The following is a 57,073-nucleotide window of genomic DNA, read 5'->3' as shown; positions in this document are numbered from 1 at the left end:
CACATAGCGGATGTCGAAGGGCTGGCGGCGCGCCATCCGCTCCAACTGCTCCGGCAACGCGCCCAGATGCTCACGGATCTCATCGGTGACCGTCGGCAGCGACTCGGGGTCCGGGACCTCGCGGGCCGGCGGCAGCTGGTGTTCGAAGCTTCCCTGTTCAGGCTTGTGGAAGGAGGCGGTCAGATTGAAGATCGTGCGGCCCTGCTGCACCGCGGTGACCCGGCGGGTCGTGAACGACCGGCCGTCCCGCACCCGTTCGACCTGGTACACGATCGGCACCCCGGGTCTGCCCGGACGAAGGAAGTACGCGTGCAGGGAGTGCACGGGACGGTCGCCCTCCGTGGTGCGGCCGGCGGCGACCAGGGCCTGGCCGGCCACCTGGCCGCCGAAGACCCGCTGGAGGGACTCCTGCGGGCTACGGCCACGGAATATGTTGACCTCGATCTGCTCCAGGTCGAGCAGGGCGACGAGGCTCTCGGCCGGATTCGTCATGGGTGGGATTCTCCTGTGCTCACAACTGACCGACGTCGGTGACCCGGACGACCGCACGGCCCTCCGCGTCGGAGGCGGTGAGGTCGACCTCGGCGCTGATGCCCCAGTCGTGGTCGCCGCTGGGGTCGTCGAAGATCTGCCGGACCCGCCACAGCCCGTTCTGCGGCTCCTCCTCGATCAGCAGCAGCTTCGGCCCGCGGGCGTCGGGACCGGTGCCGAGCTCCTCGTGCTCGTCCCAGTACTTGTCCATCGCCTCGCCCCAGGCGTCCGCGTCCCAGCCGCCCTCGGCGTCCAGCTCGCCCAGCTCGTCCACCTGGTCGAGGGCGGCGAGCTCGACCCGGCGGAACATGGCGTTGCGGACCAGGACGCGGAAGGCGCGCGCATTGGCGGTGACCGGCTTGACCTGGTCGGCTTTCTCCTGCGCCTCCTCGGCGGTCATCTCCTCCGGATTGGCCAGCTGCTCCCACTCGTCCAGCAGGCTGGAGTCGACCTGGCGCACCGTCTCGCCCAGCCAGGCGATCAGATCCTCCAGGTCCTCCGACTTCAGGTCGTCCGGGACGGTGTGCTCCAGCGCCTTGTAGGCGCTCGCGAGGTAGCGCAGCACGATGCCCTCGGTGCGGGCCAGTTCGTAGTGGGACACCAACTCGGTGAACGACAGCGCCCGCTCGTACATGTCCCGGATCACGGACTTCGGCGACAGCGGATGGTCACCGACCCAGGGATGGCTCTTGCGGTAGGTGTTGTACGCGTGGAAGAGCAGTTCCTCCAGCGGCTTCGGGTAGGTGATGTCCTGGAGGCGCTCCATGCGCTCCTCGTACTCCACCCCGTCGGCCTTCATCGCGGCGACCGCCTCGCCGCGCGCCTTGTTCTGCTGGGCGGCGAGGATCTGGCGCGGATCGTCCAGCGTGGACTCCACCACGGACACCATGTCCAGCGCGTACGACGGCGACTCCGGGTCCAGCAGCTCGAACGCGGCCAGCGCGAACGTGGAGAGCGGCTGGTTCAGCGCGAAGTCCTGCTGCAGGTCCACGGTGAGGCGGACGATCCGGCCCTCGGCGTCCGGCCGGTCGAGCTTCTCGACGATGCCGCCGTCCAGCAGCGAGCGGTAGATGGCGATCGCCCGCCGGATGTGCCGCAGCTGCTGCTTGCGCGGCTCGTGGTTGTCCTCCAGCAGCCGCCGCATGGCCTCGAAGGCGTTGCCGGGCCGGGCGATCACCGACAGCAGCATGGTGTGCGTGACCCGGAAACGGGAGGTCAGCGGCTCCGGCTCGGAGTCGATGAGCTTCTCGAAGGTCTGCTCGCTCCAGGCGACGAAGCCCTCGGGCGCCTTCTTGCGCACGACCTTGCGGCGCTTCTTCGGGTCGTCACCGGCCTTGGCCAGCGCCTTCTCGTTCTCGATGACGTGCTCGGGGGCCTGGGCCACCACGAAGCCCTCGGTGTCGAAGCCGGCGCGACCGGCGCGGCCCGCGATCTGGTGGAACTCACGGGCCCGCAGCGTGCGCACGCGGTTGCCGTCGTACTTGGTCAGGGCCGTGAACAGCACCGTGCGGATGGGGACGTTGACGCCCACCCCGAGCGTGTCGGTGCCGCAGATGACCTTCAGCAGACCGGCCTGCGCGAGCTTCTCCACCAGCCGCCGGTACTTGGGCAGCATGCCGGCGTGGTGCACGCCGATGCCGTGCCGGACGTAGCGGGACAGATTGCGGCCGAACTTGGTGGTGAAGCGGAAGTTGCCGATCAGCTCGGCGATCTTGTCCTTCTCCTCGCGTGTGCACATGTTGATGCTCATCAGCGCCTGCGCCCGCTCCACCGCCTGCGCCTGCGTGAAGTGCACGATGTAGACCGGCGCCTGCCGGGCCTCGAGCAGATCGGTGAGCGTCTCGGTGAGCGGCGTGTACCGGTACTCGTAGGACAGCGGCACGGGCCGGGTCGCCGAGCGGACCACGGCGGTGGGACGGCCGGTGCGGCGGGCGAGGTCCTTCTCGAAGAAGGAGACGTCGCCGAGCGTCGCCGACATCAGCACGAACTGCGCCTGCGGCAGCTCCAGCAGAGGGATCTGCCAGGCCCAGCCGCGGTCCCCCTCCGCGTAGAAGTGGAACTCGTCCATCACGACCTGGCCCACGTCGGCGTCCTTGCCGTCGCGCAGCGCGATCGACGCCAGCACCTCGGCGGTGCAGCAGATCACCGGGGCGTCGGCGTTGACGGACGCGTCGCCGGTGAGCATGCCGACGTTCTCCGTGCCGAAGATCTTGCACAGCTCGAAGAACTTCTCCGACACCAGTGCCTTGATGGGCGCCGTGTAGAAGGTGACCTCGTCGCGCGCCAGGGCGGCGAAGTGGGCGCCCGCCGCGATCATGCTCTTGCCGGAGCCCGTGGGCGTCGACACGATCACGTTCGCCCCGGAGACCACCTCGATCAGCGCCTCCTCCTGGTGGGGATAGAGCGTGAGACCGCGCTCCCGGGCCCACGACTCGAAGGCTTCGTAGAGTGCGTCGGGGTCGGCGGTCGGCGGCAGCTGATCGATGAGGGTCACGCCCCCATCTTGCCTGCCCACCCGGCCGATGGGGGAATCGGCTGTGGGCGGGAAGATCGCGAACGCTACGCTGTGTCGCCGGCGGAGGGCCGACGCGCCCGGTCAACCGACCGGTGGCGAACGAGGAATGGGGCGGGCAACGGCGATGATGGGACCAGCACACTCACTGTCGGGCGCCGCGGCCTGGCTCGGGGTCGGCGCGGCGACGGCCGCGGCCGGACACGCCATGCCCTGGCCGGTCCTCCTGGCCGGCGCCCTGATCTGCGCCGGTGCCGCGCTCGCCCCGGACCTGGACCACAAGGCGGCCACCATCTCGCGGGCCTTCGGGCCCCTGTCCCGCTGGCTGTGCGAGATCGTCGACAAGCTGTCCTACGCCGTCTACAAGGCCACCAAGAAGCAGGGCGACCCGCGCCGCTCCGGCGGGCACCGCACGCTCACGCACACGTGGCTGTGGGCCGTCCTGATCGGCGCGGGCACCGCGGTCCTCGCGATCGCGGGCGGCCGTTGGGCGGTGCTGGCCATCCTCTTCGTGCACATGGTGCTGGCCATCGAGGGCCTGCTGTGGCGGGCGACGCGAGGCTCCAGCAGCGACGTCCTGGTGTGGCTGCTGGCGGCGACCAGCGCCTGGATCCTCGCGGGGGTGCTGGACGAGCCGGGCAACGGCTCGGACTGGCTGTTCACCGCGCCGGGCCAGGAGTACCTGTGGCTGGGGCTGCCGGTCGTGCTGGGCGCGCTGGTGCACGACATCGGGGACGCGCTGACCGTCTCCGGCTGCCCGGTCCTGTGGCCGATACCGGTGGGCCGCAAGCGCTGGTACCCGATCGGCCCGCCGAAGGCGATGCGGTTCCGGGCGGGCAGCTGGGTGGAGCTGAAGGTGCTGATGCCCGTGTTCATGCTGCTGGGCGGAGTGGGCTGCGCGGCGGCGCTCAACGTCATCTGAGGGACGCGCCCGCCCGGGGCTCAGCCGGAGCCCTCACCGCCGTACCGGCGCTCGAAGCGGGCGACGCGGCCCTCCGTGTCCACGGTCCTGGCCCTGCCCGTGTAGAACGGGTGGCTCTCCGAGGAGATCTCCACCTCCACCACCGGGTAGGTCTCGCCGTCGTCCCACTCGATGGTCCGGTCGCTGGTCGCGGTGGACCGGGTGAGGAAGGCGTAACCGGCGGCACGGTCACGGAAGACGACCGGGTGGTAGTCGGGGTGCTTGTCCTGTTGCATGAATGCTCCTCGGGGTCAGCCCGGCAGGTTGTCCTCGTCGACGACGTGCATCGCGGCCTCCTCGGCGGTGGCGGCCGCGCCGTCGATGCCGACGTCCATGGCGACCAGGGCCTCCTCCTCGTCCTCGTGCGCCCCTTCGTCGGGGGCCACGAGCCGGCCGGAGCGTGCGGCGCCCACCTCGTTGTCCAGGAGTTCCCCGTCGGTGTCCTGGGAATCGCCCAGGTCGTCGCCGTCGGGTGCGAGGGAGTCGGGCTGCTCCTCGGCGAGCCGCTGTTCCAAGGTCTCGCCCCGGTGGCGTTCCGCGGCCGTCACGCCGGTGTGCTCCACCGCCCAGGGACGTTCCGGCGGGGACCAGCCCCGGTCGAGGGGATCGTCGACACCGTCGTACTCGAGGGTGTCCTCCGCGTCGAGCAGCCCGGTGTCCTCCCTCTGCTCGGAACCGTCGGGCTGGTAGACGTCGTCTCCCCATCCGTCGGCGCTGTTCACAGGTACCTCCAGGGGGTGAGGACGGGCCCCTTCTCACCGCGGACCGCGGCGGGTCGCCGTTGCACGGGGCACTGGCGCCGTCCGTGCCCGGTCCGCCGGGCCCCGGGCGCCCCCGAGCCGGTGCCTGACTCCAGCCTTCCACCGGAGCTCCCCACTGCGCAACGGCACACCACCGGCGTGCGGCGCGCCCGGGGCCCCCGCCCCGCCCGGCACCCCCGCCGCTGCCCCGGCCCGCGTCCCGGAAGCGTCCCCGGGCCCGCGGACCCGCACGGGCACGGTCGCCGGTGGGGCCGCGTTCCCCGGCCCCACCGCTGCCGGGGGCGTTGCACGCCCCGGGCCGGCGGCTGGGCGGCGGTAGAGCCCCGCGCCGCCGACCCGGGCAGCGGGATTCCGGGCCGGCCCGGGGGCACCGCGGCAGATCCGAGGAGACCTCGCCCGCAGGCCCGCTCCCGCCGGGGCGGTACGGGCTCAGCCGTGCCAGGAGCGCCACAGCGCCGCGTACGCTCCGTCCGCCGCGACCAGGTCGTCGTGGCTGCCCAGTTCGCTGATGCGGCCGTTCTCCACGACGGCGATGACGTCCGCGTCGTGGGCGGTGTGCAGGCGGTGGGCGATGGCGATGACGGTCCTGCCGTCCAGGACACGGGCCAGGGAGCGTTCCAGGTGCCGTGCCGCGCGCGGGTCGAGCAGCGAGGTCGCCTCGTCCAGGACCAGCGTGTGCGGGTCGGCCAGCACCAGCCGGGCCAGCGCGATCTGCTGGGCCTGGGCCGGGGTGAGCGCGAACCCGCCGGAGCCGACCTCGGTGTCCAGGCCCTCGTCCAGCGCACGGGCCCAGCCGTCCGCGTCGACCGCCCCGAGCGCCGCCCACAGTTCGGCGTCCTCCGCGTTCGTCCTGGCGAGCCGCAGATTGTCGCGCAGGGAGCCCACGAAGACGTGGTGCTCCTGGTTGACCAGGGCCACGTGCTCCCGGACCCGTTCCGCGGTCATCCGCGACAGCTCGGCGTCGCCCAGGGTGACCCGCCCGTCCCGGGGCGCGTAGATCCCGGCGAGCAGCCGGCCCAGGGTGGACTTGCCCGCGCCCGAGGGACCGACCAGTGCCAGCCTGGTCCCGGGAGCGACCTCGAGGGACACCTTGCGCAGCACGTCGACGCCCTCCCGGTAGCCGAAGTGCACCCGGTCCGCGTGCACCCGGCGCCCGTCGGGGGCGAGCGCGGCGTCACCGGCGTCGGGCTCGATGTCCCGGACCCCGACCAGCCGGGCCAGCGACACCTGTGCCACCTGCAGCTCGTCGTACCAGCGCAGGATCAGTCCCACCGGGTCGACGAGCATCTGCGCGATCAGCGCGCCCGTGGTCAGCTGGCCGACGCCGATCCAGCCCTGCAGGACGAACACCCCGCCGATCATCAGCACCGAGCCGAGCACGGTGACGTGGGTGATGTTGACGACGGGGAAGAGCACCGACCGCAGCCAGAGGGTGTAGCGCTCCCAGGCCGTCCACTCCTTGACCCGCTGGTCCGACAGCGCCACACGACGAGCGCTGAGGCGGTGCGCCTCCACGGTCCGCCCCGCGTCCACGGTCTCGGTGAGCGCGGCGGCCACGGCGGCGTACCCGGCGGCCTCCGAGCGGTAGGCGGCCGGCGCCCGCCGGAAGTACCAGCGGCAGCCGATCACCAGCAGCGGCACGGCGAGCAGCACGGCCGGCGCCAGCTCGGGCGCCGTGACGACCAGCCCGCCCAGCAGCAGCGCCGCCCACACCACGCCGATGGCCAGCTGGGGCACGGCCTCGCGCATGGCGTTGCCGAGCCGGTCGATGTCGGTCGTGATCCGCGACAGCAGATCACCCGTGCCCGCCCGCTCCAGCACCCCCGGCGGCAGCCCGACCGACCGCACCAGGAAGTCCTCGCGCAGATCGGCCAGCATCCGCTCGCCGAGCATCGCCCCGCGCAGCCGTACCTGCCGGACGAACACCGCCTGGAGGGCCAGCGCGAGCACGAACAGCGTGACCGTGAGCCCCAGATGCAGCTCCCGCTCCCGGTCCGAGACCCGTTCCACCAGTCCGCCCAGCAGATACGGGCCCACCATCGAGGCGAGCACGGCGACCGTGTTCACGGTGATCAGCAGCACGAAGGCCCGGCGGTGCCTGCGCAGCAGCTCGCCCACGTAGGCGCGGACGGTCGCGGGCGCCCCCACGGGCAGCGTGGCGGCCGTGGTCGGGGCCGCCGGGTCGTAGGCCGGTGGCGCCACGCCGATCATGCTGTCTCCTCGATCTCTTCCAGCTGTTCCAGTCGGTGCAGGACCTCGTCCTCGCGCAGGACGCCGTCCTTGTCCAGGACCTCGGCCGACGCGGCCTCGTCCTCGGTCTCGCGCGTCACCACGGCCCGGTACCGGGGCTCGGTGCGCACCAGTTCGCGGTGCTCGCCGGTCGCCGCGACGGTGTCGCCGTGCAGGAACACCACCCGGTCGGCGCGGTCCAGCAGCAGCGGGGACGAGGTGAACACCACGGTGGTGCGCCGCGCCCGCAGGTCACGCACGCCCTGGGCGATACGGGCCTCGGTGTGCGAGTCGACGGCCGAGGTCGGCTCGTCCAGGACGAGCACCTCCGGGTCCGTGACCAGCGACCGGGCCAGCGCGAGCCGCTGGCGCTGCCCGCCGGACAGGGACCGCCCGCGCTCGGTGATCCGCGCGTCCATCGGGTCCGCGGCGTCCACCGAGCCCTGCACCAGTGCCGCCAGCACGTCCCCGCACTGCGCGGCGTCCAGCGCGTCGCGCGGGTCGACCGCGCCGGACGCCGGCACGTCGAGCAGCTCGCGCAGGGTGCCGGAGAGCAGCACCGGATCCTTGTCCTGCACGAGGACGGCCCGGCGGGCGGAGTCCAGCGGCAGCTCGTCGAGCGGCACCCCGCCGAGCAGCACCGAGGTGCCCCGCTCGGAGGCGTGTCCGCCGAGCCGTTCGGCCAGCCGTCCCGCCGCGTCCGGGTCACCGCACACCACGGCGGTGAGCCGGCCCGCGGGGGCGAGCAGACCGGTCGCCGGGTCGTACAGGTCGCCGGACGGGTTCCCGGCGTCGCGCGACCCCGCGGTGTCCGTGGCCCGCTCCAGCGACAGCACACGCGCGGCCCGCTTCGCCGAGGGGCGCGAGAAGGAGTACGCCATCGCGATCTCCTCGAAGTGCCGCAGCGGGTAGGTGAGCACCATGACCGAGCTGTAGACGGTGACCAGTTCACCGACGGTGATCCGGCCCTCGCGGGCGAGATGGACGCCGTACCAGACCACCGTGATCAGCAGGATTCCCGGCAGCATCACCTGGATCGCGGCGATCAGGGCCCACATCCTGGCGCTGCGCACGGCGGCGTGGCGGACCTCCTGGGAGGCGCGGCGGTAGCGGTCGAGGAACAGTTCCTCGCCGCCGATGCCGCGCAGTACGCGCAGTCCGGCGACGGTGTCCGAGGCGAGCTCGGTGGCCCGGCCGGCCTTCTCGCGCTGGACGTCCGCCCGCCGGGTGGCGCGGGGCAGCAGCGGCAGCACCGCGATCGCCAGCACCGGCAGTCCCACGGCGACGACGACCCCCAGCGCCGGCTGGTAGACGACCAGGCCGACGCAGACCAGCACGATGGTGACCGCCGCCGCGGTGAACCGCGACAGGGCCTCCACGAACCACCCGATCTTCTCGACGTCACCGGTGGAGACCGCCACGACCTCCCCGGCGGCGACCCGCCGGGTCAGCGCGGAGCCCAGCATCGCCGCCTTGCGGGCCAGCAGCTGCTGGACGCGGGCCGCCGCGGTGATCCAGTTGGTGACGGCGGCGCGGTGCAGGAAGGTGTCGCCGATCGCGTTGCCCGCGCAGGCCAGCGCCAGCAGGCCGCCGGCCAGCGCGAGCCGGCCGCCGGAGCGGTCGACCGCGGCCTGGACGGCGACGCCGACGCAGAACGGCAGCGAGGCCACGGAGGCGAAGTGCAGCAGGCCCCAGGCCAGCGACTTGAGCTGCCCGGACAGTTGGTTCCGGAAGAGCCACCAGAGGAAACGGGGACCCGAGCGCGCGTCGGGCACCCCCGGGTCGGGGAACGGAAGGTCTTGGATCTGCATGACGTCCCAGTGGCTCGGATCAGGGGGAAGTGGAAACGGGAGAAAGGCGGAGGGGTGTGCGGGCACGGCTGCGCGCCGTCCGGGGACGGCGGCAGCAAACCGTGACAGGTTGACCCCGCTACGTGCTGGGAGGCAAACGGTTTTCCACACGACCGCACGGAACCGGCGGCCCGGGCGGCCGGCACCGCCGTACCGTCACGTCACACGGGTCGTCCGGACGCATCGCCGCACCGCGCGGGGACCGTCCCGTCGATCAGGGTGTCCAGCAACTCGCCCAGCGCCTCGCGCTGCGCCTCCCCCAGCGGGGCCAGGATCTCCTCCGCGGCGGACCGGCGCGCGGCGCGCAGCTCCCGCAGGGCCGCGCGCCCGTCGTCGGTGAGCTCGATCCGGATCACCCGCCGATTGGCCGGATCCGGCACCCGCCGCACCTTGCCGTTCGCCTCCAGCCCGTCGACCAGTGTGGTGACGGCGCGGGGGACCACCTCCAGCCGCTCGGCCAGATCGGCCATGCGGGGCGGTGAACCGTAGTGCGCGAGGGTGCGCAGCAGCCGTGACTGGGCAGGGGTGATGCCGAGCTCGCGCCGCTCCAGATGGCGCTTCTGGATGCGGTGCACCCGGCGGGTGAGCCGGAGCAGTTGCTCGGCCAGCAGGCCGTCGGGGTCGGGGGCGGTCATGCGGGAACAGTATCAGGATGCCGTTCACTGTGAGCATAGGTAACAATGAACGGGTTCCGCTCGCCCCGGGGCACCTCCCGGGCGTCCGACCTTAAGGAGACCATGCACCCCGACCACGAACCCGACTGGACCCCGCCTGCCGGCACCGAGGAGAAACCCCGGCAGGTGCGGCGCATCCTGAAGCTCTTCCGTCCCTACCGGGGCCGCCTCGCGATCGTCGGCCTGCTCGTCGGCGCCGCCTCACTGGTCTCGGTGGCCACCCCGTTCCTGCTGAAGGCGATCCTCGACGTCGCCATCCCCGAGGGCCGCACCGGACTGCTCAGCCTGCTCGCGCTCGGCATGATCCTCAGCGCCGTCCTCACCAGCGTCTTCGGCGTGCTGCAGACCCTGATCTCGACCACCGTCGGCCAGCGCGTGATGCACGACCTGCGCACCGCCGTCTACGGCCGGCTCCAGCGCATGTCGCTCGCCTTCTTCACCCGCACCCGCACCGGCGAGGTCCAGTCCCGCATCGCCAACGACATCGGCGGCATGCAGGCCACCGTGACCTCCACGGCGACCTCCCTGGTCTCCAACCTCACCAGCGTGGTCGCCACCGTCGTCGCGATGCTGGCACTCGACTGGCGGCTGACCGTCGTGACGCTGGTCCTGCTCCCGGTGTTCGTCTGGATCAGCCGCCGCGTCGGCGACGAACGCAAGAGGATCACCACCCGGCGCCAGAAGCAGATGGCGGCGATGGCCGCCACGGTCACCGAGTCGCTCTCGGTCAGCGGCATCCTGCTCGGCCGCACCATGGGCCGCTCCGACTCGCTGACCGGCGCCTTCTCGGACGAGTCCGAGCGTCTGGTCGACCTGGAGGTCCGGTCGAACATGGCCGGCCGCTGGCGCATGGCCGTCATCACGATCGTCATGTCGGCCATGCCGGCGATCATCTACTGGACGGCCGGCATCGCCCTGCAGACGGGCGGCCCCGAGGTCTCCATCGGCACCGTCGTCGCCTTCGTCTCGCTCCAGCAGGGCCTGTTCCGCCCGGCGGTGAGCCTGCTGTCCACCGGTGTCCAGATCCAGGCGTCGCTCGCGCTCTTCCAGCGCATCTTCGAGTACCTCGACCTCCCGGTCGACATCACCGAGCGCGCGGACCCGGTCCACCTCGACCGGATCAAGGGCGAGGTCCGCTTCGAGGGCGTCACCTTCGGCTACGACGACAAGAGCGGCCCCGTCCTCGACGGCATCGACATCACCGTCCCCCCGGGCGGCAGCCTCGCCGTGGTCGGCCCTACCGGCGCCGGCAAGTCCACCCTCGGTCACCTCGTGCCGCGGCTGTACGACGTGACGGGCGGCCGGGTCACCCTCGACGGCGTCGACGTCCGCGACCTCGACTTCGACACGCTGGCCCGCGCGGTGGGCGTCGTCTCCCAGGAGACGTACCTCTTCCACGCCTCGGTCGCGGACAACCTGCGCTTCGCCAAGCCGGACGCCACCGACGAGGAGCTGCACGCGGCGGCCCGGGCCGCGCAGATCCACGACCACATCGCCGCCCTGCCCGACGGGTACGACACGGTGGTCGGCGAGCGCGGCCACCGCTTCTCCGGTGGTGAGAAGCAGCGCCTGGCGATCGCCCGGACCATCCTGCGCGATCCGCCGGTCCTGGTGCTCGACGAGGCCACCAGTGCCCTGGACACCCGTACCGAGGCCGCCGTCCAGGAGGCCATCGACGCGCTGTCGGCCGACCGCACCACGGTCACCATCGCCCACCGGCTGTCCACCGTCCGGAACGCCGACCAGATCGTGGTCCTCGACTCCGGCCGCGCGGTCGAACGCGGTACGCACGAAGAGCTGCTGGAGCGCGGCGGGCGCTATGCGGCCCTCGTGCACCGGGACGCCCGACTGGAGCCGACAAAATGAAGATATGCCGGGTTTGTCCCGATGTGCGGGTTACCGTGCCCGCATGCAGACGAACACTCCGTCACGGAGCACGATCCGACTGACGCGCCGGGGCCGTCTCGCCCTCGCGGCGCTCGGGGCCGTCGTGGCCGGCACCGCCGTGGCGGTGCCGCTGCTGATCATGAACGGCGGCGACGACTCCCGTCCCACGACCCTGGTGGTCCCGGAGGGCTGGCGCGCGAGCCAGGTGTACGCCGCCGTCGACGAGGTCCTCGACCTGCCCGCCGGCACCACGAAGAAGTCCCTCGCCAAGGCGGACCTGAAGCTGCCCGACGAGGCCGGGGGCAACCCGGAGGGCTACCTCTTCCCGGCGACCTATCCGCTCCGGGAGAAGACGACCCCGCAGAAGCTGCTGTCCCGCATGGTCGACACCGCCGACAAGAAGTTCAACGGAGCCCCGATCGCCGCCGGTGCGCAGCGCAACGCGATGAACGTCTACCAGGCGGTCACCGTCGCGAGCATCGTCCAGGCCGAGGCGCCCACCAAGGCCGACATGGGCAAGGTGGCCCGGGTGATCTTCAACCGGCTGGAGCGCGGCATGCCGCTCCAGATGGACTCCACCGTCGACTACGCCCTGAACCGCGGGGCGCCGCGCACGACGGCCGCCGACACCGAGATCGACAGCCCCTACAACTCCTACCGGCGCATGGGACTCCCCCCGACCCCGATCGACAACCCCGGCGAGGACGCGGTGCGCGCCGCGATCAACCCGGCGCCGGGCGACTGGCTCTACTTCGTCACCGTCAGGCCGGGCGACACCCGCTTCACGGCCGACTACGCGGAACACCAGCGCAACGTCGCCGAGTCCGACGCCGAGCGGAAGAAGGCGAGCGGGAAGGCGAGCGCACCGTCCAAGAAGTGAGCGGCCGACCTCCGGCCGTCACGCCGCGGCCGGCTCCTCCCGTGCCAGCAGCCGCCTGATGTCCCGTACCGCCGCGCGTCCGGCCCGGTTGGCGCCGATGGTGCTCGCCGAGGGGCCGTAGCCGACCAGATGGATCCGCGGGTCGGCGACCGCCCGCGTCCCCTCGACCCGGATCCCGCCCCCCGGCTCCCGCAGCCGCAACGGGGCGAGATGCCCGACGGCCGGTCGGAAGCCGGTCGCCCACAGGATGACGTCGGCCGCCACCCGCCGCCCGTCCGCCCACTCCACACCGTCGGGCGTGATCCGCTCGAACATGGGCCGCCGGTCGAGCACACCGTCCGCCAGACCCCGGCGGATCGCGTCGTTGAGCGGCAGCCCCGTCACCGAGACGACACTGCGCGGCGGCAGCCCCTGCCGCACCCGCTCCTCGACGAGTGCCACGGCCGCCCGGCCCGCCTCCTCGTCGAAGGGGCCCTCACGGAAGACCGGGGGCCGCCGGGTCACCCACGTCGTGGCCGCCGCGTACGGCGCGATCTCCAGCAGGTGCTGGGTCCCCGACGCGCCGCCGCCCACCACGACCACCCGCTGCCCGGCGAACGCCTCCGGCCCCGGGTACCGCGCCGTGTGCAACTGCCGACCCCGGAAGGTCTCCCGGCCCGGATAGCGCGGCCAGAACGGCCGGTCCCAGGTGCCGGTGGCGTTGATCAGCGCCCGCGCCGACCAGTCGCCGTCCGAGGTCTCCACCAGCAGCCGTCCGCCGGACCCCTCCCGCACCGCCCGCACGTCCACCGGACGCCGTACCCGCAGGTCGAAGGTCCGCTCATAGCGTTCGAAGTACTCGCTGATCACCTCGGAGGAGGCCCGCGCCGGATCGGCGTCGTCAAGCTCCATGCCGGGCAGCGCGTGCATCCCGTGCACCTTGCCGTACGTCAGCGACGGCCACCGGAACTGCCAGGCGCCGCCGGGACCGGGGGAGTGGTCCAGCACCACGAAGCCGCGGTCCGGCTCGAAACCGGCCCGCCTCAGGTGATGGGCGCTCGACAGCCCGGCCTGCCCGGCGCCTATGACGACCACCTCGACCTCGCGCATGTTGTTCACGTTTCTACCAACCGTACGGAGGTCGTGGATCTTCCCGTCGGCGCTCCCCCGGGAAGCCGAGTGCATGGGTCAGGATGGAGCACATGTCCGATGCCTTCACCACCCGAGTCCTGAACATCGCCACCGGCTCCGACGAGAGGGTCGCCGACATCACCGGCGACTGCGAAGCCTTCCTGCGGGAGACGGCGGTCGGCCGGGACGGCCTGCTGAACATCTTCGTGCCGCACGCCACGGCCGGGATCGCCGTCATCGAGACCGGCGCCGGCAGCGACGACGACCTCCTGTCCGCCCTGCACACCCTGCTGCCCGCCGACGACCGCTGGCAGCACCGCCACGGCAGCCCCGGCCACGGCCGCGACCACGTCCTGCCCGCCTTCGTCCCACCGCACGCGACGCTCCCGGTGGTGGACGGACGGCTGGAACTGGGCACCTGGCAGTCGGTGTGCCTGGTCGACACCAACAAGGACAACGCCAACCGGCAGGTTCGCCTGAGTTTCCTCGGCTGACCAAGATCGTTCCCGGGGGTCGTGCCGTCGATTCTCCGTACCCTGTGTGCGCGAACGGAGAGAAACCTGCACGGCACTGCCCCCATGCGATCGAACGTCCCTGTGACGGATGCGGTGAATGCCCGCTCGGCGTGCGGCGACTGTCGCACGTGAAGCCGGCCACGTCATCCTCTGAGCGTCGGCGGGAGAACGTGCTCACCGCCGCCGCGTCCGTGGGTGCGCACATCATCGGCTGGGCCGACGCCTGGAAGGTCTCGGGTTCCACCGGCCCCGTGACCCGCCCGGGACCGGGCCCCCGGCTCCGCGACGAGAGGGGTCCTTACGACGGTCTCGTCGCAGCCGCCGTGGACCGGCTGGGCCGTGACGTCGTCGACCGGCCGAACACCGGATACAAGATGCGGGACGAGAAGAAGGTGCTCGTCACGTCACGGACACGACGGCCCGTGGGAACCGGACGACCCGGCCGACGAGAACCGTTTCACCGTGGAGGCCCGGGGCGCGCAGACGGAACTCCGCGCGACCCGGCGCCGGAACCGCGACGCTACGATCGAGATCCGGGCAGCAGGCCGGCCGAAGGGCAAGCCGCCCTGCGGCTTCCAGCACGTGCGGAAGGCCATGGAGACAAGGTCGATCACGTCGAGTCGCACCCGCACGCCTCCGAGGTGATACGAGATGTCGCCCGTCGCATCCTGGCCGATCCCGAGAGCGTCACCACCACCAGCAGTGAAGCGGCCCGTCTCGACCGAGCGGGCGAGGCACCGCCTGCGGACCACCTGGCCGCGATGTACGGCAAGCCGGCCGGGCCGGCCGTGGGCCCCGCAGAGCCTGGGGAACATCCTCGTCCGAGGCGACGCCCGGTTACCTGATGCACCAGAACAAGACCGCGCTCGGTAAGGACGGGAAACCCGTAAGGCTGTGTGAGGGGCTGTTCGACCGGGTGACCCACGAGGCGTTGGAGAAGGCGATCCTCAACCGGAGGGCGCCTTGGGCGCGTAACTCGAACCGTGAGTACCTTCTTACGGAGATCGCCGTGTGCGGGCGGTGCCACACCCGGCTGTACACCCGGACTTCGAGGAACGCGCCTCCGCGTCACGCCTGCACCGCCCGGGACCAGGGATGGCTACAGGCCCGGAACCGCCGTCCTGCAACGCCCTGGCTCGCCTGCCGTACGGGGGATCCGTCCCGGTCGCGCTGCCACAGGGCCATGTCCATCGCGTCCCGGGCACGGAGCACGCGGCGGCTGGCCTCTTTCACGGTGCGGCTCACGGGAGCATCCCACCGCACAGGTCCCGGTACCCAGGTGACCGGTGGGCCCACCGGTCACCTGGGCCGCCGGCCCTTCGTGCGCAGTGGTCAGGTACTGCTCCACCGTTGGTTGTCACGACCGTTGCATTCCCAGAGCACCACCTGAGTGCCGGACGCCCCTCCGAAGAGGTCCAGGCATTTACCGCTCGACGCGGACCGTAACGATTTTCCCGACAGGCTGAACCGCTGAGCTGCCGACTGGTCACACGGTGTGAGGACCACAGGTGTGCGGTCCGCGGTGCCGGTGACGGTCGCGCAGAGGTCACCCTGCTGGAGCGCCGTGTCGGACCCGATGCTCCACGACTGGGAGGTCGCGCCGGTGCAGGCTGCGACCACGAGTTCGGACCCTGAGCCGGCGCCTGTCAGGCAGTTGCCGGAGGCTTCGACCGTGAGCGCCCTCCCGGGGCCGGGAGTCGAGTCGCCTCCCCGGTCGGTTCCGTCCTTGTGCGGCGCCTTGCTCACGGTGGGCTTCGCGTCGTCCTCTGCCGCCTTGTCCGTGCCCGGTCGCGTTTCCTGGCCGGAGGGCGTGGGAGAGCCGGCGGAAGGGGGGCGGGACGACGCGGTCGCGCTCGCTGAAGCGCCCGGAGACCGTTGCGTATCGGGGCTTTCAGGTTCGGTCGCATCGGACTGGTACAGCTCGCCCGCGGCGTTGGACTGTCGATCGGCCTCCCCCCGGGGCCCGCTGATCGTGACGGCCGCTCCGGCGATTATCACCGCGACGGCCGCGGAGGCGATGGCAATCCACTTCGCGGGTGGGCGGCGTGGGCCGGGTCGGGGGCTGTCGTCCGGTGCCGTCGGGACGGTGGTGGCTTCGTCGCGGCCGGCGGTACGGACGGTCGGCTCCGGTTGTGAAATTTCCTTGTCATCCCCGGTGTCGACTCGGTGGGCCGCAGCCGCACGGGCAAGAGCGGCACGGGCTGCTGCCAGCTTTGCCGCATCGTTGATACCGGAATGCCCGTCCGGTGGTGAACTCACGTGTCGGCCTTGGCCTGTGTTCCGTTTGGGCAGCTCAGGCATTCTGTTGTGCTCCTTGTGCAGGGGTTGGGAGTGACCGGAAGTCACATTCCGGCAGAGGGCGAGCGGCGCGGTTGCCGTGGGGAGAGCCCCAGGGTCGTTCCGGGGCGGCGTTGGTTCTTGTGTGCACCGCGAGCGCGTAACAGATTATTTCCTGATTATCGGCTGTCCATTTCAGCCCACTGACGATGGAGCCCTGCCAGTGTCCGATGGAGGCAACGGCGGCGTTGTACGGTGAACCGGCCTGCCAAGGCCCGCCGTTCGTCCCGGGAAGGTGAGTTCGGAGGGCCCTGCGGCACCGTCCCTGTGCCGTTGTGCATTTTCCCTCCGTGACGTGGGGTTCGGGACCGCGGGGAAACCGAGAGTCACGGCGGAAAGACAACGGGCGTTCACAGCCGAGTTCCGTGAGAGGGCCGCACGGATCGTGGCGGAGACCGGGAGACCGACCCCCTGAGACCCCGCAGGCCCCGGGCATCGACGAGACGCCGACGAACGGGGCTCGCCGGCCCGTCCTGTGACCGGTGCGGAGCCGGGTGTCCCGCGTGGTCTGCCTGATGTTTCCCGGCACGCCACCGTCACCGAGCCGCCAGACGCCGGACACGATCCGTTACCTGGTCGCGGGCGGGATCCCCTGACGGGCGATGCCTGATGACTTCCCTGACGGGGGCCGGGGCCATGCCTTCTTCCGTCGGTGGCGTGCGCACGGGCCGGGCGCGGAGTTCCACGACCGGCTGCGTGGCCGGGCAGGGAGCGTGAGGGCCTGGAGGCGGAACCTTCGGCGGGGATCACCGATCCGGGCCGTTGGTACGGGCGCCTTGGTGATGACCCTGGTACGGTCCGCGATCACCCTGTGACGCGACGCCTCACGGCCGCGGCCGGGGAAACGACTCCAGTGCGGCCGCCAGGCCCGAGGCGTCCGTGCCGATCTTGCGGTAGACCGAGGAGAGCAGATGGCGTACGCCCTGCTCCGTGAGGCGCAGCTTCCCGGCGATCACCGCCGTGGACGCCCCCCGGACCGTCAGCTCGGCGGCCTCCCGTTCGGGCGCGGTGAGCGTGTCCGTCTGGGTGTAACGCAGGGGCAGCGACCGCAGTCCGGCCGCGGCGAGTTCGTTCCTGGCCCGTACCGCCAGCGCCTCCGCGCCGCAGTGCACGGCGCCCTCCAGTCCGCGGTAGAGGCGGTCGGCGGCCTCCTGCAACTGTCCGGTGCGGGACAGCGCCGCCCCGTGGCCGACCAGGGCGCGGGCCAGTTCGTAGGCCGCGGGGGACTGTTCCAGATGGCCGACGGCCTCCGCGTGCAGATCGAGCGAGGCCGGGCCGCCGGTCACCTCGGCCAGGGTGTGCAGCGCCTGCCCGATCGCCGAGGCCGCCCCGAAGTCCCGGGCCCGCTTGACCGCGTCCTGAGCGTGCCGGACCGCCCGGTCGGGCGCGCTGCGGGCGAGCGCGGACGCCAGCCCCGACTGCCAGGCGCACCAGGCGGGATTGCGCCACTCCCGCCCGTCCAGCCAGTCCCCGACGGCACGGAGCAGCGCGGCGGCCTCGTCCGCGCGGCCCTCCGCCAGCAGCAGCTCGGCGTACACCGTGCGCGGGTCGGGGTAGATGACGGCGTTCGGGGCCGGCCCGCCGTAGCGGTGGTGGTCGGCGATCCGGCGTGCCGCCGCCGTACGCCCGCGGGCCAGGAGGGTCTGGATGAGGATGCCGACGGCGAACCACTGGGCGGGCACCGCCCCCTCCACCCGGTCGGCGATGCGCAGCCCTTCCCGGACGAGGTTCTCGGCCTCGGCCAGGGACCCCCGGCGATAGCGGATGTACCCGGCGAGGGTCTGGCCCAGGGCGAGGTGGGAACCGCGCCAGCCCTTCGCCTCGCACTCCGCCATGCCCTTGCTGAACAGTTCCTCGGCCCGCCGCGGCCGGTCGGCGTACAGGAACACCATCGCCACCGCCACCGGCACCTCGAAGCCCCGGTTCTCGTCGGTCCAGCTCAGCCCGCCCCGCAGGGCCCGCTCGGCGTACTCGAGGGCCGTCTGCCGCGGCTCGCCGCACACCACCGCCTCCCAGGCCCGCAGGCCCAGGATGTACCGCTCCTCCAGGCCACGGCCGGCCACCCTAGCGGCCAGTCTGGCGAGCTTGCGCGAACGGGCGGCGGGGTCCGGCTCGTCGGTGCGGTACGAGCTCCACACGAAGTGGTCGGCCAGCATCCGCAACCTGATCCGGGGATGCCGGGTGCGCCGCGCCTCGTCGGCGGCGACGGCCGCGGCCTCGGCCACCTCGTCGATGTGTGCCAGCGCCTGCGTGAGCCGGTACACGATGGACGCCCGCAGCTCCGGTTCGAGGCCGGGTTCCGCCAGCGCCTCACGGAGGTGCGCGACCGTGGCCGTGGGCTTGATGAGGAAGGTGGAGGAGGCGAGTTCGTGCAGCAGCTCGGCGCGCTGCTCCGGCAGCGGCGGCTCCTGGAGCGCCCGCGTCAGCAGCCGCCGGGCCGCTTCCGGGGCGCCGGCGCGCATGTACTCGCGGGCGGCCTCGCGCAGACACGCCACCGCCTCCACGCGGCCGTCGCAGGGAACCTCCAGCAGATGCCGGGCGGCCGCCGCCGGCCCGGACCCGGCGGCGCGGACGGCCTCGGCGGCCCTGTTGTGCAGTCCGACCCGCAGCGCCGGGGGGATGGAACGGTAGACGGTGGTGGCGATCAGCGGGTGGACGAAGGCGAGTCCGTCCCCGGTCCCGTCGTCCTCGGCCAGGATCCGGGCGGCGCGCAGCCGCTCCGTCGCCTCGGCGGCCGCCTCGCTGCCGACCACGGCGATGGTGGCGGCGAGTTCCTGCGACACGGACTCGCCGAGCACGGCCGCGGCGTAGGCGAAACGGACGGCGGACGTTCCGAGGGCGTGCAGGCGTTCGATCAGGCCGCGGCCCTTGAGCGCCGCGGCCAGGTCCCGCATCGCGCGCAGCTCGTGCCGGGTGCCCCGCAGATTGCGTTCGCCCAGACGGATGGCGAGTTCGACGGCCTCGAACGGGCTTCCCCCGGTGACCTGCCGGCATTCCTCGCAGAACTCGTCCTCGGCCTCGTCCCCCACCTCGTCCCTGACGATCCGTGCCACCCCCTCGGCGGTGAGCGGCTCCAGCGCGTAGGGGCGGGTGCCGAGCCTGCCCGGCAGGGCGCGCAGCGGCTCCGCCTCGCGCGGCAGGTCGTCGGGCCGGTGGGCGAGGACGATCAGCAGCGGCAGGTCCGCCACCCGGGGCGCGAAGGAGGTGAGCCAGTCGAGGGACTCGACGTCCGCCCAGTGCAGATCGTCGAGCAGCAGCACCAGGGGTGCCTTCCGCACGGCGAGTCGGGTGACGACCCAGTCCAGGCCCTCGCGGACCCCGGACGGGTCGGGCACGTGGGGGCCGGGCACCGCCTCCAGGCCGAGGGCGGCGGCGACGACGTCGTACCAGCTGCCCAGGAACGCGCGGAGCTCGCCGCCGTCCATCGCGGCCAGCGCGGGCTGGAGGAGCCGGCGTACCACACGGAACGCCAGCTCCTGCTCGTTCCGGCCGCCGCAGCCCGACAGCACGGTGACCCCCTGGGCCAGCGCGCGGGAGCGGGCCTGTGCCAGCAGCGCCGTCTTGCCCATCCCGCCCGGGCCGGTGAAGACGAGGAGCCCACCGCGCGGCACCTGCGGCACCCCGTCCCGGGTGTCCCGCAGGGCCGTCAGCGCCTCGTCCAGTGCCCGGAGTTCCCGTCGGCGCTCCAGCAACGGCCGGGACTCGGTGACATGCTGCCGCCGCTCGATCACCATGTGCCGTACCGCTTCCTGTCGTTCGGCCAACGGGTGGTGGACGAGCGTATGCCTGCCGCGGCGCACCGTGTCCGCATTCCGGTACGACCACGACAGGACGGGTGAACCGGAGGCGGTGACGGCTTGGGGCGTCCCTCCCGTGGGTACGATCACTCGAATGGACCCGCGCCCGGGCGCGGGTCCGTGTCGGCGCCCGGATCAGGCCGCCGCCGTGTCGGCGTAGCGCGGCACGGTACGGGACCAGTGGCAGCACCCGCGGATCCAGCCGGCCATGCCCTCCACATAGCCGACGGCCGAGGGACTCAGCCGCGGCCTGATCTCCTCGAAGAGGCCGACGAACTCGTCGATCGTCCGGTTGATCTGCCGGATCGCCAGCAGGACGGCGACCGGCAGGGAGCAGCGGCGGGCCCGCTGGTGGGCGAGGGCCAGATTGATCATCCCGCCGGCCTGCCGTTCCTTCGCCGCGGAGTACAGATCGGGGATCCACACCGCCGCGTCGGCCGACAGCCGGGTCAGCCGGCGCATCACCGGGTGCTGCAGCTCCGCGTCGGACAGTTCGCACGGCTGTGCCGCCTCGCACAGCGGGTAAAAGGGCTCGACCCCCGCGGTCAGCGACCGGATCGACGTGCACAGCCCGGTCGGCAGCGGGGCGGTGTCGGCCTGTGCCACCGCCTCGTACAGCAGGCCGTGCACGTACTCACGGCTCTTGACGGCCCATCGCGCGGCCTGGGCGGGCGTGCACCGCTCGCGGACCTGCCGGTGCAGATCGGCCAGGGCCGCGCCGAGCGGCGTCGACGGCGACGCGTCGTCCCGCAGTACGGCGATGCTCTCGTCCAGCATGGGCAGCAGCCGGCCGGGCCCCTGCCGGCCCACCTCCTCCGCCCGGTCGTCGAAGACGAATTGATAGGCGATCTGATTGGCGACGATCTGCAGCAGACCGGAATCCATCTCCGGGCCGTTGTAGGAGGCGAGCTGGGCCGGACGGGTACGGGCGATCATTTCCGGAATCCAGCTTTCGTCCGCCAGTCCCGTTTCCCGCAGCCACTTCTCGACGCCCGTCGCGGCCCGGTGTTCGTGCGGATTGCTCAGGAACGGGAACGGCATGTGCAGATGAGTGTCGATCAGATCCCTGAGACCGGCGCCGTGAATTCCGTGCGGCGCGCCGGCCGTGATGTCCTCATGTGTGGTCGACAAGGTTGTCACCAGCCCCTCGGGATTTCCGGTCGAGCCCGCCACCGCGCGGTTCGCAGATCATGACCAGCGACCTGGGGCCCAGGGTCACCGCCGGGCGCACCGGGGCGACGGGCCCCGGCGGATGGAGCAGCCTCCAGCGCCGGGCGATGGTCGCCAGTGCCACCGTGCTCTGCGCCATGGCGAAGGCGTCCCCGAGGCATTTCCGGCTGCCCGCGGAGAACGGGAGCATCGCGCCGTACGGCCCGCCGGCCTCCTCGCCGGACAGCCACCGCTCCGGCCGGAACCGCTCGGGGTCGGGGAACGACGAGGGCGCGTGGTGCAGCAGGTACGGGCTGTACAGGACGGTGGCCCCGCGCGGCAGACGGCGTCCGCCGAACTCGACCTCCCTGGTGGTGGACCGGGTGAAGAGCCAGCCGGGCGGGGAGTGGCGCAGGGTTTCGTTGATCACGGCCCGGGTGTAGGGGAGGCGCGGCAGATCGTCGGAGGTGGGGAGGGCGCGCCCGGCCAGCACGGAGTCGACCTCGGCGTGCAGCGCGCGCTCGGCCTCCGGGTGCTGTGCGAGCAGGCTGAACGTGGAGGCCAGGCCCAGGGAGGGGCTCTCCGACCCGGTGAGCAGCAGGGAGACGAGCTGATCGTGCACCTCACGGGGGGTCACCCCGTCCTTCCCGGCGTCGGCCGCCGCCAGCAGCGCCCCCAGCAGGTCGTCACGCTCCTCGCCCGCGCGGCGCTCGGCGACGGCCGCGTCCATGAGCGCGTGCAGACGGGCGACCGCGTCCCGGTACCGGCGGTTGGCGGGCAGGGGCACCCGGAACAGGACGTCCACCGGTACGACCGTACGCGCGAACAGTCCGTGGACGATCCCGGCCAGGCAGTCCCGCACCTCGGCGGTCCTCGCCGCGTCCAGCGAGTCGGAGAAGAGGACCCGGCTGATCGTCCCCGTGGTCAGGGTCATCATGGCCGCGCCGACATCGACCTGCTGCCCCGCTCGCCAGGAGCGGCACACCGACTCGGCCTCCTCGCCCATGGACTCCGCCCGGTCGGCGACGCGGGCCGGGCGGAAGTCGGGCTGCAGCAGCCTGCGCTGCCTGCGGTGGTCGCCGTGCGGGCAGGTGACGACCCCGTCCCCCATGAGGGCCCGGAGCCGCTCGTAGAGGGGGCCGCCCTTGTCGAAGGTGCGGGTGTCCCTGAGCATCTCGTGGACCAGCCGCGGGTGACAGGCCACCCAGGCACGCACGGGCCCCAGGCGTATCTCCACCAGATCGCCGTACGCGGACAAGGAATTCAGGAACTCCAACGGGCGCCGGAACAAGGCGATACCGTGTCCGACGGACGGGAATATGCCCGGCGCGATTCCCGACCGCCACGCCGGTGCCGGTTCATGGACGCAATTGCTCATCGAATACCACCTGTCTCGAGCGACACAAACGGAATTCAGCGAGTCCACATATGCGAGTCCACATCCATGTGGCACTCGAACCTTGTCCTGCCCATACCGGACCGGCACCCGACGTGCAGCATGCCGTCGCCAAGGGGCGCACGGGTGCACGGGGGAGCACAGGAATTCAGGCGTTCGTCTCCACGAAACGGGCGAGCCGGGCCAGTGCCGAGCGTGCGCTTGCCTCGTCGCCGGCGGCGGGCACCGCGTCGGGGACGCCCTCGTGGACGATCAGCACATCCGTGCCGCCGCCGGCTTCGGTGAGCGTGGTGGTGATCGCCGTCGTGCCGCGCAGCCCGGGGTCCCTGGTCTCGCACTCGAGGACCTCCACCACCGGTTCGCCGGGTACGAACCGCGCGAAGCGGCCGTGGCACGTGTCGGTGCGCGGGGACGACCTGCCGACCGCGCCGGGCGGGGCACAGGTCAGGGAACCCCGGAACCCGCCGCCCGGTGGACGGCCGAACGGGGCGCGTTCACCCGCCCGAAGGCGCGGGTCGCGTATCCGGCCCCATCGTGCCGCGGCGAGGAAGCCCCCACGAGGAACGGGGACACCCCTCACTCCGTGCCGCGGACGACGGTGACGGGACAGTCGGCGTGGTACAGCAGCGCCTGGCTGACCGAACCGAGCAGCATCCCGGTGAAGCCGCCGTGGCCACGGGCCCCGGACACCACGAGCTGTGCCTCCCGGCTCGCGTCGAGCAGCGCGTGCCGCACCCGCGCCCGCTCCAGCCTCAGCTCCACGGCGACACCGGGACGCCCGTCCCGGTGTCGCGCCACCGCCTCCTCCAGCAGCCGCTGGTGCCGCTGACGGAGCCGGTCGAGATCCACCACCACGTTCAGTGGATCGGCGGGGCCCTCGTACGGCGTCGGCTCGCTCCAGGTGTTCCACACATGCATCGCGACCAGTGGCGCCCCGCGCAGCGCGGCCTCGGCGAAGGCGAACTCCGCCGCCGCGTCCCCGGCCGGTGAGCCGTCCACGGCGAGGAGCACGGGCCCCTCGGGATCCGGACGGCCGCGGACCACCATCAGCGGACCGTGCCCGTGCGCGGCCAGCTGCACGACCGTCGAACCCAGCAGCAGATCCCCGAACCCACCGTGGCCGCGCCCGCCGACCACCGTCAGCACCGCGTGCCGCGACTCGCTCCGCAACACCGTCAGCGTCTCGCCGGACGCCACCGTCCGGGCGATCTCCAGCCCGGGCGCGCGGTCGTGGGCACGCTGCTCGGCCCGCGCCAGCACACCGTGGATCATCGGGTCCAGATCGGTCGGGCGGCTGAAGGCGTGCACGATCCGCAGACACGCGCCGCGCAGCAGCGCCTCACGGGCCGCGACGTCGACCGCGGCGAGACTGGACGGCGAGCCGTCCACTCCTACGATCACCGTGTCGTTCACCACTCGCTCCCGTCCCCGGTCGTGGCGTCACCTCCGGGTACCCGCGGGAGAGGGCCCGTACCCGGCCTTCCGACCTGCGGCGATACGGACTCCCCGGGCATTTTCGGCCCTCGGCGCGCCCCCTGTCCATCGGTGACGGCACCCATGTTCCGGCCACATGGCGGGATGGCACCATTGCCTTCGCGGGGATGGATCACCGTGCCGTTCGACGGCCCGGCCGGCACCACACCTCGGACGACATCGACAAGAGAACCGGGAAGGGGACGGGCTGTGCCTGCTCCACGGATGAGCGCCACGCCGCTGCCGGGCATCGGCGTGAAATACGACCTCACCACGCGTGAGCACGAGCACCTGTCCGTGATCGCGCACCGGGACGGTGCCCGCACGGTCAACGTCTACCGCTCCGACGACCCGGACGCCTGCGCCCGCTCGCTGCGGCTGACCGTCGCCGAGTCGGCCGCGCTGATCGACGCGCTCATGCCCGCCCACCACAGCCCCAACCTGCTGCACACCACCGACCTGGGGCTGGTCGCCGAGCGCATCGAACTGTCCGCCGTCTCCCACTGGAACGGCCGGCTCCTGGGCGACACCCGGATGCGCACCGACACCGGCGCCTCGATCGTGGCCGTGCTGCGGCGGGCCGAGGCGATCCCGTCCCCCGCGCCGGACTTCCGGCTGGCCGGCGGTGACACGCTGATCCTGATCGGCACCCGCGAGGGCATCGACGCCGCCGCCGAGATACTCGGTCGGGAGTGAGCGCGTGCACTCTTCCGCGGTCTTCCTGATCGAGTTCGGCGCGATCATCCTCGGGCTCGGCCTGCTGGGACGTCTCGCCGGACGCCTCCGGTTCTCCCCGATCCCCCTCTATCTGCTGGCCGGCCTCGCCTTCGGCGAGGGCGGGCTGCTGCCGCTCGGCGCGAGCGAGGAGTTCGTCGCGATCGGCGCCGAGATCGGCGTCATCCTGCTGCTGCTCATGCTCGGCCTGGAGTACACGGCCAGCGACCTCGTCTCCAACCTCAAGACCCAGTACCCGGCCGGCCTCGTCGACATGGCGTTGAACGCCCTGCCCGGCGCCGCCCTGGCCCTGCTGCTCGGCTGGGGCCCGGTCGCCGCGGTGGTGCTGGCCGGCGTCACCTGGATCTCCTCCTCCGGCGTCATCGCGAAGGTCCTCGGCGACCTCGGCCGGCTCGGCAACCGCGAGACCCCGGTCATCCTCAGCATCCTGGTGCTCGAGGACCTGGCCATGGCGGTCTACCTGCCGATCATCACCGCCCTGCTGGCCGGCGTCAGCCTCGCCGCGGGCAGCGTCACGCTGGCCATCGCGCTGGGCGTCGCCGGGCTCGTGCTGTTCGTCGCCGTCCGCTACGGGCGGGTGATCTCCCGCTTCGTCTCCAGCGACGACCCGGAGAAGCTGCTGCTGGTCGTGCTGGGCCTCACCCTGCTCGTCGCGGGACTCGCCCAGCAGCTGCAGGTCTCGGCGGCCGTGGGCGCGTTCCTCGTCGGCATCGCGCTGTCCGGGGAGGTGGCCGAGGGCGCGCACAACCTGCTGGCGCCGCTGCGGGACCTGTTCGCCGCCGTGTTCTTCGTCTTCTTCGGACTGCACACCGACCCCCAGTCCATCCCGCCGGTGATCCTGCCCGCCCTCGCGCTCGCCGTCGTCACCGCGCTGACGAAGATCGCCACCGGCTACTGGGCCGCCCGCCGGGCCGGGATATCCCCCAAGGGCCGCTGGCGCGCCGGCGGCACCCTGGTCGCCCGCGGCGAGTTCTCCATCGTCATCGCCGGTCTCGCGGTCACCGCGGGCATCGAACCGGACCTCGGCCCGCTGGCCACGGCGTACGTCCTGATCCTGGTCGTCCTGGGCCCGCTCACGGCCCGCTACACCGAGCCCGTCGCGCTGCGCCTGACCGCCCGGCGCGCCGCGTCCGCCGACACCGTGCCCGTACAGGCCACGGCGCCGGCCGCGGAGACGCTGGAACCGGTGGACGAGAGCCGGCCCGAACGCTGAACCGGCCGGCGCCCCCGCCGGCGGAAGAGGTCAGTTCTCCAGCCGTACCGGCATCAGGAGCGAGAACGTGTGCGCGTCGTCCGGCCGGCGGATCGCGAGGGGCGCCGTGGGGGCGCCGAACTCGAGGATCAGCCGGTCGCCGGCTCCCGCGGCGAGCGCGTCCAGCAGGAACGCGCGGTTCACGGCGACGAGGTCCCGGCCGTCGGCGCCGTCCCCGGCCAGGGTGACCGAGCCGTCCTCCGCCACCTCCAGCACGCTGAGGTCGCAGGACGCCCCGCCCTCCTCGCGCGCCTCGCCCGCGCGGACGGGACCGGTGCGCACCGCCTCCCGGAAGGCCGGCACGTCCACCACGGCGCGCCGCCCCGCCGGGAGGCGGACGAGACGCCGGTAGTCCGGGAAGTCGTGGCCGAGGCACTGGCCGGCCGTCTGCCGGTCCCCGGTCTCCAGGGTCACGCGGTCACCGTCCACGGTGAGCCGGACCCGTTCCTCGCCGTCCAGCAGCGCCCGCATCGCGTCGGCGAGCGGAAGGGGCACGGTGACCTGGACGCGGGACCCGTCGTGTCCGTCGGCGGCGGCGCGCGCCACGGCCATCCGGTACCGGTCGGTGGCCACCAGGCGCAGTGCGTCGCCCTCGACGTCGAAGAGGATCCCGCCGAGCACCGGCAGCTCCGGGTCGGTGCCGGCCGCGAACCGGACCGCGTCCAGCGCGGCGGCCAGCCCGGGGCCGGAGAGGGACAGCCGTACGGCGGTGTCGGTGCGGAGCGAGGTCATGGGGTTCTCCCTGTGGTCGAGCAGGACTCGGAGCGCGGAGAACTCGGCGCGGGCATCGGACAGCCCTTGCTCCAGCCGGCGCAGGTGCGCCTGGAGCAGCTGTCGTACGAGATCGGCGTCGGCGCCCGTCCAGCCCGCCAGCACCAGCCGGATGTCCGCCAGCGGCATGCCGGCCCGGCGCAGCCGGGCCAGCAGCCGGGCCTCGTCCAGCTGCCCGGGGGCGTACCAGCGGTAGCCGCTGACCGGGTCCACCCGGTCGGGGACCAGGACACCGGCACGGTCGTAGAACCGCAGGGCGCTCACGCCCAGCCCGCTCTCCCGGGCCATCTCACCAATGCTGCGCATCTCGCTCTCCACACCCGCGACCCTGATCCCTCGACAAGGTCGAGGGTCAACCCCGGCCCGCCCCTGCCCGGCGACGGCTGTCCGGCGAGGGCCGTACGGGTGACGGCTTCACCCGGCCCGGCGGACCTGTGGCCACCGGCGTACCACCGGCGCACGGGGGCGCGTTGGACCGGCATGGACAGCACTGAGACGGCGCGGCGCCTTCTCGGGCACGACGCCGCGGGCCGGTTGTACGCCGAACTCACCAGCGGGTACGGCGGTCACACGCCGATCTACACGGCCCTCGTCGCGGAGTGGCGGGCCAGGGGGCACACGGTCCCGGGGCACCGCGACGGCCTGTGGGCCTCCTTCGCCGCCGCCACGGTCAGCGAGCGCGCGACGCTGCTGCCCGTGCCCTTTCCCGTCCCCGTCCCCCTGCTGCGGCCGCCCGCCGAGGACACCCGGGAGGAACTCACCAGCCCTCCGGACCCGCCGGCTCCGCGCTGACCGGCGCCAGCACGGCGAGCGTGCCGGTCGCCCCGCGCAGCGCCCGCTCGAGCGGGCCGGGGGCGTGCAGGGTGCCGGTGCCGTCCGGCGGGACCAGCCACTCCAGGCGCCCGGCCGGCCGGTACGGCGGCGGTACGGCGACCCAGGACCCCCGGCCCACGTGCCGCACCCCGAAGCCGACCCACTCGCTGACCGGGTCGGGCGGCAGGAAGAACCCCACTCTGCGGGCCGTGACGTCCACCAGCGTGGGTCCGGGCACCTTCAGGGGGTCGCGCCACAGGATGTCCAGGGCGAGCAGCCCGAGGCGGTCGGGCACGCTCAGCACGTCCCAGTACCGGCCCGCCGCGAGCAGCGCCGTGCCCTTGCCGTGGTCCCACTCGCGCTTGCACTCCTGCGGGTCCGTGGCCGCCGCGGCCAGCCACTCGACGGCTTGCTTCCACATGGCGCTGTGCATGTCCCACCCCGGGCACGGTCGGCTGCGCCGCTGCGGGCGCGTGAGGTACGGACATGCTGGTAGATATTTCTATCCACCGGAAGGGTGGCGCGGGCTGGCGTTTCGGTCAGTCGTCGCCTTCCGCGCGCTCCGCGTTCCGCTTCTTGATCCGGGCGGTCTCCTTGCGGACCTCGGCCTGGGTGGCGCGCTCCCGCTCCAGCCACTCGGGACGCTCCTCCTTCAGCGCCTCGATCTGCTCGGTGGTGAGGGCCTCGGTGACCCCGCCGCGCGCGAGACCGGCGATGGACACGCCCAGCTTCGCCGCGACCACCGGGCGGGGGTGGGGGCCGTCGCGCCGCAGGTCCCGCAGCCACTGCGGCGGGTCCGCCTGGAGCGCGTTCAGTTCGGCGCGTGAGACGACACCGTCCCGGAAGTCGGCGGGGGTGGCGTCGAGGTACACACCCAGCTTCTTCGCCGCGGTCGCGGGTTTCATCGTCTGGGTGCTCTGGTGCTGCGTCATGGCGTCCAGGGTATCGAGCGTGTGCGCGGCCGCCGACCACGGCCGGTAACCTGGCCAGGTGACAGGCTCGGAAGTGTCCCCCTCGTTCCGGCTCGTGTACGTACCCGGGGTGATGCCCGACAAATGGGTGCGCATCTGGAACGAGCGGCTGCCCGACGTCCCGCTGACCCTCACGCAGGTCCCCGCCGAATCGGCGCAGGGGCTGCTGCTGGGAGGTGACGCCGACGCGGGCCTCGTCCGGCTGCCCGTCGACCGTACGGTCCTCAGCGCGATCCCCCTCTACACCGAGCAGACGGTCGTCGTGGTGCCCAAGGACCACCTCGTCACGGCGGTCGACACGGTGTCCCCGGAGGACCTGGCCGACGAGATCGTGCTGCACCCCCTGGACGACGTCCTCACCTGGGAGGGCCTGCCCGGACGGCCCGCGCTGGAACGCCCCGCGACCACCGCCGACGCGATCGAGCTCGTCGCGGCCGGGATCGGCGTGCTCGTCGTACCGCTGTCGCTCGCCCGGCTGCACCACCGCAAGGACCTCACCCACCGGCCGCTCGAGCGGGCCCCCGAGTCGAGCGTGGCGCTGTCCTGGCCCGAGGCGGCGACGACGGACCGGGTCGAGGACCTCATCGGGATCGTCCGCGGCCGGACCGTCAACAGCACCCGCGGCCGCAGGCAGCAGCCCGCGCAGGAGAAGAAGCCCGCGCAGGAGAAGAAGCCCGAACGCACCGCCCGGCGGCAGCAGCCGGCCGGCGGATCGGCCGGCCGCGGCCGCCGGGGAGGCACCGGCGGCGCGACGAGGAACCCGCGGCGGGGCAGGCCCCGCCGCGGGTCGTGACCCGGCTACCTGACCGTCGGGGACGGCGACGGCGCCGGGGACGCCGTGTTGAGGTCCTCCAGCCCCTTGGGGATCTCCAGCGCGAGGACCGGCGCACCCGCCTGCGGAGCCGGCGGGGTCACCTGCTCCTGCGGCATCTTCGGCGGGCTGGTCTGCTGGAAGTTGACCTGCTCGTGATTGACCAGTCCCGTCTTCTCCAGCACCGTGATGTGGTCGAGCACCGTGTCGTTGGCCTGGTCGGCCAGCTGCCGCACCAGGGTGTTCCTGGTGTTGGCCCGGATGTTGGCGATGGCGGGGAAGATCTGCCCGTGCGTCACGCGCATGATGTTCACCGCCGTGGAGTCGAACTCCTTGCCGCTGGTGGACTTCACGGTCTCCACGAACCCCTGCTGCTGCGGTGACGCCTGGTTCGGCAGCGTGATGCCGAGCTCCAGGGAGATCTTGCGGCAGCTCTCGTCGAGCCGGCCGTGACCGACGACCAGGTGTTCGCCCGCCTCCTTCATCTCCGCCGTGGTGCCCCGCTCCATCGCCAGCAGCCCCAGCGGGTGCTCCCACAGCCCCGCCGCGCGCACCTTCACCACGAAGTCGCGGTCCGCCTCGGTCAGCGGGCCGTAGTTCGTGTTGGCCACCACCCGGTCCGGCTTGGTCGACGTGTTCTGTACGCCCAGCATGGTGGGATAGGCGAGCGCGGTGAGGGTGAGGATCATGGCTCCGCCCACGAACGCGGTTCCTGCCGTGCTGCGCGAGATGCGCATCGTGCCTCCTGGGATGTGAACGGCCCAACAGCAGGAAGTACGGACGCCGGGCGCGAGGCAATCACCGTCCGGGAAAGAATTTTCGGCCGGTGTCAGCGGGCGTAGGCGGCCTGCTGCGCCGTACTCACCACCTTGTCGCCGTCGGCGCGGCTCAGCAGACCCTCGGACACCCAGGACGCCACGGTGGACCGCACCCGTGTCACCAGCGCTCCCTTGCCGCGGAAGGGCGCCCCGGCCCAGATCTCGTCGAGCAGGGTCGTGCCGTCGTCCCGGGCGGGGTTGGCGACCCCGGAGTCCGACGTGCCGAAGATCACACGCGGTTCCCGGCGCCGGACGTAGGCGTGGGTCGGGTCCTCGGTCCCCTCCGCGAAGGGCGCCAGCTCGACGCCGTCCAGCGTGTAGTGCAGGGGCCTGTCCGGGACCGGGGTGAGGGAGGGCAGCAGGTCACCGGAGAGGCCGGCGTTGCGGTACAGCCCCAGGTGCACGGCGTCCGGCCCCGGCCGGCGGGCGACCAGGTTGACCGGGCCGTAGAACAGGGCCTGCAGCGCGGGGTCGTCGGGGGTCCGCTCCACCCGCAGCCGGAAGGGCACGGAGAGCCGTACGGTGTCGCCGTCGCGCCAGCTCCGCGCGACCCCGAAGTAGCGGCCGGGGACCGGAGTGCCCGGCACGGCACGCCCGTTGACGGTCACCCGGAAGCCCGCGGTCGCCCAGGACGGCACCCGCAGCAGCAGGGTGAAGGAGGCCCGGCCGCCGATGGTGAGCGTGCTGCCCTGTTCCTCCGGGTAGCGGGTGGTCTGCGTGACCGTGACGCCCTTCTCGGCCCAGGTCAGCCGGGAGGCGCTGTAGAGGTTGACGTACAGGGCGCTTCCGTCGGCCTTCGCGAAGTACACCGAGTCCTGGTACTTCGTGGCGCTCTCCATGCCGGTGCCCTCGCAGCAGGTCGTCCCCTGCTTGGGCGTGTAGTCGCGTACGTGACCGGGCGTCAGGCCGATGAAGTAGGTGACGAGCGGCTTCTCCGCGTCCGGCCGGTCCTGCTTGGAGCCGAGCACCTGGTTGAACAGGGCCCGCTCGTAGTAGTCCATGTACGCCGGATCCTGCTCGTGGAAGAACAGCGTCCGGCTCAGCTTGAGCATGTTGTACGCGCAGCAGGACTCGGCGGTGGTGTCGGTGACCGTGCCCGCGATCACGTCGCGGGCCTTCCAGAACTCGCCGCTGCTGGTGCCGCCGATCGCGTACATGCGGTGGGGCACGACCATGCCCCAGAAGTTCTTCGCGGCCGTGAGGTAGCGCTGCTCGCCCGTCTCGTCGTACAGCCGCACCAGGCCGGTGAAGATCGGGATGTGCTGGTTGGCGTGCAGCCCGTCGAGGACGTCGGTGCCGGCGGCGCAGGCGTCGATGAGGCGGTCCAGGTCGAACAGCCGGGCGAGGGCGAGGTGTTCGGCCCGTCCGGTGATCGCGTGCAGGTCGCAGACCGCCTCGACGACGCCGCCGAACTCCCCGCTGGAGAACAGCCCCCACATCCGCTGCAGGGTGGCCGCCGGCAGCACGGACAGCCGCGCGTGCATCCAGTCGCACATGCCGGACGCCAGGTCGAGCGCCCGGTCGTCGTCCGTGGCGAGATACGCGTCCAGCAGCCCTCTGAGGATCTTGTGTGCGGTGTAGTACGGCGCCCACACCCGGGTGTAGTCGCTGCGGGTCATCGACTCCAGCTCGATGAACTGCGTCTCCGGGTACGCGGCGAGGAAGCCCGGATGGCTGGGCGCGCCCCAGGTGCGGCGCAGGGTGGCGTCGAGCCCTCGGCCGGAGGCGTCCGCGAAGCCGGCCCCGGCGGTCTCGTCGAAGGCGTACGACGCCAGGTCGCCCCGGCCGGCCGGGGTGTCGGCGGCCCGGTGGCTCCCCAGTCCGGCGACCTCGGCGGCGGTCAGCGCCCGCGCGTAGACGTTGACGTCCTCGAACGCGCCCGCGAAGACCGGGTCGGCGGGGAAGTGGGAGCGCCCCAGCCAGTGGTCCGTGAGGGTGCCGAGCGCGGCCGGGGTCAGCGTGATGTCCGTGTTCCGGGCCACGGCGGTGCCGTCGACGTAGAGGGTGCCGATGCCGTCGGCGAGGGTCACGGCCAGGTGGCTCCACTCGCCGACCGGCAGCGGCGCGGTGCCGTCGAGGCCCTGCTCGCCGCCCGGCCCCGAGGTGGTCACGGCGAACCGCGGCACCCCGTTCGCGTTGCGGGCGGCCAGGTACAGGTAGCGGGTGGTGTCGTCGCCGAAGTCGAAGATCCTGGCCCAGGCGGCGTCGTGCGCGGGGCGCACCCATGCGGACAGGGTGAGTGCCGGGGCGCCGGTGAGAACGGCCGCCGGAAGGTCCACGTACCGGTACGAGCCGCGCACGTTCTCCGCCGCGCGGCCGAACCGTCCCTCGACGCTCAGCACGGCCGGATCGTGCCGCAGCGCCTCCCGTACCTCGGTCAGGGCTTCGACCACGGTGGCGATCCGGTCCGCGAAGACCTGCTCGCCGGTGCCGCGGTACGCCTGCGCCAGCATGGTCAGGAAATGGCCGGTGTAGTGGCCGCGCAGATTGCCGTTGGCCTCCCCGTCCAGCCCCTCCCAGCCGCCGGGCGCGACGGCGCCCCGGGTGGACAGGCCGGCGTTGGCGCGGAAGACCTGGAGCAGCCGGTGCACGTCGTAGCCACGGGCGTGGTCGAGCATCAGCCGCCGTTTGCCGGCGAAGACGCCAGGGCCGAGCGTCACGTCCTCCAGCCCGAAGGGCCGTACGGTCCACGCCGCCGGTACGCCGGGAGCGGCGGCGGGCGCGCCGGGTGCGGCGACGGCGCGCCCGGTGGCCGCCGCGGGGACCGCGGTCGCCGTCGCCGTCAGGGCGGCGGCCTGGAAGAGGGTTCGTCTGGAGAGGGGCGGTGCCATGGATGCTCCTCTGTTCGATATCGCGAACGCTGTACGAACAATCGACCAGACGATAGGGAGGAGGCGGAAAGGCGTCAACGGTTCGGGAGCGATCGGTTCCGGACGTCCGCCGGGACGCGCGGACGGCGGGAGCCGGTCAGGGCCGCCGGGCGGAGTCCGCCAGCCAGGCGTACGCGGCCCGCGCCGTGAACTCCTCCTGCCCGCCGCGCAGCAGCAGACCGGCGGTGGCGAACTCGGGGGCGTCGGCCTGGGCGGCGACGTAGGGGACCGCGATGCAGCGCATCCCGGCCGCGTGCGCGGCGACGGCGCCCGGGGCCGCGTCCTCGACCACCACGCAGTCGGCCGGGTCCGCGCCGAGCCTGCGGGCCGCCTCCAGGAAGATGTCGGGGGCCGGCTTGCCGTGCGCGACCTCGTCGGCCGGGACGACCGTGCGCAGGTGCGCGTCCAGGCCCGTGCCGGCCAGGATCGCCCCGATGGCGACGGGCGAGGAACCCGAGGCCACGGCCATCGGCACGCCCTCGGCCGCCAGCAGCCCGACGAACGCGCGCATCTGCGGGTACACCCGCGTGGCGGCGCGGGCCAGCTCCAGATAGTGGCGGTCCTTGACCGCGAGCAGTTCCTCCACCGGGGCCGACAGGCCGTACCGTTCCCGCCAGTCGGCGAGCGTCTCCCGGGTGCTGATCCCCACGTAGCGTTCGTGCTCGGCCCAGGAGAAGTCCGGGACCCCGTACTCGGCGAGGGTCCGCCGGCCCGCCTCGTAGTAGTTCGGCTCGCTGTCCACGAGCGTTCCGTCGAGATCGAAGATGACCGAGAGGGCGCCGAGCGTGTTCATGGGGTCCAGGATGGCAGGGCTCACTTCCGCGCCGTACGGCCGATCGACTCCACCAGCGGCAGCAGCCGGTGCGGGACGCGCTCGCGCAGCGCCACCTCGGTGCGGGTGCGGACCACGCCGGGCAGGCTGATCAGCTTCTGGACCACGTCCTCCAGATGCGCGTTGTCGCGCGCCACCACCCGGGCCAGCAGATCGCCGCCGCCCGTGGTGGAGAACGCCTCGACGATCTCCGGGACGGCGGCCAGCGCGTCGCCCACCTCGTCCAGGTGCCCCTGGGTGACCTCGATGTGCACGAACGCGAGGACGGGGTGGCCCAGCGCGGCGGGGGAGAGGGCGGGGCCGGTGCCGGTGATCACGCCCTCGCGCTCCATGCGGTCCAGGCGGGCCTGGAGGGTGCCGCGGGCGACGCCGAGGATCCGGGCGTACTCCCGCACGCTGGTGCGCGGCTGCTCCAGCAGCAGCCGCAGGATGCGGGTGTCGAGCTCGTCCACGGCCATGAGATCCGACGTGTCCTCGCATCGGCCATTGGCACTTCAGTGGCCGTAGGAATGCCACGAACACTGTACCAATGGCCCACTCTCACAGGACTCAGTTGAGCCACTGGTGGAGGAGATGCTGATATGGAGGCGTCGATGGCGCTGCGGACCTCCGCGGCGCCTTTTTCGTGCCACGGCGCACACACCAACGAATCCCAGGGGGCGGTACGTGCTGAAGAGGGTGTTCATGGCTCCGGACCCGGGCCGGATCCGGCTGCGCTTCGCGGCGCGGGCCGTGCTCGGCATCGGTCTGGCCGTCGTCGTCTGCGGCCTGGCCGGGCACTCGCTCACCGGTGCCGTCACCGGCGGGCTCGCCGCGTTGCTCGCCCTGTTCACCGTCACCGACGCCACCGTCCGCGGCCAGGCCGTCACCACGGCGCTGCTGCCCGCCGTCGGCCTGCCGGTGCTCGCCGCCGCGGCCGTGCTGCACGACCACCCGGTCGCCCGCGACCTCACCTTCCTCGCCGTGGTCGGACTCGGCGTGTACGCGCGGCGCTGGGGCCCGCGCGGCCACAGCCTCGGGGTCTTCGCGTTCATGACCTACTTCGTGGCGCAGTTCCTGCACGCGAGGACCGCCCAGCTGCCCGAGCTGTACGCCTCCGTCCTGCTGTCCGTGCTCGCCGCTGCCGCGGTGCGCTTCGGGCTGTGGTGCTACGAGCGCCGGCTGCCCCCGGCCGTCGTGCCGGCGCCGCCCGGCGGCACCGGGCTGGCCCGCGTGACCACCCGCCAGGCGGTCCAGGCGACCGCCGGCGCGGGCTTCGCCCTGGTCGTGGGCCAGCTGGTGTCCGGGCAGCGCTGGTACTGGGCCGTCGGCGCCACCTGGTGGGTCTTCGTCAACACCACCTCGCGCGGCGAGACCCTGGTCCGCGGCTTCCGGCGGGTGCTCGGCACCGTCATCGGCATCGGGCTCGCGCTGTTCGTCGCCGTCCCCGCGCACGGGGACGGCCCGGTGACCGCGCTGGTCGTCGCCGTCGCCGTCTTCGGCGTCTTCTATACGGCCGCCGTGTCCTACACCTGGATGATGCTCTGGGTGACGGTGCTCGCCGCCATGCTCTACGGCCTGCTGGGCGTGCTCACCCCCGGTCTGCTGGCGCTCCGGCTCGTGGAGACCGCCGTCGGCGCGCTCGGCGCCGTGCTGGCGGTGGCGTTCGTCCTGCCCGTGACCACGCACAGCGTCACCGACACCTGGATCCAGCGGGCCCTGCGCTGCGTCCACGCGTGCACCGCGCAGACGGCCGCACGACTGGCCGGGACCGCGGACGCCGACCCGGCGCCGGTGGTGGCGGAGCTGGAACAACTGCTCGCCCGGGTACGGCTCTCGGTCGCCCCGCTGGTGCATCCGCTGAACCCCATGCTCGGCCGCAAGCGGCGCGCCCGTCGGGTGCTCGCCCTGCTCGACGACTGCGCCCGGGAGATCCGCGGCCTCGTCGCCGTCGCCGCCGACCCGGAGGCCTCGCACGACGCCCGGCTGGCCGCCGCCTGCTGGCGCGTCGAGGCCGCCGTCGAGGCGCTCACCGACGGCCGGGACATCCCCGTACGGACCTCCCCGGCCGGGACGGAACCCGCCCTGGCCCATCTGCACGGTCTGGAACGCGCCCTCGCCGAGCTGGCCGCGCCGCTGCGGGCGCCGTCCGGCTCCCCGCTGGTCGGGGCCTGACCCGCGCGGACGCACCGGACGGGACCTTGGTCTAGACCTGACGTGATCGGCTGCTACCGTCACCTCGGTCGGTGGCGGACGAGAGGGGACAGTCGTGGCGGACGGCGGACGGCGGGCGTACATCGGGTCGTTCACGGCGGCGGGGGGCCCGGGCGTCGTCACCGCGGCCATCGCCCCCGGCAGCGGCGCGCTGACCGTCCTGAGCACCGTGAACGCCGTACGCGACCCGTCCTTCCTGGCCCTGGCGCCCGACGGCCGCACGCTGTACGCGGTCAGCGAGACCGCCGAGGGCGCCGTGGCCGCGTTCCGCGTGACCGGGGAGGGCCTGGTACCGGCCGGGCGCGAGGTGCGGGTGGACGGCAACGGGCCGACCCACCTCAGCCTCTTCGCCGGACACGTCCTCACCGCGAACTACGGCTCCGGCAGCGTCAGCGCCGTCCCCGTCCGCCCGGACGGCAGCCTCGCACGGTCGGCGTCCGGGGTGTTCCGGCACAGCGGCTCCGGTCCCCATCCACAGCGCCAGCAGGGTCCGCACGCCCACCATGTGCAGCCCGACCCGAGCGGCCGCTGGGCGGTCACGGTCGACCTCGGCACGGACTCGGTACGGGTCTGCACCCTGACCGACGGCGCGCTCTCACCGCACCGGGAGATCGCCCTGCGTCCGGGCTCGGGCCCCCGGCACCTGGCCTTCCACCCGGACGGGACCCACGCGTACGTCCTCAACGAGCTCAGCCCCACCCTCGTCGTCTGCCACTGGGACGCCGCCGACGGCGCGCTCAGGCCGCTCGCCGAGATCCCGGTCCTTCCCGGCGCCCCGTCCGGGGACGCCTACCCGTCCGGGGTGGCCGTCTCGCCCGACGGCCGCTTCGTGTGGACCGCGACCCGCGGCGAGGACGTCCTGTCGGTGTTCGCGGCCGAGCGGGAGGGCAAGGCGCTGACCCCCCTCACCACCGTCCCCTGCGGGGGGCACTGGCCCCGCGCGATCACCGAGTCCAACGGCGTCCTGTACGTCGCCAACGAGCGCTCCGGGGACGTGACCTGGTTCACGCTCGACCCGGACACGGGAGTGCCGCGGCGCGCCGGCTCCGTCCCGGTGGCCGCGGCGTCCTGCGTGGTCACCGGCTGACCGGCGCCGCCCGGACACGCCGAAGGGCCCGCTCCGGAACCGGAGCGGGCCCTTCGGCGTCGTGCGTGAGCCGGCCGGGTCAGTGGGCCGGAGTGCTCTGCGCCTGCTGCGGGGCGATGCCCAGCGCGGTCGTGTACTTGGCCAGCGCCAGCTTGCCGATCGCCGGGTACGGGCCGAGCGCCTCGGCGGCGGAGCAGTCCGCCTCCTTCGCGGCCTCCTCGATCAGGCTGGCGTCGATCTCCGGGCCGATCAGGTACGGCGCGAGCGCCAGCTGCTGCGAACCGGAGCCCCGCAGCTGCTCGGCCACGGAAGCGATGGAACCGTCCTGGTCCAGGGCCGCCGCCATCACCGGCACGGCGAGGCGCGCGGCGAGCAGCATGCCGGTGATCCCGGCCGCCTGCACGGCCTCGTCACCGCCCACGGAGGCCAGGATGATGCCGTCCGCCGCGGTCGCCACGGTGAACAGGCGGGCACGGTCGGCGCGGGCCAGACCGGCCTCGGACAGCCGCACGTGCAGCGCCTCGGCGAGCAGCGGGTGCGGGCCCAGCACATCGGTCAGCTCGGCGGCGACACGGCTGTCCATCACGGCCTGGCGGACCTGGCGCAGCAGCGCGCTGTCCGGACCGGCGAGCAGCGGCACGACGACGGCGACGGGGCCGTCGGGCTCCTTGACGTCCAGGCCGGCTTCGCGGGCCTGCTCGAAGCGGGCGGTGCGCTCCTCGGCCGCGTACGCGAGGACGGACCGCAGTGTCGGGAATTCCTCGTCGTCGCCGTCGAGGTAGCCGATCCGGGCGTCCAGGCCGGGCAGCTCGGAACGGGCGATGCTCACGACCTCTTCGGCGAGCGAGCGGGTGGCACTACTGGGCGTACCCGGCACGGCGAGGACGAGCGCGGGCGCGCCCTCGGGAGCCACCAGGGGTTCGGGACGGCGGTGCCGTCCGGGCTGGCGGGGGCGCGGCATTCGTACTGGCAGGCCGGACGCGGGCCCAGTGGGGGTGCTCATGCTGCCGCATGTTAGTGGTTTCCCGGGCTCCCCTGTTCGGGGAGGGTGCAGGTGAGCGGTATCCGTCCGGTTTTGTCTGATGAGTTACGTACGGACGTCGGCCGGGCGGGTGACGTCCTCACCTGCCGGGCTCGTCACGCACAGCATCTTCTCGTCGCCCGGAAGGGTGAACGAGCCGGCGGTGAGGTCCTCCGCGATGCGGACCGCCCCGTGCAGGGGGTCCCCTTCGGCCATGATCCGCCGCGCCCCCGGCAGCCGCTCGGCCAGCTCCTCGTCCAAGGGGTCGAGCAGCGCGGCACCCATCCGGAACAGGCCTCCGGTGAGACCGATCACCGGTGCGTCCACGGCCGGGCACACGGCCGCGACGGAGTCGGCCATGTGCCCGGCCGCGGTCCGCAGCACCCCCACGGCGACGGGGTCGCCGTCGGCCGCGCACTCGCCCACCCGGGGCGCGAAGGAGGCGAGCACGGCCGGTCGGTCGGTCCGCGGGTACAGCCGGCCGGGCAGTCCGGCCGCCGGACCGAACATGTCCTCGGCGCTCGCCAGCAGCCGAGCGGAGCCGCCCCGCCGCCCGTCGTGCGCGCGCAGCGCCGCCTCGAGACCCGCCCGTCCGATCCAGGCGCCGCTGCCGCAGTCGCCGAGCAGGTGCCCCCAGCCGTCCGCCCGGCGCCAGCCGGTCAGGTCGGTGCCGATCGCGATCAGACCCGTGCCGGCGGCGATCACCGCACCGGGCCGCGGCCCGAGCGCGCCGACGTATGCGGTGACGGCGTCCGCGGCCAGTACCACCCGCGGTACGCCCAGCTCACGGCGGAGCGCGTCCGGAAGCTCCGCGCGCAGCGCGTCCCCCAGGCCGGCCAGCCCGGCCGCACCGACGACGGCCACCTCCAGCCGTTCGATACCGGCCTCGGCGCGCAAGGCCCGCGCCATCGGCACCAGCTGCTCCATGAAATGCCCCGGGTCGATGCCCCGCTCACCGGTCCGCACCGGTTCTCCCGAGGCGGCCCGGGCCGACGGACCGTGTCCGCCGGCCCCGACGACCACCCGCAGACCGGAGCCCCCGGAGTCCACGGCGAGGAAACCGGGCCCGGTCACGGCAGGCGCCAGTCCACCGGTTGGCCGCCCTGACGGATCAGCAGGTCGTTGGCCCGGCTGAACGGGCGGGAGCCGAAGAAGCCGCGGTCGGCGGACATCGGCGACGGATGGGCCGACTCCACCGCGGGCAGATCGCCCAGCAGCGGACGGCAGTTGCGGGCGTCCCGCCCCCACAGGATGGAGACCAGGGGCTTGCCCCGCCCGGCCAGCGCCCGTATCGCCTGCTCGGTGACCTCCTCCCAGCCCTTGCCGCGGTGGGCGCCCGGCTTGCGCGGGGCCGTCGTCAGCGCCCTGTTGAGCAGCAGCACGCCCTGCTCGGTCCACGGCGTGAGATCACCGTTCGACGGCTGGGGCAGGCCCAGGTCGGTGTTCAGCTCCCGGAAGATGTTGATGAGGCTGCCCGGCAGCGGCCGCACCTCGGGCGCGACCGAGAACGACAGTCCCACCGCGTGCCCCGGGGTGGGGTACGGGTCCTGTCCGACGATCAGGACGCGTACCTCGTCGAAGGGCTGCTGGAAGGCGCGCAGGACGTTCGCTCCGGCCGGGAGGTAGGTGCGTCCCGCGGCGATCTCCGCGCGCAGGAAGTCCCCCATTCCGGCGACCCGTTCGGCCACCGGCTCCAGGGCCTTCGCCCAGCCCGCTTCGACGATCTCATTCAAGGGTCGTGGTGCCACGGGCGTCACCTTACTGCCGTGACGGCGGCGGAGATCAACCAGTGGCCAGGACCGCACGGGATCCTCGTGCGGCTCGTGCGACTCATGTGGCTTACATGGCTCATGTGGCTCATGCGACGACCGCGGCCCGTACGCACAACACGTCCGGCAGATGCGACGCCAACTGCCGCCAGCTGTCGCCGTCGTCGGCCGACGCGTACACCTCGCCGTTGCGGTTGCCGAAGTAGACGCCCGCCGGGTCCGCGCCGTCGTGACACATCGCGTCGCGCAGCACCGTGCCGTAGTGGTCCTCCCGCGGCAGTCCCGCCGTGAGCGGCTCCCAGCTCCTGCCCGCGTCCGCGGTCCGGTAGACCCGGCAGCGCCGGCCGGCCGGCACCCGGTCGGAGTCGGCGTTGATCGGGAACACGTACGCCGTGTCGGCGCGACGGGGATGGGCCACGACCGCGAAGCCGAACGTCGACGGCAGGCCCTCGCCGATGTCCGTCCAGCTCCCGCCCGCGTCGTCGCTGCGGTAGACCCCCCAGTGGTTCTGCAGATACAGCCGGTCCGGGTTCACCGCGTCCCGGGCGACCTTGTGCACGCACTGCCCGAACTCCGGGTTCGGGTCCGGCAGGAACACCGCGGACACCCCGGAGTTGGACGGGGCCCAGCTCGCACCGCCGTCCAGGGTGCGGAACACGCCCGCCGTGGAGACGGCCACCGTCACGGCCCGTGGATCACGGGCGTCGGTGAGCACGGTGTGCAGCCCCTCGCCACCGCCACCGGGCACCCACTTCGCACGCGTGGGATGCTCCCACAACGGCCGGACCAGCTCGAAGCTCTCCCCGCGGTCCTCCGAGCGGTACAGCGCGGCCGGTTCCGTCCCCGCGTACACCACGTCCGGTTCGGCCTCGGAGGGGTGCAACTGCCAGACCCGCTCCAGCGAAGCCCCCGTGTCCTTCGGGAATGTGACGGCGGGCCGGGCCGGTTCGGTCCAGCTTCGGCCCAGGTCGTCGGAGTGGAACACCGACGGGCCCCAGTGCGCGCTGTCCCCGCCGGCCAGCAGCCGCGGGCTCCCGCCACGGGTGTCGATGGCGACCGAGTACACGGCCTGCGCGTTGAAGCAGGGACTCTCGTCGAACTCCCAGGCGTCACCTCGCCGCCGCCCGATGAACAGGCCCTTGCGGGTGCCCACGGCGAGCAGTACCTCGGTCATGCCGATCACCTCCGCGACGTCTTCGTCGACGCCCTCGTTCCAGGACACCGGTCAGTCTGCACCCCACCACTGACAGTCACTTCCGGATCGGTTTCTCCGCAGGTCGGGCCTGGTGCCCCCCGCGCACGGGACGACCGTGCGCGGGGGCCCGCCGGCGGGTCAGCCGCCGTCCGGCAGCGCACGCCCGACGATCGCGTCCAGTGCGGCCGCCGCGGGCAGCGTGCCGAAGGCGTGCCCCCAGTCGCCGCCCAGCCGCGTCGCGCAGAAGGCGTCGGCGACCGCGGACGGGGCGTGCCGGACGAGGAGGGAGCCCTGAAGCGTCAGGGCCATCCGCTCCACCAGTCGCCGGGCGCCCGCCTGCGACCCCTCGGCCAGCCGGTCCTTCAGCCCGGCCACGGCCGCGTCCAGCCGGGCGTCCGCCCCGCGCGCCAGGGCGAGCTCGTCGAAGAGCGCCTGCGCGGTGGCCGTGTCCCGGCCGAGCGCCCGCAGCACGTCGAGCGCGTTGACGTTCCCCGAGCCCTCCCAGATCGACAGCAGCGGGGCCTCGCGGTAGTGCCGGGGCATCCCGGACTCCTCGACGTAGCCGTTGCCGCCCAGGCACTCCAGGGCCTCGGCGGTGAAGGCAGGGCCCCGCTTGGTGACCCAGTACTTGCCGACCGCCGTCGCGATCCGGCGGAACGCGGCCTCCCCGGCGTCCCCGCGCACCGCGCGGTCGGCCGCTCCGGCCAGCCGCAGGGTGAGGGCCGTGGCGGCCTCGGACTCCAGCGCCAGATCGGCCAGCACGTTGCGCATCAGCGGCTGGTCCACCAGCCGCGCCCCGAACGCGCCGCGGTGCCGCACGTGGTGGCCCGCCTCCACGAGCGTCTTGCGCATCAGCGCCGCCGACATCATCACGCAGTCCAGCCGGGTGCAGTTGACCATCTCGATGATGGTCTTCACGCCCTGCCCCTCCGGGCCGACCAGCCAGGCGACCGTCCCGTCGAACTCGGGCTCGGAGGAGGCGTTGGAGCGGTTGCCCAGCTTCTCCTTCAGCCGCTGGATGCGGAACGGGTTGCGCGTGCCGTCGGGCAGGACGCGCGGCACCAGGAAGCACGACAGCCCGCCCGGGGCCTGGGCCAGCACCAGGAAAACGTCGCACATCGGCGCCGACGTGAACCACTTGTGCCCACGCAGGGTGTATACGCCGGGCTCGGCGGTCGGCGTCGCCGTCGTGGTGTTGGTCCGGACGTCGGAGCCGCCCTGCTTCTCGGTCATCCCCATGCCGGCCAGCAGTCCGCGCTTCCCGGCCGGCACGCGCAGCCCCGGCTCGTACTCCCGGCTGGTCAGCCCCGGCTCGTACACCCCGGCCAGCTCCGGCTGCCGCCGCAGCGCCGGCACCGCCGCGTACGTCATGGACGTCGGGCAGCCGTGCCCCGCCTCGGTGTGTCCCCACACCAGTCCCTTGGCGGTGCGGACGACATGGGCGCCGGGACGCTCGTCGGCCCAGGGCGCGGCGGCCAGCCCCTCGGCGACGGCCGCGCGCATCAGGTGGTGCCAGCTCGGATGGAACTCCACCTCGTCGACGCGGTGCCCGTACCGGTCGTGGGTGCGCAGTGCGGGCTCGTGGCGGTTGGCCTGGTCGCTCCACTCCTGCACCCGCGCGCTGCCGGCCAGCCTGCCGAGCCGGCGCAGCTCCTCCTCGGCCCAGCCGGCGCCCTCCCGCCGCAGGCCCTCCAGCAGGGCGGCGTCGTCGGAGGCGTCGTAGGGGGTCAGGGGCGGGGGCTGATTGGTGACGTCGTGCGTGGCGCCGCCGTGCGCGCCGAAGTCCTGCCGCGGCTCGTCCGCGAGTGTGGTGGCCATGAGCGAGTGTTGCACTATTCGTACAGCCGCAGCAATCGTGCAACACGATCGGCGTCGTAGAGTACGGCCCCATGCGGAGGAACGACCCGGCGGCACCGGACGACCCCCGGCCGCGCCCGCTGTCCGCGCGGTCGGTCGTGCTGAGCCTGCTGCTCGGCGCGCATCCGCCGGAGCTGTCGGCGAGGGAGCTCGGGCGGCTCGTGGAGGGCTTCGAGATCGGCGGGTCCACGCTCCGCGCGGCGCTCAGCCGGATGGTCGCCGCCGGGGACCTGCGACGTACGGACACCGGGTACCGCCTCAGCGACCGGCTGCTGGAACGCCGGCGCCGCCAGGACGAGTCCGTGGAGCCGCGCACGCGCGCGTGGGACGGCGACTGGGAGCTGGTGGTGATCACCGCGACCGGCAGGGGACCCGCCGAACGCGCGGACCTGCGCACACGGCTGGCGGCGCTCCGGCTCGCCGAACTGCGTGAGGGGGTGTGGCTGCGTCCCGCCAATCTGGAGCGCAGCCTGCCCGACGGCCTCGACGAGGTGGCCGAGTGCTGCACGGCCCGCCCCGGCCGGCCCGCCCGCGAGCTCGCCGCCGGTCTGTGGCCGCTGGACGCCTGGTCCGGCGCGGCCCGCGCGCTCCTCGGCCACGTCGACCGAGCCGCTCGCCCCGCCGAGCGGCTCACCGCGTTCGCCGCCGTCGTACGCCATCTGCTCGCCGATCCCGTCCTGCCCTCCGCGCTGCTGCCCGCCGACTGGCCGGGCGACGCGCTGCGGTCCGCCTACGCCGGGTACCGGCGGGAGCTGACGGGGGAGGTGCGTTCCCGCGTGGGCGGCGGATGAAGGCGGGCGGGTGCGGGCCGGACGGCCGTACGAGGCGCCGCGCGGGACGCCTCGTACGGCCGCTGCCCGTGGGGGGGCTACCGGTAGGTGATGTCGGACGACGCGTACTTGCAGTACGTGCCGTCGGGGCCGGAGCCGTTGCTGCTCGGCTCGTCACCGTCGTCGTTGCCGATGTACTTCTGGCAGGGGACGATCTTCTTGCTGCTGTCCCCGATGATCGTGATGTTCCGCAGGGTCGCGCTGTCGCCGTAGTTGGTGTTGATGCCGGCGAGCCTGCTGCCCTTCCAGGTCACCTCGATGGTGTTGAGGTTGATCGTCCGCTTGTACTGCGTGGAGCAGTTGCCGCAGGAGCGGACGAAGGTGCCGAAGTTCTTGACCGCGAAGTTCGACACGTTCAGCGTTCCGGCGCCGTTGAACTGGAACACCTTGTCGCTGGCTTCCTTCGCGCCGCCGCCGCTGACGGTGTAGACCGACCCCGACGACTTGCCCTTGAACGTGGCGGCGTCCTCGCCGACGTCCTCCCACCAGACGTTCTGCAGCGTGCAGGAGCCCTGGCAGTGGATGCCGTCGGCCGCGGGGGCGCCCAGGATGACGTTCTTCAGGACCGCGCCGTCCGCCAGCTGCAGGATGGGGCCCTGGTCCTCGTCCTGGCCGCCGGAGCCCAGGTCGCCGGTGCCGTACAGGCGCTTCATCCCGTAGTCCTTGGTGCCGGACACGGAGATGGTGGAGGAGACGCCCTGGCTGCCGTTCGCGGTCGGCCAGGTGGCGGCGCTCGCCGAGGACGCGCCGGTGGTCATGAGCATGCCAACGGAGAGGCCGAGGGTGGCGAGTGCGCCCGTCAGCGCGCGGGCGCGCGGTCGTTTCGCGGAAGTCATGTCGTTCCTTCTGTCGTGGTGTGGGGGTACGAGCCATGTACATGAACGACGTTCGGGATGGTGCGCAGTTGGCCCACTGAATTGACGTGAGCGGGTCATGCTGCTGAACGGAAGGTATGGGGTAAGCGCTTTCTAGTCAACGTCTCGCGCGCATCACATTCGGCCAGGAAAGACCGGCGCCGACGGCCCGGGGTGCGAGGAGCACCCCGGGCCGCCGGCGTGGTGGCGGTGCGGGCTCAGACCGAGCGGTGGTACTGGTCCGGCACATGGACCTCGCCGCCCAGCTCACGGGCCGCGTGCCGGGCCCACGAGGGGTTGCGGAGCAGCTCGCGGCCGAGGAGCACCGCGTCCGCCTCGCCGTTGGCCACGATCTTCTCCGCCTGCTCGGCGTCGGTGATCAGCCCCACGGCGGCGACCGGCATCGGCGTCTCGGCGCGCACCCGCGCGGCGAAGGGGACCTGGTAGCCGGGCCCGGTCGGGATGCGGACGCCGGAGGCGTTGCCGCCGGTGGAGACGTCGAGCAGGTCGATGCCGTGGGCGTGCAGCTCGGAGGCGAAGCGGACGGTGTCGTCCGGGGTCCAGCCGTGCTCCTCCAGCCACTCCGTGGCCGAAATCCGGAAGAACAGCGGCTTGTCGTCCGGCCACTCCTCGCGCACGGCGTCGACCACCTCGAGCGCGAACCGCGTCCGGTTCTCGTACGAGCCGCCGTAGGCGTCGGTGCGGTGGTTGGAGTGCGGGGACAGGAACTCGTTGATCAGGTAGCCGTGGGCGCCGTGGATCTCGGCGATCTCGAACCCGGCGGCGAGCGCGCGGCGCGCGGCGGCGCGGAACTGTCCGACGATCTCGCGAATCCGGTCGAGGGACAGCTCGTCCGGCACCGGGTGCCGCTCGTCGAAGGGGATCGCGCTCGGAGCCGCCGGCCGCCAGCCGTGGGCGTCCGGCCCGACCGGCGCGCCGCCCTTCCAGGGCCGCTCGGTCGACGCCTTGCGTCCGGCGTGCGCGAGCTGGACGGCGGGGACGGTGCCCTGCGACACGAGGAAGCGGGTGATCCGGCGGAACGCCTCCACCTGGGTGTCGTTCCAGATGCCGAGGTCGTACGGCGAGATCCGGCCCTCCGGCGACACGGCGGTGGCCTCCACGACGATCAGTCCCGTGCCGCCGGCCGCGCGGGCCGCGTAGTGCGCGAAGTGCCAGTCGCCGGGCGCACCGGCCGCGGGCCCTTCGGGTGCGGCCGAGTACTGGCACATCGGAGGCATCCACACCCGGTTGGGGATGGTCACGTCGCGCAGGGTGTACGGCTGGAACAGCGTGCTCACGGTGGACTCCATTCGGCGGGGCCGGGACGGGTGAGGCTCGTACGATAAGCATCGTAGTACGGAGGATGTCAAACTACGATGACTCTCGTACTATGAGAATTCCCGGACCGAATGTGAGCCGCCGTGACGACTGCCTCCCCCGCCCTCAGCAGCCGCGATCTGCCGCACCCGGCGCGCGAGGAGATCCGGCTGGAGGGCGTGCTGCACGCGCTCTCCGACCCCATGCGGCTGCGGATCGTCCGTGAGCTCGCCGCCGAGGGCGTCGAGCTGACCTGCTCGCAGTTCGACCTGCCGGTCACCAAGTCCACCACCACGCACCACTTCCGGGTGCTGCGCGAGAGCGGCGTGATCCGGCAGGTCTACGAGGGCACCGCCAAGATGAACGGCCTGCGCCGGGCCGACCTGGACGACCTCTTCCCGGGCCTCCTCGACTGCCTCCTCACCGCGGCCGCCCGCCAGGACGCCCGCCACGGCGCGGCCTGACCGGCCCGCTCACGGGCCGGCCGTGCGGGCCGCCGCGAGCAGGGATTCCCAGTCGGGGAGTTTGACGACGCTCCGGCCCAGGGAGGCGCCCAGTTCCGCCTCGGCGTGTTCGATCGCCTGCCAGCCCGTCCAGCCGACCGGTTCGACGCCCTCGGCCCGCAGCGCCGCCAGCGGGTCGCCGGGCAGGTCGCGGTCGGTGAGGAAGGGCGCGTCCCGCAGCAGGGAGGCCACCGTCTCCTTCGCGCAGGGCCGGTTCGTGCCGATGACGCCCGTCGGGCCCCGCTTGATCCAGCCCGCCACGTACTCGCCCGGAGCGACCGCGCCCTCCCGCAGCACCCGCCCGGCGAGATGCGGAACCGTGCCGCCGGCCGCGTCGAACGGCAGCCCCTCCAGCGGCACCCCGCGGTACCCCACCGAGCGCAGCACCAGCTGTGCCTCGATGTCCTCGAACCGCCCCGTGCCCGTGACGCCGCCGTGTCCGTCCGGCGCCGTCCGCTCGAAACGCACCGCGCCCACCCTGCCCTCCCGGGCGATCAGTTCGGCCGGGCGGAGGAAGAAGCGCAGCCGGATCAGCCGCCGGGCGCCCGGCACCGGCGCCCCGGCCCAGCCCCGCAGCACCTCGACGTTGCGGCGCTGCGGGGCGGGCAGCGCGGACGGGTCCGTGTACGCCGGGTCCCGCGCGGCCTCGGCCGGGTCCACGGCGAGGCCGGTCTCCGGCAGGGTCCCCAGTTCGCGCAGCTCCTTGGTGGTGAAGCGGGCCTGGGAGGGGCCGCGCCGGCCCACCATGTGGATGCGGTCCACCCGGCTCGCCGCGAGTGCGGTCAGGGCCGCGTGCGGCATGTCGGTCGGGCTCAGCTCCGTCGCGCCCCGGGCCAGCATGCGCGTCACGTCCACGGCGACGTTCCCCATCCCGATGACCACCGCCGACCGCACCCCGCGCAGGAAACCGCCGTCGGCGGCGTCCGGGTGCGCGCTGTACCAGGACACGAACTCCGTCGCCGACCAGCTGCCCGGCAGCTCCTCGCCCGGAATGCCCAGCCGCCGGTCCGTGGCGGCGCCCACGCAGTACACCACCGCGTGGTACAGCTCCCGCAGCCGCGCGACCGGCACCCCGCCCGGCCCGACCGGCACCCCGCCGAGGAAGCGCACGCGCTCGTGTTCCAGGACCGCGCGGAGGGCGTTCTGCAGGGACTTGATCTTCTCGTGGTCCGGCGCCACCCCGTAGCGGACCAGGCCGTACGGGCACGGCAGCCGGTCCAGGACGTCCACGCGCACCCGGGCGTCCTGCTGGACGAGGCTCTGGGCGGTGTAGCACCCGCTCGGCCCGGAACCGATGACGGCGACACGCAGCACGGCGGAACTCCTCACCCGGGGGATCGACAGGAGATCGCTGCTGTCTCCAGCATGGCACCGTCCGCGCTCCGCTGACAGGGTGCCGTCCGCCGTCCGGGGTGCGTGTTCTACGGAGGGAAACTGATCACGCGGTTACGTTGCGTGTGTGTTTGAGGCATCTTTTCTTCATCTTTCCGATCGCTCTCCGGCGGAGGGTGCGGTGTCCGTGTGGCCCGCGTGGGAGGTGCGGGAGGGGGAGCGGGCGACGCGGTGGCTCCATGTGCGGCTGGCCTTCGGCGACGGGGCCCGCATCGACGCGCTGGCGACGGTGTGCGAGGGATGGGTCTGTGTCGAGGACGTACGGGCCCGGCCCGCGCTGGCCCTGGAGGACCTCGCCCTGTTCGCCGACTGGATCGAGGCGCCGCTGGCCCGGGCCAGCGGCGCCGAGACCGGGCCGGACCCCGGGGACGGGGCCGGTACGGGCGCGCACCGGGATCGGTCCGCCCGGCCGAGGGGGCCCCGGGAGCAGGGGCTCGTGGCGCGGGTGTACCGCGCGGCACAGGAGCGGGGAGCCGATCCGGTCCTCGCCGTGATGAACGAGACCGGGTACAGCCGGCGCGGGGCGCTCAGGCTCATCGGCCGGGCGCGCGACGCGGGACTGCTGCCCTCACGGCACGCCCGGCGCTGAGCGGCCCGCGGTCACCGGCCCGCCCGGCGCACCGTCACATCAGGTCGCGCATCCGGCTGATCTCGCTGGTCTGCTGGGCCACCACGTCGTCCGCCATCTCCTCCATCCGGATGTTGTTGCCCTGCCCCTTCAGCTCGGTGGACATGGTGATCGCCCCCTGGTGATGCGTGATCATCAGGGTGAGGAAGAGCTGGTCGAAGGCCTTGCCGTCGGCCGCGCGCAGCTGCTTCAGCTGGGCCTGCGTGGCCATCCCGGGCATCGTCGCGTGGTCGTGCCCGTGCCCGTCGTCCCGCTCCGCCTTGTCGTGGCTCTTCAGCCAGGCCTTCATCGCCTTGATCTCCGGCTGCTGCGCGGCGGCGATGCGCTCGGCCAGCTTGACGATCTTCGACGACTCGGCGCGGTCCGGCACCAGTCCGGTCATCTCCAGGGCCTGCGCGTGGTGCTGGATCATCATCCGCGCGTAGGACACGTCCGCCGAGTTGGGGGAGTCGTCCTCGACACGCTGCCGTTGGGCCTCCTCGGCCGACAGGGTCCGGTTGGCCTCCCCGGGCTCACCCGGCGCGATGACCGAAGGCCCGCTCCCGGCGGCCGACTTGGTCCCCTCGGTGCCGGAGTCGCAGCCCACGAGCCCGAGTACGGCCAGGGCGGTCAGCCCGGCCGCGACGACGGACACGCGTGACGCACGGCGGTAGTGCACAAGGACCTCCTGTGGCTGGCAGGTTGCAAGACACCTCGTGAGTGTCGACGACCGTCCTAGCATGCTTTCGCGCGACAGTGATCGAAAAACTTCGTGACAACGGTGTTGCCCTCTGTTGGTATGTGCATGTCCACGACGATACTGCCGGTGCGAAAACCGTTCCGAGATGAACGGAACCAGGGAGGAAAACAGTGATCCTGTTGAGCGTTTCCCGAACCCGGCGCAGACGCCTGGGTGTTGCCGCGGCGGCCGGTGGGCTGCTGGCCGCGCTGCTCACCGCCGCGCCGGCCGTGGCGATCCCCGACCCCGGGGACTCGCCGGCCGCCGAGAAGGAGGTCTCGCGCAGCGACAAGGCCGAGGCGCGCGCGGCCATCCAGAGCGGCGAGATACCCGCCCAGGACGAGATCGTCCACTCCGACAACATCCGGCACGTGGCCAACATCCCCAAGGACGCGCTGCCCGGCACCAATTCGGACCTGGCCTTCCAGGGCCGGTACGCCTTCGCCGGCAACTACGACGGCTTCCGCATCTTCGACATCAGCGACCCGAAGGCGCCGAAGACGGTGGCCCAGGTGCTGTGCCCCGGCTCGCAGAACGACATCTCCGTCTCCGGCGACCTGCTGTTCCTGTCCACCGACTCCTCGCGCAGCGACAGCAGTTGCAACAGCACCACGCAGCCGGCGACCGAGAAGTCCTCGTGGGAGGGCATGAAGGTCTTCGACATCAGCGACAAGCGCAACCCGCGCTACGTCGCCGCCGTCGAGACCGCCTGCGGCTCGCACACCCACACGCTGGTGCCCGAGCGCAAGAACGTCTACGTCTACGTCTCGTCGTACTCGCCGAACGCGGCCTACCCCGACTGCCAGCCGCCGCACGACGGCATCTCGGTGATCAAGGTGCCGCGCAAGGCCCCGCACAAGGCGGCGCTGGTCGGCTTCCCGGTGCTGTTCCCGGGTGAGGGACCGGACGGCGGCGGCAACCCCGGCGGGCCCACCAACCCGGGCGTCTCCAAGACCACCGGCTGCCACGACATCACCGTGCTGCCGTCGAAGGACCTGGCCGCCGGTGCCTGCATGGGCGACGGCATCCTGTTCTCCATCAAGGACCCCGAGCGGCCCAAGGTGATCGACCGGGTGCAGGACAACGTCAACTTCGCGTTCTGGCACTCGGCGACCTTCAACCAGAAGGCGAACAAGGTCGTCTTCACCGACGAGCTGGGCGGCGGTGGCGGCGCCACCTGCAACGCGGAGATCGGCCCGAACCGCGGCGCGGACGGCATCTACGACATCGTCGGCAAGGGCGACCGGCAGAAGCTGGTCTTCCGCAGCTACTTCAAGATCCCCCGCCACCAGGCGGACACCGAGAACTGCGTGGCCCACAACGGCTCGCTGATCCCGGTCAAGGGCAAGGACCTGATGGTCCAGGCCTGGTACCAGGGCGGCGTCTCCGTCTGGGACTTCACCGACTCCTCGAAGCCGAAGGAGATCGCCTACTTCGAGCGCGGTCCGCTGTCCACGGACCAGCTCGTCACCGGCGGCTCCTGGTCGGCGTACTACTACAACGGCTACATCTACTCGAACGACATGGCCAAGGGCTTCGACGTCCTGAAGATCGACGACCGGCGCACGGACCCGGCCCGCTGGGTCCAGCTGCGTGAGCTCAACGTGCAGACCCAGCCGGACTACTTCGACTGAGCGTCCGGCTCCGTCGCGAAGAACCGGGCCATGTCCGTCCGGTCCTTCCGGCACGTCCCGCCGGGCACCTCGGTGTCCGGCGGGACGCCCATCTCCCAGTCGAGCCGGTAGCGCTTGAACAGCTCCGCGCGCAGTACCGGGACCGGCATGGGCGCGCCCGGCACCAGGGCCGCGTACACGGCGCCCATCAGCAGGGCGCGCAGCATCGGGTAGTCCGCGTCGACGTCGGGGGAGCCGTGCCGGGCGACGGTGTCGCTCAGCAGCTCCGCCAGCCGCCGTTGCTCGGGGCAGGGCAGGAAACCCTCGGCCTGCAGCAGTCCGGCCATGTGCTGGCGCATCAGGAGCGGCCGGTCCCGCGCCAGGCCCAGGATCGCGTCGATGGCCCGTGCCATCCGCTCCCGGCCGTCCTCGGTGTGCGGCTCCCGCTCCAGGGCCTCCTCCAGGGTGCGGTGCATCAGCCGGTGCACGGCGGACTGCACGAGCTGGCGCTTTCCCGGGAAGTAGTACGACACCAGGCCCCGTGCGGAGCCCGCCCGGTCGGCGATGTCGCCCAGCGTCGTCGCCTCGTACCCGTGCTCGTCGACCAACTCCACGGCGGCGTGCAGAAGCCGTTCCTTCGAACGCCTCCGCAACTCTTCATTGACCAGGGCGCTGCGCGGGGACATGCTGGACTCCTGCGTTGACTGGCTGCCAGCCAACTATACTCAGCGCATCCGGTGAGGCCCCCTGGCGGGCCTTGTCGGGGTGCCGTTCACTTCGGGCGACGCGGGGGATCGTCCGAAGTGAACGGTCCCGTTCGCGGTGGAAGCGGCTCCGGGCCGCCGACTCGGGGGCCCGACTCACCGGCGCGCCGGACACCGCCGCCGGTGGACCGTCACGGCCGCCGCCACCACCAGGGCGCCGGTCAGCCAGCCGCCCAGGACGTCCGTGGGCCAGTGGACGCCGAGCCAGACCCGGGTGAGACCGACGCCGGTCACCGAGAGGACCGCCACGGCCAGCGCCGTGCGCCACAGGACGCGGCCCACACCGTGACGGTGCAGCAGCCACAGCAGCAGACCGCAGACGACCGTCGCGGTCATGGCGTGCCCCGACGGGAACGCCGCGTAGTGCGCGGAGTCCACCGGGTCGGGCCAGACCGGGCGGGCGCGGTCCAGCGCGGCCTTCAGCCCCTGCTGCACCGCCGTCGCGACGGCGACCGTGAGCACCAGCCAGAGCGCCGACCAGGGGGCCGCGTACCGCCAGGCGAGCAGCGCCGCCGCCACACCGCACAGCACCCGCATCGTCCAGGGGTCCCAGACCCAGTCCGTCAGGATGCGGGACGTCTGCGTCAGCCCCCGCTCCTCGACCGCCCAGCGGTGAGTGGTCCGGGCGATGTCGGCGTCCAGCTCGAGCAGCGGGCGCCACTCGACGCCGACGAGCGTCAGCAGCAGTACCGAGCACAGCGCGAGCACTCCGGTGGACAGGGTGGCCGGGCGGTGCGCCGGTGGCCTGGGCGGGGATTCGGTGTGGGGGGTGTGCATGAGGCGATCCTCTCCGAGCGCCGGTGTCCGGGGCCAGTACCCGCTTCCGCAGGCCTCTTCCGGGCTCGCGCTGGCCGGGGGACGCTTGCGTGGTGTCCGGCGTTGGTGTGGGTCGGGGTGGGGCTGCGCTGCCCGGCGCTTGCGGGGTGCCTCCCCCACTCTCGGCTCCGCTCGAGCGGGAGGTACCCCCACCGCCCACCCGTGCCGCCCTGGGGGTACCTCCCAGGCCGTTCAGGCACGGGGGGAGGCACGACTGCCCGCGGAAGCGACGGGGCATGCGGCGCGGCTGTTCGTGGAAGGCGGGGCGCGGCCGGCGGTGGGCTAGCCGAGCGCCCGCAGCCCCGGTACGAACGCCACCAGTACCGGGAACACCGGAACCAGCGACGCCACCGCCGTGAGCCGCAGCCGGCGTCCCGCGGTGAGCCGGTCCGGGGGAGTGAGCAGCCGGCGCACCCGGGCCGGGACGTGGGCCTGCGGGGCCGGGCAGGGGCCGAACACGCCGCGGTGCTCGTTGAGTTCCACCAGCGCGAGGGCCGTGGTCAGCCGACCGAACCGGCGGGACGCCATGTCGTCGGCGGCGAGTTCGACCAGCCGGTGCATCTCGTCGCGGAACGCCGCGAACACCGGCACCTGCGGGAAGCCGCCCGCCAGCGCGGAGGAGCAGTGCCGCAGCCAGTCGTGCCGGGCCTGCGCGTGCCCCCGCTCGTGGGCGAGCACGGCGTCCAGCTGCCTGCCCTTCAGCCGGCGCAACGCGGCCGTGGTGACGACCAGCCGGGGCGGGGTGCCGGGCAGCCACCAGGCGTCGGGCCGCTCGCCCTCCAGGACCACGAGCCGGTCGGAGCCCGGCTGCTCCCCGGGCAGCAGCGGGGCCCGCAACCGCAGTTCGGCGCGGCGCGTCCGGCGCCGGGCGCGGGCCCGTACGACCTCCCGGACCAGCATCGCCGCGCTCCACAGCCCGCCGCACGCCAGTGCCACCGCGGTGGTCTGCGCCCAGAGTCCGGCCGTACCGAGCGCGTACGCCTCCACGACCGCGCGAGGTGCGGTGGCGAACACATGGCCACCCACCGCCCGCCAGGCGGCCGCCGCGCTGAACGTCATCGACAGCGCGCAGCACAGCAGCACCGCCGCGATCACGCACTGCCACGCCCACAGCGCCACCACCGGTTCACGGTCCGGCCAGTCGGCCCGGGCGAGCAGCCGGGGACCCATGACAGCGGTCAGGACGCCGAGCAGCAGCAGGGCCGCGGGGAGGATCATGCGCCCAGCCTATGAGCGCGGGCCGCCCGGGGACACGGACGGACGGACCGAAGTGACGCAGGCAACGGTCCCGTACGGCCGCCGCGGCATTGTGTGTCCCACCCTCACATCATCAGCAGCATCGCCACCATCGCGATCCCCATGGACAGTCGGCAGGCCCGCGCCAGCTCCGGCCGGTCGCCCCATCCCGCGCCCCGGCCGTCCCCCGCCACGGCGGCCACGGGCACCAGTCGTACGCCGGTGGCGAGCACGTACGCGACGAAGTAGAGCAGCAGGGCCCCGGTCAGCAGGGGTGTGCCCGAGCCGCCGTGCCCGTGCCCCTGCCCGGTGGCGGCGGCCATGGTCGCCGCCATGTACACCATCGCCCCGGCCCCGATCAGATGGTGCAGGTGGCACGCGCCGGTGCGGGCCGCCCACAGCGCGTGCAGCCCGGCCGCGCCGAACACCACCGCGAGGGCCGCCCAGGCCCAGGCCGGCGGGGTGAACACCGCCGCGGGCACGGCCATCACGGCCATGCCGAAGCCCATGAGCGCCTCGCCGCCCGCGGCGCGGCGCTGCTCCACCACATGGCTGCGCATGCGCAGCAGACAGTAGGCGCCGGTCGCCGCGCAGAGCGCGACCAGCAGCCAGCCGGACGACGCCGGTCCGTGCACCCGAACCTCCCCCTCGGCCCGCTCGACGGTCGGTCATGGCATGCCCGGTCCCGGCGGCGGACACCCGAGCGCACGGGAGTGCGGGGGGAGCGCCCGGGGGAGTGCGGCAGCCCGGCACATATGTTTCACGAGTAAAACACCTGTTAATCTTGCTCTTCATGAGCAGTACTCCCCCCACCCCCGTCCCCACCGCTCCGCGGGCGGCCCGGCGCCTCCCGTTCGCCGCCGCGCTGCGCCTCGGGCGGCCCTCCGACATCTGGTTCAAGCCGGCCCTCAGCGTGGTCGCCGCGGTCGCACCGCCCAGCCTGCTCCTGGTGGCCCTCGGCCGGCTCGACCTCGCGATGTACACCATGGCGGGGTCCCTGTGCGCCCTCTACGCCCACAACCGCCCGTACGCCGCCCGGGCCAGGGTGCTGGCGTGGGTGGTGCTCGGCATGCTCGGCGGCCTCGCCGTCTCCCTGGTCGCCGCCTCCCTCACCGGGAACGCCGTGGTCCTGGTCACCGTCGGCGCCGTCCTGGCCGCCGTGCAGAAGGCGCTGTGCGACGCCACCCGCGTCGGCCCGCCCGGCCATGTGATCCTCACCTTCGTCAGCTCCGCCGCGCTGTTCGTGCCGCAGACCCTCGGACAGGTCCCCGGCCATCTCGCGCTCGCCGCCGCGGCCGGTGTCTGGGCCTATCTGGTGGGCATGGCGCCCGCACCGCTGCGGCCGCACGGCCCCGAGCGCCGCGCCACCGCCCAGGCGCTGAACGCCGCCGCCGCGTACGCCGGGACCGGCGGCACCGGCGACGGTCACACAGGGGCCCGCGCCGCCGCCTACGCCGCCGTACAGGCCGCCTGGCAGTCCCTGCTCTCCACCGGCGACCGGCCCTCCGCCACCCGCCGCGCCCTCGAACGGCTCGTCGTCCGCGCGGAGGTCGCGCTCGCCGCGCCCGCCGACGCCGACCCCGTACGCCTGCGCGCCTGGGCCCGCGCACTGCGCGGCACCGGTGCCGTCCCGCGCACCGACGACCCCCGCGCGGACGCCGGTGAACTCCTCGGCGTGGCCGCCGAGCGCGCCACCCCGCCGCGCCCCCTGTGGACCAGGCTCGGCCCGCTCACCCCGATCGCCGTCCGCACCGCGCTGGGCTGCGCCCTCGCCGGCTACGCCTCCCTCGCCCTCGGCATCGGCCGCCCCTACTGGGCCCTGGTCACCGCCGCCTCGCTCTACCAGGCCAACATCACCCTCACCTGGAACCGGGCCGTCCAGCGCGTCGTCGGCAACCTCGCCGGCGTGCTGCTCTTCGCCGCCCTCGTCCCCGTCGCCCACCTCGGCCCGCTCGCCCTCGTGCTCTGCTGCCTGCTGTGCAACTTCGGCGCCGAGGCGCTCATCGGCCGCAACTACTGGCTCGGCACCGTCTGCGTGACCCCGCTGGCGCTGCTCGTCACCGAGTTCGCCGGCCACCAGCGGCCCGGCGACCTGATCACCGAACGCGCGGTGGACACCCTCGTCGGCGCCCTGGTCGGCTTCGCCGCCGCCGTGGCCGTCACCAACCGGCGGGCGGGCGACCGCGTGGAGCGGGCGCTCACCGCGGCCGACCGCGCACGCGAACACGCCGCGCGCCTCCTGGCCGGGCCCCGGCCCGCCCTCGCCGCCCTGGACGCCGCCCGCCGCGGCCTCGCCGCCGCCCTGGTCGACCTGAGGGCCGCCGCCGACGCCGCGTCCGGCGAGTGGTGGCAGCGCGCACCGGACCAGGAGCGGGTCGTGCTCGCCGAGCAGTCGGGACACCGTACGCTCGCGGCGACGGTACGACGCCAGGGCCTGCTCCCGGACCCCGGCACGGGCACGAACACGAACACGGAGGACGTACGGCCATGACGGCGACCGAAGGACCAGCGGCGGCCGGCGGCGAGGGACCGGAGACGGCCGACGGGGACGTGCCCGGCCGCTCGCGGGGCGACACCGTCGCCGCCGTCGTCCGGCAGTGGCGGGCCGTCCACCCCGGCCTCGACACCGGCCCCATGGAGGTCATCGGCCGCATCAACCGCTGCGCCGCCCTCCTCCAGCAGGCGGAGGACGCCCCGCTGCGCCGCGCCGGGCTGACCCGCCCGGAGTTCGACCTGCTGGGCGCGCTGCGCCGCACGGGCCACGAGCTGACGCCCAGCGAGCTGGCCCGCGAGACCTTCTCCTCGGGCGCCGCCGTCACCAAACGCCTCAAGCAGCTCACCGAACGCGGACTGGTGGAACGCCGCGGCGACACCCGTGACCGCCGGGTCGCCCACGTCCGCCTCACCGACTCCGGACGTGACCTGGTCGACGGCATCCTGCCCGCGCAGCTCGCCTACGAGACCGCCGTGCTGTCCGGTCTGGACGGCCCGGAACTCGGCGAGCTCGCCGCCCTGCTCGGTGAGTTGCTCGGCCAGCTGGAAGGACGCCTGGGCGCGCTGCGGGCGTGACGGCCACGGGCCCGTCCCCCGCTCACCACCCGTCCGCCGCCCGGTACACGCCGAACATCGCCCCCTGCGGGTCGCGGAGCACCGCGATGCGCGGACCCTCCGGATGCGAGACGGGCTCCATCAGCACCGTGCCCTCCACCGTCGTGGTCGTCACCGCGGCGTCGTCCACGTCGTCCACGGCGAAGTACGGCAGCCAGTGCGCCGGCACCTCGTGCGGGAACTTCTCGTCCATCGTCACCATGCCGCCGAAGTCCGCTCCGCCGGCACTCCACTGCG

General features: G+C 73.1%; 50 protein-coding genes and 1 pseudogene (2 of these 51 running past the window's edge). 16 read left to right on the top strand and 35 right to left on the bottom strand.

Annotated features, from left to right (window positions below; translation table 11 throughout):
- Positions 1 to 492 carry the 5' portion of an acyl-CoA thioesterase II gene (locus KUM38_RS34175; protein WP_217135310.1) on the bottom strand. 375 nt of this gene lie to the left of the window's left edge, so 492 of the gene's 867 nt are visible here — the first part of the coding sequence; its start codon is at positions 490 to 492; the stop codon falls past the left edge of the window.
- Positions 493 to 511: 19 nt separating this feature from the next.
- Positions 512 to 3,025, bottom strand: a complete 2,514-nt coding sequence (locus KUM38_RS34170; RefSeq protein ID WP_217135309.1) for an RNA helicase — start codon at positions 3,023 to 3,025, stop codon at positions 512 to 514.
- Positions 3,026 to 3,170: 145 nt separating this feature from the next.
- Between KUM38_RS34170 and KUM38_RS34165 the strand changes: the two genes are divergently transcribed.
- On the top strand, positions 3,171 to 3,965 hold the full coding sequence (locus KUM38_RS34165; protein ID WP_217135308.1) for a metal-dependent hydrolase: 795 nt from the start codon (positions 3,171 to 3,173) through the stop codon (positions 3,963 to 3,965).
- A gap of 20 nt (positions 3,966 to 3,985) precedes the next feature.
- Here KUM38_RS34165 and KUM38_RS34160 read toward each other — a convergent pair whose 3' ends face one another.
- From KUM38_RS34160 to KUM38_RS34140, 5 genes are all read right to left on the bottom strand, one after another.
- A complete protein-coding gene (locus KUM38_RS34160) occupies positions 3,986 to 4,240 on the bottom strand; it encodes a type B 50S ribosomal protein L31 (RefSeq protein ID WP_073934726.1) in 255 nt (84 codons plus the stop codon).
- A gap of 15 nt (positions 4,241 to 4,255) precedes the next feature.
- A complete protein-coding gene (locus KUM38_RS34155; RefSeq protein WP_217135307.1) occupies positions 4,256 to 4,726 on the bottom strand; it encodes a DUF5709 domain-containing protein in 471 nt (156 codons plus the stop codon).
- 468 nt (positions 4,727 to 5,194) lie between these two features.
- Positions 5,195 to 6,976, bottom strand: a complete 1,782-nt coding sequence (locus tag KUM38_RS34150) for an ABC transporter ATP-binding protein (protein WP_217135305.1) — start codon at positions 6,974 to 6,976, stop codon at positions 5,195 to 5,197.
- On the bottom strand, positions 6,973 to 8,805 hold the full coding sequence (locus KUM38_RS34145; RefSeq protein WP_217135303.1) for an ABC transporter ATP-binding protein: 1,833 nt from the start codon (positions 8,803 to 8,805) through the stop codon (positions 6,973 to 6,975). Before KUM38_RS34145 ends, KUM38_RS34150 begins: the two co-directional genes overlap by 4 nt.
- 200 nt (positions 8,806 to 9,005) lie before the next feature.
- A complete protein-coding gene (locus KUM38_RS34140; RefSeq protein ID WP_217135301.1) occupies positions 9,006 to 9,479 on the bottom strand; it encodes a MarR family winged helix-turn-helix transcriptional regulator in 474 nt (157 codons plus the stop codon).
- Between the two features lie 102 nt (positions 9,480 to 9,581).
- On the opposite strand from KUM38_RS34140, the gene KUM38_RS34135 reads away from it, so the two are divergent.
- Both KUM38_RS34135 and mltG read left to right on the top strand, forming a co-directional pair.
- Positions 9,582 to 11,384 carry an ABC transporter ATP-binding protein gene (locus KUM38_RS34135; protein WP_217135300.1) on the top strand — a complete coding sequence of 601 codons (1,803 nt, stop codon included), beginning with the start codon at positions 9,582 to 9,584 and terminating at the stop codon, positions 11,382 to 11,384.
- 43 nt (positions 11,385 to 11,427) lie between these two features.
- On the top strand, positions 11,428 to 12,285 hold the full coding sequence (gene mltG, locus KUM38_RS34130; RefSeq protein WP_217135297.1) for an endolytic transglycosylase MltG: 858 nt from the start codon (positions 11,428 to 11,430) through the stop codon (positions 12,283 to 12,285).
- Between the two features lie 18 nt (positions 12,286 to 12,303).
- On the opposite strand, the gene KUM38_RS34125 is transcribed toward mltG, so the two are convergent.
- Entirely contained in the window at positions 12,304 to 13,374 is a 1,071-nt protein-coding gene (locus KUM38_RS34125) for an NAD(P)-binding domain-containing protein (protein WP_217135645.1), read from the bottom strand.
- A 92-nt stretch (positions 13,375 to 13,466) separates the two neighbouring features.
- Here KUM38_RS34125 and KUM38_RS34120 point away from each other — a divergent pair, with 92 nt between their 5' ends.
- Positions 13,467 to 13,889, top strand: coding sequence for a secondary thiamine-phosphate synthase enzyme YjbQ (locus tag KUM38_RS34120; protein WP_217135295.1), 423 nt, complete (start codon positions 13,467 to 13,469; stop codon positions 13,887 to 13,889).
- A gap of 1,353 nt (positions 13,890 to 15,242) precedes the next feature.
- On the opposite strand, the gene KUM38_RS34115 is transcribed toward KUM38_RS34120, so the two are convergent.
- From KUM38_RS34115 to KUM38_RS34090, 6 genes are all read right to left on the bottom strand, one after another.
- On the bottom strand, positions 15,243 to 16,211 hold the full coding sequence (locus KUM38_RS34115; RefSeq protein ID WP_217135293.1) for an RICIN domain-containing protein: 969 nt from the start codon (positions 16,209 to 16,211) through the stop codon (positions 15,243 to 15,245).
- Between the two features lie 860 nt (positions 16,212 to 17,071).
- Complete coding sequence (locus tag KUM38_RS34110; RefSeq protein ID WP_217135643.1) at positions 17,072 to 19,981, bottom strand: AAA family ATPase; 2,910 nt, start codon at positions 19,979 to 19,981, stop codon at positions 17,072 to 17,074.
- A gap of 198 nt (positions 19,982 to 20,179) precedes the next feature.
- Positions 20,180 to 21,184: a (-)-alpha-amorphene synthase gene (locus KUM38_RS34105; RefSeq protein WP_217135291.1), complete on the bottom strand. Its 1,005-nt coding sequence runs from the start codon at positions 21,182 to 21,184 to the stop codon at positions 20,180 to 20,182.
- Positions 21,159 to 22,571 (bottom strand): cytochrome P450, encoded by a 1,413-nt coding sequence (locus KUM38_RS34100; protein WP_217135289.1) that lies wholly within the window; start codon positions 22,569 to 22,571, stop codon positions 21,159 to 21,161. Before KUM38_RS34100 ends, KUM38_RS34105 begins: the two co-directional genes overlap by 26 nt.
- Positions 22,572 to 22,737: 166 nt before the next feature.
- Positions 22,738 to 22,944, bottom strand: coding sequence for a hypothetical protein (locus KUM38_RS43425; RefSeq protein ID WP_217135287.1), 207 nt, complete (start codon positions 22,942 to 22,944; stop codon positions 22,738 to 22,740).
- A 221-nt stretch (positions 22,945 to 23,165) separates the two neighbouring features.
- Positions 23,166 to 24,002, bottom strand: coding sequence for a universal stress protein (locus KUM38_RS34090; protein WP_217135286.1), 837 nt, complete (start codon positions 24,000 to 24,002; stop codon positions 23,166 to 23,168).
- Positions 24,003 to 24,287: 285 nt separating this feature from the next.
- Here KUM38_RS34090 and KUM38_RS34085 point away from each other — a divergent pair, with 285 nt between their 5' ends.
- Both KUM38_RS34085 and KUM38_RS34080 read left to right on the top strand, forming a co-directional pair.
- A complete protein-coding gene (locus KUM38_RS34085; protein WP_217135285.1) occupies positions 24,288 to 24,758 on the top strand; it encodes a cation:proton antiporter regulatory subunit in 471 nt (156 codons plus the stop codon).
- Between the two features lie 4 nt (positions 24,759 to 24,762).
- Entirely contained in the window at positions 24,763 to 26,010 is a 1,248-nt protein-coding gene (locus KUM38_RS34080) for a cation:proton antiporter (protein WP_217135284.1), read from the top strand.
- A gap of 30 nt (positions 26,011 to 26,040) precedes the next feature.
- Here KUM38_RS34080 and KUM38_RS34075 read toward each other — a convergent pair whose 3' ends face one another.
- Complete coding sequence (locus tag KUM38_RS34075; RefSeq protein WP_217135283.1) at positions 26,041 to 27,126, bottom strand: MerR family transcriptional regulator; 1,086 nt, start codon at positions 27,124 to 27,126, stop codon at positions 26,041 to 26,043.
- Between the two features lie 174 nt (positions 27,127 to 27,300).
- On the opposite strand from KUM38_RS34075, the gene KUM38_RS34070 reads away from it, so the two are divergent.
- Entirely contained in the window at positions 27,301 to 27,612 is a 312-nt protein-coding gene (locus KUM38_RS34070; protein WP_217135282.1) for a hypothetical protein, read from the top strand.
- Here the strand turns inward: KUM38_RS34070 and KUM38_RS34065 are convergent.
- Together KUM38_RS34065 and KUM38_RS34060 are read right to left on the bottom strand one after the other, a co-directional pair.
- Complete coding sequence (locus KUM38_RS34065; protein WP_217135281.1) at positions 27,578 to 28,066, bottom strand: hypothetical protein; 489 nt, start codon at positions 28,064 to 28,066, stop codon at positions 27,578 to 27,580. The genes KUM38_RS34070 and KUM38_RS34065 overlap by 35 nt on opposite strands.
- A gap of 106 nt (positions 28,067 to 28,172) precedes the next feature.
- Positions 28,173 to 28,565 (bottom strand): DUF5997 family protein, encoded by a 393-nt coding sequence (locus KUM38_RS34060; RefSeq protein WP_217135280.1) that lies wholly within the window; start codon positions 28,563 to 28,565, stop codon positions 28,173 to 28,175.
- 58 nt (positions 28,566 to 28,623) lie between these two features.
- Between KUM38_RS34060 and KUM38_RS34055 the strand changes: the two genes are divergently transcribed.
- Positions 28,624 to 29,397, top strand: a complete 774-nt coding sequence (locus KUM38_RS34055) for a LysR family transcriptional regulator substrate-binding protein (protein ID WP_217135279.1) — start codon at positions 28,624 to 28,626, stop codon at positions 29,395 to 29,397.
- Positions 29,398 to 29,402: 5 nt separating this feature from the next.
- On the opposite strand, the gene KUM38_RS34050 is transcribed toward KUM38_RS34055, so the two are convergent.
- From KUM38_RS34050 to KUM38_RS34035, 4 genes are all read right to left on the bottom strand, one after another.
- Positions 29,403 to 30,152, bottom strand: coding sequence for a DUF4142 domain-containing protein (locus KUM38_RS34050; protein ID WP_217135277.1), 750 nt, complete (start codon positions 30,150 to 30,152; stop codon positions 29,403 to 29,405).
- Positions 30,153 to 30,244: 92 nt separating this feature from the next.
- Entirely contained in the window at positions 30,245 to 33,064 is a 2,820-nt protein-coding gene (locus tag KUM38_RS34045; protein ID WP_217135276.1) for a beta-L-arabinofuranosidase domain-containing protein, read from the bottom strand.
- A 136-nt stretch (positions 33,065 to 33,200) separates the two neighbouring features.
- On the bottom strand, positions 33,201 to 33,896 hold the full coding sequence (locus KUM38_RS34040) for an HAD family phosphatase (protein ID WP_217135641.1): 696 nt from the start codon (positions 33,894 to 33,896) through the stop codon (positions 33,201 to 33,203).
- A gap of 20 nt (positions 33,897 to 33,916) precedes the next feature.
- Positions 33,917 to 34,393 carry an Lrp/AsnC family transcriptional regulator gene (locus KUM38_RS34035; RefSeq protein WP_073934751.1) on the bottom strand — a complete coding sequence of 159 codons (477 nt, stop codon included), beginning with the start codon at positions 34,391 to 34,393 and terminating at the stop codon, positions 33,917 to 33,919.
- A gap of 208 nt (positions 34,394 to 34,601) precedes the next feature.
- Here KUM38_RS34035 and KUM38_RS34030 point away from each other — a divergent pair, with 208 nt between their 5' ends.
- Both KUM38_RS34030 and KUM38_RS34025 read left to right on the top strand, forming a co-directional pair.
- Positions 34,602 to 36,089 carry an FUSC family protein gene (locus KUM38_RS34030; RefSeq protein ID WP_217135275.1) on the top strand — a complete coding sequence of 496 codons (1,488 nt, stop codon included), beginning with the start codon at positions 34,602 to 34,604 and terminating at the stop codon, positions 36,087 to 36,089.
- Between the two features lie 94 nt (positions 36,090 to 36,183).
- A complete protein-coding gene (locus KUM38_RS34025; RefSeq protein WP_217135274.1) occupies positions 36,184 to 37,215 on the top strand; it encodes a lactonase family protein in 1,032 nt (343 codons plus the stop codon).
- Positions 37,216 to 37,294: 79 nt separating this feature from the next.
- Here the strand turns inward: KUM38_RS34025 and KUM38_RS34020 are convergent, their stop codons facing one another.
- The 5 genes and pseudogenes from KUM38_RS34020 to KUM38_RS34000 form a co-directional block, all read right to left on the bottom strand.
- Complete coding sequence (locus KUM38_RS34020) at positions 37,295 to 38,218, bottom strand: sirohydrochlorin chelatase (RefSeq protein ID WP_217135273.1); 924 nt, start codon at positions 38,216 to 38,218, stop codon at positions 37,295 to 37,297.
- 84 nt (positions 38,219 to 38,302) lie between these two features.
- Positions 38,303 to 39,310 (bottom strand): BadF/BadG/BcrA/BcrD ATPase family protein, encoded by a 1,008-nt coding sequence (locus tag KUM38_RS34015; protein WP_217135272.1) that lies wholly within the window; start codon positions 39,308 to 39,310, stop codon positions 38,303 to 38,305.
- Positions 39,307 to 39,984, bottom strand: a complete 678-nt coding sequence (locus tag KUM38_RS34010) for a uracil-DNA glycosylase (protein WP_217135271.1) — start codon at positions 39,982 to 39,984, stop codon at positions 39,307 to 39,309. The genes KUM38_RS34015 and KUM38_RS34010 overlap by 4 nt, the downstream gene beginning before the upstream one ends.
- Before the next feature lie 109 nt (positions 39,985 to 40,093).
- A pseudogene (locus KUM38_RS34005) lies at positions 40,094 to 41,249 on the bottom strand (WD40/YVTN/BNR-like repeat-containing protein).
- A gap of 89 nt (positions 41,250 to 41,338) precedes the next feature.
- On the bottom strand, positions 41,339 to 43,018 hold the full coding sequence (locus tag KUM38_RS34000) for an acyl-CoA dehydrogenase family protein (RefSeq protein ID WP_217135270.1): 1,680 nt from the start codon (positions 43,016 to 43,018) through the stop codon (positions 41,339 to 41,341).
- 71 nt (positions 43,019 to 43,089) lie between these two features.
- Here KUM38_RS34000 and KUM38_RS33995 point away from each other — a divergent pair, with 71 nt between their 5' ends.
- Positions 43,090 to 43,848 carry a PaaX family transcriptional regulator C-terminal domain-containing protein gene (locus KUM38_RS33995; RefSeq protein WP_217135269.1) on the top strand — a complete coding sequence of 253 codons (759 nt, stop codon included), beginning with the start codon at positions 43,090 to 43,092 and terminating at the stop codon, positions 43,846 to 43,848.
- 77 nt (positions 43,849 to 43,925) lie between these two features.
- Here the strand turns inward: KUM38_RS33995 and KUM38_RS33990 are convergent, their stop codons facing one another.
- Positions 43,926 to 44,723 carry a pectate lyase gene (locus tag KUM38_RS33990; RefSeq protein WP_217135268.1) on the bottom strand — a complete coding sequence of 266 codons (798 nt, stop codon included), beginning with the start codon at positions 44,721 to 44,723 and terminating at the stop codon, positions 43,926 to 43,928.
- A gap of 236 nt (positions 44,724 to 44,959) precedes the next feature.
- Positions 44,960 to 46,039: an NADH:flavin oxidoreductase/NADH oxidase gene (locus KUM38_RS33985; RefSeq protein WP_217135267.1), complete on the bottom strand. Its 1,080-nt coding sequence runs from the start codon at positions 46,037 to 46,039 to the stop codon at positions 44,960 to 44,962.
- 123 nt (positions 46,040 to 46,162) lie between these two features.
- On the opposite strand from KUM38_RS33985, the gene KUM38_RS33980 reads away from it, so the two are divergent.
- Positions 46,163 to 46,522: a helix-turn-helix transcriptional regulator gene (locus KUM38_RS33980; protein WP_217135266.1), complete on the top strand. Its 360-nt coding sequence runs from the start codon at positions 46,163 to 46,165 to the stop codon at positions 46,520 to 46,522.
- Between the two features lie 9 nt (positions 46,523 to 46,531).
- Here KUM38_RS33980 and KUM38_RS33975 read toward each other — a convergent pair whose 3' ends face one another.
- Positions 46,532 to 47,875 (bottom strand): FAD-dependent oxidoreductase, encoded by a 1,344-nt coding sequence (locus KUM38_RS33975; protein ID WP_217135264.1) that lies wholly within the window; start codon positions 47,873 to 47,875, stop codon positions 46,532 to 46,534.
- Positions 47,876 to 48,074: 199 nt separating this feature from the next.
- Here KUM38_RS33975 and KUM38_RS33970 point away from each other — a divergent pair, with 199 nt between their 5' ends.
- Positions 48,075 to 48,542: a DUF6214 family protein gene (locus tag KUM38_RS33970; RefSeq protein WP_217135263.1), complete on the top strand. Its 468-nt coding sequence runs from the start codon at positions 48,075 to 48,077 to the stop codon at positions 48,540 to 48,542.
- A gap of 34 nt (positions 48,543 to 48,576) precedes the next feature.
- Here KUM38_RS33970 and KUM38_RS33965 read toward each other — a convergent pair whose 3' ends face one another.
- Entirely contained in the window at positions 48,577 to 49,239 is a 663-nt protein-coding gene (locus KUM38_RS33965) for a DUF305 domain-containing protein (protein WP_217135262.1), read from the bottom strand.
- 191 nt (positions 49,240 to 49,430) lie between these two features.
- Between KUM38_RS33965 and KUM38_RS33960 the strand changes: the two genes are divergently transcribed.
- Positions 49,431 to 50,933, top strand: a complete 1,503-nt coding sequence (locus KUM38_RS33960) for an LVIVD repeat-containing protein (RefSeq protein ID WP_217135261.1) — start codon at positions 49,431 to 49,433, stop codon at positions 50,931 to 50,933.
- On the opposite strand, the gene KUM38_RS33955 is transcribed toward KUM38_RS33960, so the two are convergent.
- The 4 genes from KUM38_RS33955 to KUM38_RS33940 form a co-directional block, all read right to left on the bottom strand.
- Positions 50,921 to 51,598, bottom strand: a complete 678-nt coding sequence (locus tag KUM38_RS33955) for a TetR/AcrR family transcriptional regulator (RefSeq protein WP_217135260.1) — start codon at positions 51,596 to 51,598, stop codon at positions 50,921 to 50,923. The genes KUM38_RS33960 and KUM38_RS33955 overlap by 13 nt on opposite strands.
- 174 nt (positions 51,599 to 51,772) lie before the next feature.
- A complete protein-coding gene (locus KUM38_RS33950) occupies positions 51,773 to 52,453 on the bottom strand; it encodes a phosphatase PAP2 family protein (RefSeq protein WP_217135258.1) in 681 nt (226 codons plus the stop codon).
- 321 nt (positions 52,454 to 52,774) lie between these two features.
- Positions 52,775 to 53,710, bottom strand: a complete 936-nt coding sequence (locus tag KUM38_RS33945; protein WP_217135256.1) for a M56 family metallopeptidase — start codon at positions 53,708 to 53,710, stop codon at positions 52,775 to 52,777.
- Between the two features lie 104 nt (positions 53,711 to 53,814).
- Complete coding sequence (locus KUM38_RS33940; RefSeq protein WP_217135254.1) at positions 53,815 to 54,363, bottom strand: DUF5134 domain-containing protein; 549 nt, start codon at positions 54,361 to 54,363, stop codon at positions 53,815 to 53,817.
- A 158-nt stretch (positions 54,364 to 54,521) separates the two neighbouring features.
- Here KUM38_RS33940 and KUM38_RS33935 point away from each other — a divergent pair, with 158 nt between their 5' ends.
- Together KUM38_RS33935 and KUM38_RS33930 are read left to right on the top strand one after the other, a co-directional pair.
- Positions 54,522 to 56,219 (top strand): FUSC family protein, encoded by a 1,698-nt coding sequence (locus tag KUM38_RS33935; protein ID WP_217135252.1) that lies wholly within the window; start codon positions 54,522 to 54,524, stop codon positions 56,217 to 56,219.
- Positions 56,216 to 56,797, top strand: coding sequence for a MarR family winged helix-turn-helix transcriptional regulator (locus KUM38_RS33930; protein WP_217135250.1), 582 nt, complete (start codon positions 56,216 to 56,218; stop codon positions 56,795 to 56,797). Before KUM38_RS33935 ends, KUM38_RS33930 begins: the two co-directional genes overlap by 4 nt.
- A gap of 22 nt (positions 56,798 to 56,819) precedes the next feature.
- On the opposite strand, the gene KUM38_RS33925 is transcribed toward KUM38_RS33930, so the two are convergent.
- Positions 56,820 to 57,073: the 3' end of a VOC family protein gene (locus tag KUM38_RS33925; protein ID WP_217135248.1), read on the bottom strand. 511 nt of this gene lie beyond the right edge of the window; the window shows 254 of its 765 coding nt (coding positions 512–765); the start codon falls outside the window, past its right edge — the gene reads right to left on this strand; it ends in the stop codon at positions 56,820 to 56,822.

It is taken from the genome of Streptomyces sp. AC558_RSS880, assembly GCF_019049255.1.
Classification (GTDB): Bacteria; Actinomycetota; Actinomycetes; order Streptomycetales; family Streptomycetaceae; genus Streptomyces.
This window is presented reverse-complemented; position numbering and strand designations above follow the sequence as displayed.

Bases quoted from the DNA above. Each gene is read 5' to 3' on its own strand.
- KUM38_RS34165 (WP_217135308.1), top strand. From the start codon at position 3,171: ATGATGGGACCAGCACACTCACTGTCGGGCGCCGCGGCCTGGCTCGGG.
- KUM38_RS34160 (WP_073934726.1), bottom strand. From the start codon at position 4,240: ATGCAACAGGACAAGCACCCCGACTACCACCCGGTCGTCTTCCGTGAC.
- KUM38_RS34150 (WP_217135305.1), bottom strand. From the start codon at position 6,976: ATGATCGGCGTGGCGCCACCGGCCTACGACCCGGCGGCCCCGACCACG.
- KUM38_RS34145 (WP_217135303.1), bottom strand. From the start codon at position 8,805: ATGCAGATCCAAGACCTTCCGTTCCCCGACCCGGGGGTGCCCGACGCG.
- KUM38_RS34140 (WP_217135301.1), bottom strand. From the start codon at position 9,479: ATGACCGCCCCCGACCCCGACGGCCTGCTGGCCGAGCAACTGCTCCGG.
- KUM38_RS34135 (WP_217135300.1), top strand. From the start codon at position 9,582: ATGCACCCCGACCACGAACCCGACTGGACCCCGCCTGCCGGCACCGAG.
- mltG (WP_217135297.1), top strand. From the start codon at position 11,428: ATGCAGACGAACACTCCGTCACGGAGCACGATCCGACTGACGCGCCGG.
- KUM38_RS34125 (WP_217135645.1), bottom strand. From the start codon at position 13,374: ATGCGCGAGGTCGAGGTGGTCGTCATAGGCGCCGGGCAGGCCGGGCTG.
- KUM38_RS34120 (WP_217135295.1), top strand. From the start codon at position 13,467: ATGTCCGATGCCTTCACCACCCGAGTCCTGAACATCGCCACCGGCTCC.
- KUM38_RS34115 (WP_217135293.1), bottom strand. From the start codon at position 16,211: ATGCCTGAGCTGCCCAAACGGAACACAGGCCAAGGCCGACACGTGAGT.
- KUM38_RS34110 (WP_217135643.1), bottom strand. From the start codon at position 19,981: ATGGTGATCGAGCGGCGGCAGCATGTCACCGAGTCCCGGCCGTTGCTG.
- KUM38_RS34100 (WP_217135289.1), bottom strand. From the start codon at position 22,571: ATGAGCAATTGCGTCCATGAACCGGCACCGGCGTGGCGGTCGGGAATC.
- KUM38_RS34085 (WP_217135285.1), top strand. From the start codon at position 24,288: ATGAGCGCCACGCCGCTGCCGGGCATCGGCGTGAAATACGACCTCACC.
- KUM38_RS34075 (WP_217135283.1), bottom strand. From the start codon at position 27,126: ATGCGCAGCATTGGTGAGATGGCCCGGGAGAGCGGGCTGGGCGTGAGC.
- KUM38_RS34070 (WP_217135282.1), top strand. From the start codon at position 27,301: ATGGACAGCACTGAGACGGCGCGGCGCCTTCTCGGGCACGACGCCGCG.
- KUM38_RS34065 (WP_217135281.1), bottom strand. From the start codon at position 28,066: ATGCACAGCGCCATGTGGAAGCAAGCCGTCGAGTGGCTGGCCGCGGCG.
- KUM38_RS34060 (WP_217135280.1), bottom strand. From the start codon at position 28,565: ATGACGCAGCACCAGAGCACCCAGACGATGAAACCCGCGACCGCGGCG.
- KUM38_RS34050 (WP_217135277.1), bottom strand. From the start codon at position 30,152: ATGCGCATCTCGCGCAGCACGGCAGGAACCGCGTTCGTGGGCGGAGCC.
- KUM38_RS34045 (WP_217135276.1), bottom strand. From the start codon at position 33,064: ATGGCACCGCCCCTCTCCAGACGAACCCTCTTCCAGGCCGCCGCCCTG.
- KUM38_RS34040 (WP_217135641.1), bottom strand. From the start codon at position 33,896: ATGAACACGCTCGGCGCCCTCTCGGTCATCTTCGATCTCGACGGAACG.
- KUM38_RS34035 (WP_073934751.1), bottom strand. From the start codon at position 34,393: ATGGCCGTGGACGAGCTCGACACCCGCATCCTGCGGCTGCTGCTGGAG.
- KUM38_RS34020 (WP_217135273.1), bottom strand. From the start codon at position 38,218: ATGAGCACCCCCACTGGGCCCGCGTCCGGCCTGCCAGTACGAATGCCG.
- KUM38_RS34000 (WP_217135270.1), bottom strand. From the start codon at position 43,018: ATGGCCACCACACTCGCGGACGAGCCGCGGCAGGACTTCGGCGCGCAC.
- KUM38_RS33995 (WP_217135269.1), top strand. From the start codon at position 43,090: ATGCGGAGGAACGACCCGGCGGCACCGGACGACCCCCGGCCGCGCCCG.
- KUM38_RS33990 (WP_217135268.1), bottom strand. From the start codon at position 44,723: ATGACTTCCGCGAAACGACCGCGCGCCCGCGCGCTGACGGGCGCACTC.
- KUM38_RS33955 (WP_217135260.1), bottom strand. From the start codon at position 51,598: ATGTCCCCGCGCAGCGCCCTGGTCAATGAAGAGTTGCGGAGGCGTTCG.
- KUM38_RS33950 (WP_217135258.1), bottom strand. From the start codon at position 52,453: ATGCACACCCCCCACACCGAATCCCCGCCCAGGCCACCGGCGCACCGC.
- KUM38_RS33945 (WP_217135256.1), bottom strand. From the start codon at position 53,710: ATGATCCTCCCCGCGGCCCTGCTGCTGCTCGGCGTCCTGACCGCTGTC.
- KUM38_RS33935 (WP_217135252.1), top strand. From the start codon at position 54,522: ATGAGCAGTACTCCCCCCACCCCCGTCCCCACCGCTCCGCGGGCGGCC.
- KUM38_RS33930 (WP_217135250.1), top strand. From the start codon at position 56,216: ATGACGGCGACCGAAGGACCAGCGGCGGCCGGCGGCGAGGGACCGGAG.